Source organism: Paraburkholderia sp. BR13444 (assembly GCF_040948755.1).
Classification (GTDB): Bacteria; Pseudomonadota; Gammaproteobacteria; order Burkholderiales; family Burkholderiaceae; genus Paraburkholderia; species Paraburkholderia youngii.
This window is the reverse complement of sequence record NZ_JBFPKM010000001.1, coordinates 626,977-684,647: the sequence shown is the minus strand read 5'-3', so window position 1 is coordinate 684,647 and position 57,671 is coordinate 626,977. Positions and strand designations below refer to the sequence as shown.

General features: G+C 64.7%; 51 protein-coding genes (2 of these 51 only partly in view). 13 read left to right on the top strand and 38 right to left on the bottom strand.

Annotated elements, in window-relative coordinates:
• A protein-coding gene (locus AB3X95_RS03055; RefSeq protein WP_176108535.1) for a heme-binding protein crosses the window boundary here: on the top strand, window positions 1-279 show its 3' portion. The gene continues 126 nt to the left of window position 1, outside the view; 279 of the gene's 405 nt are visible here — the last part of the coding sequence; its start codon lies off the left edge, out of view; the stop codon is at window positions 277-279.
• Window positions 280-359: 80 nt separating this feature from the next.
• Window positions 360-2,534 carry a malate synthase G gene (locus tag AB3X95_RS03050; protein WP_368620631.1) on the top strand — a complete coding sequence of 725 codons (2,175 nt, stop codon included), beginning with the start codon at window positions 360-362 and terminating at the stop codon, window positions 2,532-2,534.
• Between the two features lie 71 nt (window positions 2,535-2,605).
• Here the strand turns inward: AB3X95_RS03050 and galU are convergent, their stop codons facing one another.
• Both galU and AB3X95_RS03040 read right to left on the bottom strand, forming a co-directional pair.
• Window positions 2,606-3,523: a UTP--glucose-1-phosphate uridylyltransferase GalU gene (gene galU, locus AB3X95_RS03045; RefSeq protein ID WP_176108537.1), complete on the bottom strand. Its 918-nt coding sequence runs from the start codon at window positions 3,521-3,523 to the stop codon at window positions 2,606-2,608.
• Between the two features lie 289 nt (window positions 3,524-3,812).
• Window positions 3,813-3,956 (bottom strand): hypothetical protein, encoded by a 144-nt coding sequence (locus AB3X95_RS03040; RefSeq protein WP_368620630.1) that lies wholly within the window; start codon window positions 3,954-3,956, stop codon window positions 3,813-3,815.
• A gap of 259 nt (window positions 3,957-4,215) precedes the next feature.
• Between AB3X95_RS03040 and AB3X95_RS03035 the strand changes: the two genes are divergently transcribed.
• Window positions 4,216-5,454, top strand: coding sequence for an acyltransferase family protein (locus AB3X95_RS03035; protein ID WP_368620629.1), 1,239 nt, complete (start codon window positions 4,216-4,218; stop codon window positions 5,452-5,454).
• Window positions 5,455-5,723: 269 nt separating this feature from the next.
• Complete coding sequence (locus tag AB3X95_RS03030; RefSeq protein WP_368620628.1) at window positions 5,724-5,975, top strand: contact-dependent growth inhibition system immunity protein; 252 nt, start codon at window positions 5,724-5,726, stop codon at window positions 5,973-5,975.
• Between the two features lie 144 nt (window positions 5,976-6,119).
• Here AB3X95_RS03030 and AB3X95_RS03025 read toward each other — a convergent pair whose 3' ends face one another.
• The 3 genes from AB3X95_RS03025 to AB3X95_RS03015 all read right to left on the bottom strand — a co-directional run bounded on the left by AB3X95_RS03025 (window position 6,120) and on the right by AB3X95_RS03015 (window position 12,300).
• Window positions 6,120-8,573 (bottom strand): glycosyltransferase family 4 protein, encoded by a 2,454-nt coding sequence (locus tag AB3X95_RS03025; RefSeq protein WP_368620627.1) that lies wholly within the window; start codon window positions 8,571-8,573, stop codon window positions 6,120-6,122.
• Window positions 8,570-10,036, bottom strand: a complete 1,467-nt coding sequence (locus AB3X95_RS03020) for a flippase (protein ID WP_368620626.1) — start codon at window positions 10,034-10,036, stop codon at window positions 8,570-8,572. The genes AB3X95_RS03025 and AB3X95_RS03020 overlap by 4 nt, the downstream gene beginning before the upstream one ends.
• A gap of 62 nt (window positions 10,037-10,098) precedes the next feature.
• On the bottom strand, window positions 10,099-12,300 hold the full coding sequence (locus AB3X95_RS03015) for a hypothetical protein (RefSeq protein ID WP_368620625.1): 2,202 nt from the start codon (window positions 12,298-12,300) through the stop codon (window positions 10,099-10,101).
• 561 nt (window positions 12,301-12,861) lie between these two features.
• Here AB3X95_RS03015 and AB3X95_RS03010 point away from each other — a divergent pair.
• From AB3X95_RS03010 to gmd, 3 genes are read left to right on the top strand one after another with little or no spacing between them, the layout of a single operon-like run.
• Window positions 12,862-13,944: an acyltransferase family protein gene (locus AB3X95_RS03010; RefSeq protein ID WP_368620624.1), complete on the top strand. Its 1,083-nt coding sequence runs from the start codon at window positions 12,862-12,864 to the stop codon at window positions 13,942-13,944.
• On the top strand, window positions 13,941-14,690 hold the full coding sequence (locus AB3X95_RS03005) for an SGNH/GDSL hydrolase family protein (RefSeq protein ID WP_368620623.1): 750 nt from the start codon (window positions 13,941-13,943) through the stop codon (window positions 14,688-14,690). Before AB3X95_RS03010 ends, AB3X95_RS03005 begins: the two co-directional genes overlap by 4 nt.
• 56 nt (window positions 14,691-14,746) lie before the next feature.
• Window positions 14,747-15,790, top strand: a complete 1,044-nt coding sequence (gene gmd / locus AB3X95_RS03000) for a GDP-mannose 4,6-dehydratase (RefSeq protein ID WP_013089460.1) — start codon at window positions 14,747-14,749, stop codon at window positions 15,788-15,790.
• A gap of 41 nt (window positions 15,791-15,831) precedes the next feature.
• Here gmd and AB3X95_RS02995 read toward each other — a convergent pair whose 3' ends face one another.
• From AB3X95_RS02995 to AB3X95_RS02920, 16 genes are all read right to left on the bottom strand, one after another.
• Window positions 15,832-16,197, bottom strand: a complete 366-nt coding sequence (locus AB3X95_RS02995; protein ID WP_176108549.1) for a response regulator — start codon at window positions 16,195-16,197, stop codon at window positions 15,832-15,834.
• Window positions 16,198-16,228: 31 nt separating this feature from the next.
• Window positions 16,229-17,209: a chemotaxis protein CheX gene (locus AB3X95_RS02990; protein WP_368620622.1), complete on the bottom strand. Its 981-nt coding sequence runs from the start codon at window positions 17,207-17,209 to the stop codon at window positions 16,229-16,231.
• Between the two features lie 28 nt (window positions 17,210-17,237).
• Window positions 17,238-17,777, bottom strand: coding sequence for a hypothetical protein (locus AB3X95_RS02985; RefSeq protein WP_368620621.1), 540 nt, complete (start codon window positions 17,775-17,777; stop codon window positions 17,238-17,240).
• Window positions 17,774-18,505: a methyl-accepting chemotaxis protein gene (locus AB3X95_RS02980; RefSeq protein WP_368620620.1), complete on the bottom strand. Its 732-nt coding sequence runs from the start codon at window positions 18,503-18,505 to the stop codon at window positions 17,774-17,776. Before AB3X95_RS02980 ends, AB3X95_RS02985 begins: the two co-directional genes overlap by 4 nt.
• A 37-nt stretch (window positions 18,506-18,542) precedes the next feature.
• Window positions 18,543-20,921: an ATP-binding protein gene (locus AB3X95_RS02975; protein ID WP_368620619.1), complete on the bottom strand. Its 2,379-nt coding sequence runs from the start codon at window positions 20,919-20,921 to the stop codon at window positions 18,543-18,545.
• Between the two features lie 222 nt (window positions 20,922-21,143).
• A complete protein-coding gene (locus tag AB3X95_RS02970; RefSeq protein WP_176367292.1) occupies window positions 21,144-22,310 on the bottom strand; it encodes a glycosyltransferase family 4 protein in 1,167 nt (388 codons plus the stop codon).
• 70 nt (window positions 22,311-22,380) lie between these two features.
• A complete protein-coding gene (locus tag AB3X95_RS02965; protein ID WP_368620618.1) occupies window positions 22,381-23,610 on the bottom strand; it encodes a glycosyltransferase family 4 protein in 1,230 nt (409 codons plus the stop codon).
• Entirely contained in the window at window positions 23,607-25,109 is a 1,503-nt protein-coding gene (locus AB3X95_RS02960; RefSeq protein WP_368620617.1) for a glucose-6-phosphate isomerase, read from the bottom strand. The genes AB3X95_RS02965 and AB3X95_RS02960 overlap by 4 nt, the downstream gene beginning before the upstream one ends.
• Before the next feature lie 3 nt (window positions 25,110-25,112).
• A complete protein-coding gene (locus AB3X95_RS02955) occupies window positions 25,113-26,273 on the bottom strand; it encodes a glycosyltransferase family 4 protein (protein ID WP_368620616.1) in 1,161 nt (386 codons plus the stop codon).
• Entirely contained in the window at window positions 26,270-27,211 is a 942-nt protein-coding gene (locus tag AB3X95_RS02950; RefSeq protein WP_176119818.1) for a glycosyltransferase family 2 protein, read from the bottom strand. The genes AB3X95_RS02955 and AB3X95_RS02950 overlap by 4 nt, the downstream gene beginning before the upstream one ends.
• Before the next feature lie 56 nt (window positions 27,212-27,267).
• A complete protein-coding gene (locus AB3X95_RS02945; protein WP_368620772.1) occupies window positions 27,268-29,466 on the bottom strand; it encodes a polysaccharide biosynthesis tyrosine autokinase in 2,199 nt (732 codons plus the stop codon).
• 140 nt (window positions 29,467-29,606) lie between these two features.
• Complete coding sequence (locus AB3X95_RS02940) at window positions 29,607-30,809, bottom strand: polysaccharide biosynthesis/export family protein (protein WP_368620615.1); 1,203 nt, start codon at window positions 30,807-30,809, stop codon at window positions 29,607-29,609.
• On the bottom strand, window positions 30,806-31,258 hold the full coding sequence (locus AB3X95_RS02935) for a low molecular weight phosphotyrosine protein phosphatase (RefSeq protein ID WP_176367297.1): 453 nt from the start codon (window positions 31,256-31,258) through the stop codon (window positions 30,806-30,808). The genes AB3X95_RS02940 and AB3X95_RS02935 overlap by 4 nt, the downstream gene beginning before the upstream one ends.
• Window positions 31,259-31,294: 36 nt before the next feature.
• Window positions 31,295-32,740 carry a UDP-glucose/GDP-mannose dehydrogenase family protein gene (locus AB3X95_RS02930; protein WP_368620614.1) on the bottom strand — a complete coding sequence of 482 codons (1,446 nt, stop codon included), beginning with the start codon at window positions 32,738-32,740 and terminating at the stop codon, window positions 31,295-31,297.
• Window positions 32,741-32,821: 81 nt separating this feature from the next.
• Window positions 32,822-34,219: an undecaprenyl-phosphate glucose phosphotransferase gene (locus AB3X95_RS02925; protein ID WP_368597444.1), complete on the bottom strand. Its 1,398-nt coding sequence runs from the start codon at window positions 34,217-34,219 to the stop codon at window positions 32,822-32,824.
• 230 nt (window positions 34,220-34,449) lie between these two features.
• Window positions 34,450-34,734: a hypothetical protein gene (locus AB3X95_RS02920; protein ID WP_176119823.1), complete on the bottom strand. Its 285-nt coding sequence runs from the start codon at window positions 34,732-34,734 to the stop codon at window positions 34,450-34,452.
• A 92-nt stretch (window positions 34,735-34,826) separates the two neighbouring features.
• Between AB3X95_RS02920 and AB3X95_RS02915 the strand changes: the two genes are divergently transcribed.
• Entirely contained in the window at window positions 34,827-36,398 is a 1,572-nt protein-coding gene (locus AB3X95_RS02915) for a mannose-1-phosphate guanylyltransferase/mannose-6-phosphate isomerase (RefSeq protein ID WP_217710592.1), read from the top strand.
• Between the two features lie 69 nt (window positions 36,399-36,467).
• On the opposite strand, the gene AB3X95_RS02910 is transcribed toward AB3X95_RS02915, so the two are convergent.
• Complete coding sequence (locus AB3X95_RS02910; RefSeq protein WP_368620613.1) at window positions 36,468-37,649, bottom strand: transposase; 1,182 nt, start codon at window positions 37,647-37,649, stop codon at window positions 36,468-36,470.
• 582 nt (window positions 37,650-38,231) lie between these two features.
• Window positions 38,232-38,531, bottom strand: a complete 300-nt coding sequence (locus AB3X95_RS02905) for a YciI-like protein (RefSeq protein WP_176367301.1) — start codon at window positions 38,529-38,531, stop codon at window positions 38,232-38,234.
• Window positions 38,532-38,981: 450 nt separating this feature from the next.
• Between AB3X95_RS02905 and AB3X95_RS02900 the strand changes: the two genes are divergently transcribed.
• The 3 genes from AB3X95_RS02900 (at window position 38,982) to AB3X95_RS02890 (ending at window position 40,936) form a co-directional block, all read left to right on the top strand.
• Window positions 38,982-39,281, top strand: coding sequence for a PsiF family protein (locus AB3X95_RS02900; protein WP_018431983.1), 300 nt, complete (start codon window positions 38,982-38,984; stop codon window positions 39,279-39,281).
• A 231-nt stretch (window positions 39,282-39,512) separates the two neighbouring features.
• Window positions 39,513-39,962: a hypothetical protein gene (locus AB3X95_RS02895; protein WP_176119826.1), complete on the top strand. Its 450-nt coding sequence runs from the start codon at window positions 39,513-39,515 to the stop codon at window positions 39,960-39,962.
• A gap of 386 nt (window positions 39,963-40,348) precedes the next feature.
• On the top strand, window positions 40,349-40,936 hold the full coding sequence (locus tag AB3X95_RS02890) for a YSC84-related protein (protein ID WP_176108568.1): 588 nt from the start codon (window positions 40,349-40,351) through the stop codon (window positions 40,934-40,936).
• Window positions 40,937-41,183: 247 nt separating this feature from the next.
• On the opposite strand, the gene AB3X95_RS02885 is transcribed toward AB3X95_RS02890, so the two are convergent.
• The 10 genes from AB3X95_RS02885 to mltG form a co-directional block, all read right to left on the bottom strand.
• Window positions 41,184-42,251: a glycosyltransferase family 4 protein gene (locus AB3X95_RS02885; RefSeq protein ID WP_176119827.1), complete on the bottom strand. Its 1,068-nt coding sequence runs from the start codon at window positions 42,249-42,251 to the stop codon at window positions 41,184-41,186.
• A 266-nt stretch (window positions 42,252-42,517) separates the two neighbouring features.
• Window positions 42,518-43,930: an alpha,alpha-trehalose-phosphate synthase (UDP-forming) gene (otsA, locus tag AB3X95_RS02880; RefSeq protein WP_176108570.1), complete on the bottom strand. Its 1,413-nt coding sequence runs from the start codon at window positions 43,928-43,930 to the stop codon at window positions 42,518-42,520.
• A gap of 152 nt (window positions 43,931-44,082) precedes the next feature.
• A complete protein-coding gene (locus AB3X95_RS02875; protein ID WP_176367303.1) occupies window positions 44,083-45,306 on the bottom strand; it encodes a mechanosensitive ion channel family protein in 1,224 nt (407 codons plus the stop codon).
• Window positions 45,307-45,462: 156 nt separating this feature from the next.
• Complete coding sequence (locus AB3X95_RS02870; protein WP_176108572.1) at window positions 45,463-45,819, bottom strand: Rap1a/Tai family immunity protein; 357 nt, start codon at window positions 45,817-45,819, stop codon at window positions 45,463-45,465.
• A 191-nt stretch (window positions 45,820-46,010) separates the two neighbouring features.
• Window positions 46,011-46,742 (bottom strand): ankyrin repeat domain-containing protein, encoded by a 732-nt coding sequence (locus AB3X95_RS02865; RefSeq protein ID WP_176119828.1) that lies wholly within the window; start codon window positions 46,740-46,742, stop codon window positions 46,011-46,013.
• Between the two features lie 48 nt (window positions 46,743-46,790).
• Entirely contained in the window at window positions 46,791-47,582 is a 792-nt protein-coding gene (locus AB3X95_RS02860; protein WP_368620612.1) for a TatD family hydrolase, read from the bottom strand.
• Between the two features lie 119 nt (window positions 47,583-47,701).
• Window positions 47,702-48,217, bottom strand: a complete 516-nt coding sequence (locus AB3X95_RS02855) for an N-acetyltransferase family protein (protein ID WP_368586290.1) — start codon at window positions 48,215-48,217, stop codon at window positions 47,702-47,704.
• A 49-nt stretch (window positions 48,218-48,266) separates the two neighbouring features.
• Window positions 48,267-49,310 (bottom strand): DNA polymerase III subunit delta', encoded by a 1,044-nt coding sequence (locus AB3X95_RS02850; protein ID WP_176119831.1) that lies wholly within the window; start codon window positions 49,308-49,310, stop codon window positions 48,267-48,269.
• A gap of 94 nt (window positions 49,311-49,404) precedes the next feature.
• Window positions 49,405-50,025, bottom strand: a complete 621-nt coding sequence (gene tmk / locus AB3X95_RS02845) for a dTMP kinase (RefSeq protein WP_368620771.1) — start codon at window positions 50,023-50,025, stop codon at window positions 49,405-49,407.
• Window positions 50,025-51,035, bottom strand: coding sequence for an endolytic transglycosylase MltG (gene mltG, locus AB3X95_RS02840; protein ID WP_176367306.1), 1,011 nt, complete (start codon window positions 51,033-51,035; stop codon window positions 50,025-50,027). The genes tmk and mltG overlap by 1 nt, the downstream gene beginning before the upstream one ends.
• Window positions 51,036-51,113: 78 nt before the next feature.
• On the opposite strand from mltG, the gene AB3X95_RS02835 reads away from it, so the two are divergent.
• Together AB3X95_RS02835 and AB3X95_RS02830 are read left to right on the top strand one after the other, a co-directional pair.
• A complete protein-coding gene (locus AB3X95_RS02835; RefSeq protein WP_368620611.1) occupies window positions 51,114-52,181 on the top strand; it encodes a folate-binding protein YgfZ in 1,068 nt (355 codons plus the stop codon).
• Window positions 52,182-52,325: 144 nt separating this feature from the next.
• On the top strand, window positions 52,326-53,192 hold the full coding sequence (locus AB3X95_RS02830; RefSeq protein WP_176119835.1) for an NRDE family protein: 867 nt from the start codon (window positions 52,326-52,328) through the stop codon (window positions 53,190-53,192).
• A gap of 65 nt (window positions 53,193-53,257) precedes the next feature.
• Here AB3X95_RS02830 and AB3X95_RS02825 read toward each other — a convergent pair whose 3' ends face one another.
• From AB3X95_RS02825 to AB3X95_RS02805, 5 genes are all read right to left on the bottom strand, one after another.
• Entirely contained in the window at window positions 53,258-54,217 is a 960-nt protein-coding gene (locus tag AB3X95_RS02825; protein ID WP_368620610.1) for an alpha/beta hydrolase, read from the bottom strand.
• 90 nt (window positions 54,218-54,307) lie between these two features.
• Window positions 54,308-55,189 carry an SDR family oxidoreductase gene (locus tag AB3X95_RS02820; protein ID WP_368620609.1) on the bottom strand — a complete coding sequence of 294 codons (882 nt, stop codon included), beginning with the start codon at window positions 55,187-55,189 and terminating at the stop codon, window positions 54,308-54,310.
• Between the two features lie 52 nt (window positions 55,190-55,241).
• A complete protein-coding gene (locus AB3X95_RS02815) occupies window positions 55,242-56,240 on the bottom strand; it encodes an NADP-dependent oxidoreductase (RefSeq protein ID WP_368597430.1) in 999 nt (332 codons plus the stop codon).
• Between the two features lie 76 nt (window positions 56,241-56,316).
• The gene (locus tag AB3X95_RS02810) at window positions 56,317-56,802 is read right to left on the bottom strand and encodes a PaaI family thioesterase (protein ID WP_176119839.1); all 486 of its coding nucleotides are present in this window, start codon (window positions 56,800-56,802) and stop codon (window positions 56,317-56,319) included.
• Window positions 56,803-56,905: 103 nt separating this feature from the next.
• Window positions 56,906-57,671 carry the 3' portion of a PLP-dependent aminotransferase family protein gene (locus AB3X95_RS02805; RefSeq protein WP_368620608.1) on the bottom strand. It continues 746 nt past the right edge of the window, so only the last 766 of its 1,512 coding nucleotides appear in the window; its start codon lies off the right edge, out of view; the stop codon is at window positions 56,906-56,908.

Sequence of the window (57,671 nt, the reverse complement as noted above, 5' to 3'; positions counted from 1 at the left end):
GCGGTGCTGCGTCTGGACGGCGCGGCGCCGGCCACCTCGTATATCGCGACCGAGAAAGCGCGCACCGCGGCGCTCGGCCGGCGCGAAACCAAAGTGTATGAAGACATGATCAACAACGGCCGCACCGCATTCCTCAGCGCACCGTTGCAGGGCACGCTCGAAGGCGGCGTGCCGGTGATCGTCGACGGCCATGTGGTCGGCGCGGTCGGCGTGTCGGGCGTCAAGTCGGAGCAGGATGCGCAGATCGCGAAGGCCGGCATTCAGGCGCTCGGCGTTTAAAGCGCCGCGCGTCACAGCAATCCCGTGGCTCAACGCGGACCGATGCCCCCTCATCGGTCCCATAACAGATGGAGCAGTCGATGACACAGATGAACCCGCGCGGCGGACTGCAGGTCGCCGCCAACCTCGACCAGTTCGTTGAAACCGAAGCCCTGCCCGGCACCGGAATCGACAGCGCCGCCTTCTGGTCGGGTTTCGACGCCCTCGTGCACGAGCTGGCGCCAAAAAATCGGACGTTGCTCGCCGAGCGCGACCGCCTGCAAAGCGAACTCGACAACTGGCATCGGAGCCATCCCGGCCCGGTGCGGGATCTGCGCGCCTATCGTGCGTTTCTCGAAGGCATCGGCTACATGGTGCCCGTGCCCGCCAGCGTAGAGGCCACGACCGACCACGTGGACAGCGAAATCTCGGAGCAGGCCGGCCCGCAGCTCGTCGTGCCGCTGTCGAACCAGCGCTACGCGCTGAACGCCGCGAACGCGCGCTGGGGCAGCCTGTACGACGCGCTGTACGGCACCGACGCGATCCCCGAAACGGATGGCGCGGAAAAGCAGAAGGGTTACAACCCGGTGCGCGGCGCCGCGGTGATCGCGTATGCGCGCAAGTTCCTCGATCAGGCCGCGCCGCTCGCGAACGGCTCGCACGCGGATGCGACGCGCTATAGCGTCGAGAACGGCCAGCTCGTGGTCGCGCTGAAGAACGGCACTACCGCGCTGAAGACACCCGCGCAACTGGTCGGCTATCAGGGCGACGCGAGCGCGCCGTCGGCGGTGCTGCTAAAGCACAACGGCCTGCACGTCGAGATCCAGATCGATGCGAACGATCCGGTCGGCAAGACCGACGCGGCGCATGTGAAGGACGTCGTTGTGGAAGCGGCGGTCACGACGATCATCGATTGCGAGGACTCGGTCGCGGCCGTCGACGCCGACGACAAAGTGCAGCTCTATCGCAACTGGCTCGGCCTGATGAACGGCGACCTGACCGAACAGGTCACGAAGAACGGCAAGACCTTCACGCGCCGGCTCAACGCGGATCGCGAGTACACCGGCGCGGACGGCAAGTCGCAGGTCAAGCTGCATGGCCGCTCGCTGCTGTTCATCCGCAACGTCGGCCACCTGATGACCAACCCGGCCGTATTGACCAAAGACGGCCACGAGATTCCCGAAGGCATTCTCGACGCGGTCATCACGACGCTGTGCGCGCTGCGAGACCGTCAGAACAAGCTGAACTCGCGCACCGGCTCCATCTATATCGTGAAGCCGAAGATGCACGGCCCGGCCGAAGTCGCGTTCGCGAGCGAGCTGTTCGCGCGCGTCGAAGACCTGCTGAAGCTGCCGCGCAACACGCTCAAGATGGGCATCATGGACGAGGAGCGCCGCACCAGCGTCAACCTGCTGGCGTGTATCGCCGAAGCGTCGGCGCGCGTCGCGTTCATCAACACGGGCTTCCTCGATCGCACCGGCGACGAGATGCACTCCGCGATGGAAGCGGGCCCGATGATCCGCAAGGGCGACATGAAGTCGAGCAAGTGGATCACGTCGTACGAGCGCAGCAACGTGCTGGTCGGTTTGAGCGGGGGCCTGCGCGGGCGCTCGCAGATCGGCAAGGGCATGTGGGCGATGCCCGACCTGATGCACGCGATGCTCGAACAGAAGATCGGCCATCCGAAGGCTGGCGCGAATACCGCGTGGGTGCCCTCGCCTACCGCGGCGACGCTGCACGCGCTGCACTATCACCAGGTCGACGTGCAGGCGGTCCAGCAGGAACTCGAACGCACCGACTACGCGAAGGTGTACGACGAACTGCTCGATGGCCTGCTGACGATTCCGGTCGTCGAAAAGGCGCAATGGAGCGACGAAGAAATCCGCGCCGAGGTCGACAACAACACGCAAGGCATTCTCGGCTACGTGGTGCGCTGGATCGATCAGGGCGTCGGCTGCTCGAAGGTGCCGGACATTCACAACGTCGGCCTGATGGAAGACCGCGCGACGCTGCGTATTTCGAGCCAGCACATCGCCAACTGGCTGTATCACGGCGTGATCGAACGCGAGCTCGTGGAGGAGACGTTCAAGCGCATGGCCAAGGTCGTGGACGCGCAGAACGCCGGTGATCCGCTCTACCAGCCGATGGCGCCGGGCTTCGACACGGTTGCGTTCAGGGCCGCGCAAGCGCTCGTATTCGAGGGGCGCCAGCAGCCGAACGGCTATACCGAGCCGTTGCTGCACAAGTTCCGGCTCGAGGTGAAGCAGCAAGATTGAGGCCGTCCTGCTGAACGACAACGGGCGCCGCGCAACGCGGCGCCCATTGTTTATTTCAGGGCCTCGTCAGTTCACGCGGCTTCTGCCGTCAATTGCCCCGCCTCGCCGGCTGGCGCTTCGTTCTGCATATACGCCTGCAGATACGCCTCGAATTCAGCCTTCACCTCCGGATGGCGCAGCGCGAATTCGACGGTCGCCTTCAGATAGCCGAGCTTGCTGCCGCAATCGAAGCGCGTGCCGAAGTAGCGATACGCGAGCACCTGCTCTTCGGTCAGCAGCGACTGCACCGCGTCCGTCAGTTGCAGCTCGCCGCCCGCGCCCGGCTTCAGCGCGCGGATATGCTTGAAGATCGTCGGCATCAGCACGTAGCGCCCCACCACGCCGAGATTCGACGGCGCCTCGTCCGGCGCCGGCTTCTCGACGATGCCCGACAGTTTGATCACGTTGTCTTCCCACTCGCGGCCGTCGACGACGCCGTACGAGCGGCTGTCCTCGCGTGCGATCGTTTCGACGCCGATCACCGAGCTGTGGTAGTGATTGAAGGTATCGACCAACTGGCTCATCACAGGCTTCGAGCTATGCAGCAGGTCGTCGGCGAGTATCACCGCGAACGGGCTGTCGCCCACCAGTTTTTCGGCGCACAGCACCGCATGGCCGAGACCGAGCGCTTCGGCCTGGCGCACGTAAAAGCAGTCGACGTTGGCCGGTTTGATGCTGCGAACCAGATCGAGCAGTTTCTGCTTGTTGCGCGCTTCGAGTTCGGACTCGATCTCATAGGATTTATCGAAGTGATCTTCGATCGCGCGCTTGCTGCGGCCCGTCACGAAGATCATCTCGGTGATGCCGGCGGCAATCGCTTCTTCGACCGCGTACTGGATCAGCGGCTTGTCGACGATCGGCAGCATTTCCTTCGGACTTGCTTTGGTAGCCGGCAGGAATCGTGTCCCGAGGCCCGCTACGGGAAACACGGCTTTGGTGACTTTCAGCATGGTAGGCATTCCCACATCGGTTAGAAGTTGGTGTGTTCGCGGACCTGGCGGCCAATCGATGTCGGCGCAAGACTAGCAGAAAAATCTGCGAGGTTCACGGAAGCGGTCTTTCTCCGATTTAATTCGGATAATTCATGCATCAATCGCAATGCGATATTGCGAAAAATTGAGAGCAAATTGTTAAGCATATATTTGCCAGGCGGCGAATGACAAAATCCGAAAGTCTTACCTTTCGGACAGCTCCTGGCGTGGCCCGTCTGGCGATCTGGTGACCGGCTTCGGCAGCACGTCAGTCCTGTTCGTCAACAGGCGGCAGCTTGCCTGGGTTCATTCGGTGACGACGAATCGGCTCGTTGCGCAAGGCATCGCGGTAGGCGGAGGCGGCCACCAGGATCAGCAGGACGGCGATGCCGGCCAGTAAATGCAGGTTCATGACTTCACCTCGGGTCAGAGAATCCTTGATCTAAATTAGCACGACAAAAGCGATAAATAATTCGACGCTCGATACATCACTGCGTAATTACAATTCGTCACAAAATAGATGCCGATTCAATTCAAAATGCAATTTTTTAATCATTTTGTGGGATTGTGGTGCTCTAGCATGGTGGCGTCGCGGGGTGCGCAAGGATGCCCGCTCGAAGGCCGATTCCGCGTCGATTTTTTCTCTTTTCCGCTTCAGATAAGGACCGCGTATGAGCGACCCAGCACTGGATGCCGCCGGCTCATCCCTGCCCCTCTCCCCGCTGCCGCACCCCGAGAAAAACCCGGCCGCGGTGCACGCTCGCAGCAACGCGCGTACCGATAGCGTCGGCAAGGAGCATGTGATCGACGCGATGCGAGGTTTCGCCGCGCTGCTGGTCGCCTATTTTCATTGCCGCCAGATCGCGTGGGTCGGCATGCAGGCGTTCCATCAGAGCGTCGGACATTCGCTGAGTCCGAGCAGTCTCGCTGCGTATCTGACGTTTCCGATCGCATGGGGCTCGGCCGGCGTGCCGATGTTCTTCGTGATCAGCGGCTACTGCATCCATCGCGGCGGCGCGCTGCGGCTCGCGGGCAATCCCGCTTACCGGCTCCATGCGGGCAACTTCTGGCTGCGGCGCTTCGCGCGCATCTATCCGGTGCTGCTCGCGGCGCTGGTACTGACCTACGCGCTCGATTCGCTGAGCCTGCAATTGCCGCCCGTCAGTCACAAGATTCGCGAGATCGGCTGGCAGCCGTTTCTGGTCAATCTGTTTTCGCTGCAGGGTGTGGCGGGCAAAACGTATGGCTCGAACGGCGCGCTGTGGACGCTGTCGCTCGAAGTGCAGTTCTATGCGATCTATCCGCTGCTGTTCGCACTGCGGCGGCGCATCGGCATGAACGCCGTGCTCGCGCTCGTCGCGGTGATCAACGTTGCGTCCGCGTATGGGCTGGAGCGACATGATCTGCAGTTCTTCACGTCGTACTGGTTTTCGTGGATGCTCGGTGCGTGGATCGCCGATGTCAGGGCGCGCAACGCAGGAGAGGCGCGCGCGCCCGCATTGCTGTACGTTCTCGCGGCGGGATTGATCGCGGCAGGCTGCGTCGCGTTTCATTTCGGTCAGTACGGTGCGTTCCAGATCTGGGCGCTTGGCTTCGCGTGCTATCTGTACAAGGCGCTCGATGTGCCCAATGACCCGCAACACGAAGGGAGTGGCGTGCTCGCGCTGCTTCGCACTGGGTCGCGCGCGGTGTCGCGCTTGCTGTCCCGCGTGGGTGACTTCAGCTTCTCGCTGTATCTGATTCATCTGCCGATCTTCGTGCTGCTCTCGGCGTGGCTGTTTCGTTCGTCGCTGCAGGTGTCGATCTGGCCGTCGTTTGGTTATATGTTGGTCGCGGTGCCGGCTGCCTACGTGTTCTATCGGCTGGTCGAAATGCCCGCGATGAAGTGGTCGGCGAGTCTCAAGGCGTAAGTACACCCTGCGCTGTGTCAGCCCCCCGTAACGGCCACGTGCCGCGACGGGGAACGATTTGACACTATTCGAAGACGTTGGAAGAAACGTTGGAAATGTGGTGAGCAGAAAATCAGGAGAATATAGACCCGCGAGCCGGGTCAAAGTGATCCTCCGCTATCAGACGTAAAATGGCATGCCTTATTATGTCCTGACAGCGATGCTTGTCGCGTAACATTCCACAGCACAGTCATGAACTACGGGACGTACAACATCTCGAACAGTTGATCATGGGACGATTCCATGAGGACTATTCGATCTATGGGAATTCGATACCGGAACTCGTTCTCTCCTATAAAGCGGGGATGAACGAGGACGAAAGAGTCGCGATGCTGGATGAGATCGTCCGATTCCAGAAGCTCAACTCAAACTGTCTGGATATGGCGTTTGATGATCTCTTTGGAAGCCATTGCGATCCGAGTCTTTGGGGGCACACTACGGCCTCGTTCCTTGACGAGTTGATACGTCTTCTGAGCGAGTAATCTACTGGTCGCCGCGCGAGGGTTGTTAGATGCCACGCGCGCGGCGCGCAAAAAAACGGAGCGAAAGCCCTTCGACTTCCGCCCCGTCACGCCAAGCAAGGACTGGCCAAGCCCCTGTCTACCCTCGCGCAAAAAAACCCCGCTCTACCGCCCCGCCACACTCTTCAGAATCCCCGCGACCCCATCCACATAGCTGCGCGTGCCGAAACGCTCCTGCGCGGTCCGATAGCCGTTCTCGACCAGCTTGTCGCGCAAGTCGCCGTTCGAGCGCAATTCGGCGAGCGTATCGGCGAGCGCATGCGCGTCGCCCGGCGTACACAGGACGCCGTTCTCGTAGTCCTCGATGATTTCGAGCACGCCGCCCGCGCGCGACGCCACGACCGGCCGCTGCGCGAGCATCCCCTCGACGATCACGCGGCCGAACGGTTCCGGCGTGATCGACGTATGCACGACCGCATCGACCGCGCACATGCAGGCGGCAATATCGTGCTGGAAGCCGAGAAAGTGCACCCGCTCGCCGAGCCCGTGTGCGGCAACGAAGGCCCGCAGTTCCATTTCGTACTGGTCCTCGCCGAACAGCGCCGCGCCGACCAGCACCGCATGCATCTGCGGATTGAGCACCATCGCTTCGAGCAGCACATGCTGCCCCTTCCAACGCGCAAGGCGGCTGAACGAGCCGACGAGGAACGCGTCGCGCGGCAGATTCAGGCGCTCGCGCAGCACCGCTTGCGGCACCGTGCGCAACGCGTCGAACGGCTCCGCGTCGATCCCATTGAATACGACGTCGATGCGCTTGCCGTCGAACCGCGTGAGCTTCGCGAACGCCTGCGCCGACGCGGCCGAATTGGCGATCACGTGCGTGAGGCCGAGCCGCGCGCACCACTTGATGATCGCGAGCTGCTTGCCGCCGAAATGCTCGGCGCTGACGATGTCGCGCAAATGCCAGACCACCGGTCGTCTCGCGAGCTTGCCGGCCACTGCGCCAATCACCATCGCACGTTGCGTGTTCGCGTAGATCACATCCGCTTTGCGCGCCCGTTTCGCGGTGGCACGCACGAGTGAGATGAGCCCCTTCAATGCCTGGCCTTTCGGCAGCGAACCGCCCTGCTTGCGCACGTTTTTCAGCACTCCGGCATCGAGCACGGAGACCTCGACGCCGGTCTTCGCGAGCGCGGTGTTGAACGGCCCGTCGTCGAACAGCACGACCTCGATGCGCGAGCGCAGCGCCTTGACGATTTCGAGCAGCGACAGCTCGGCGCCACCGAGCACGGCGCTCTGATCGACGGCGAGAATGCGCGGCACGTTCGCGGCGCTCTGCGCGCCCGGCCGATATGGCGTAAAGGGCGGCAGCGTCGCGGCGCGCAGCGCGGGCACCGCCGCGCGCACCTGCGCGAAAAAGCGCTCGCGGAAATGCGCGGCCGAAAACTGCTCGGCGTTGCCGCGGCAATGTTCGGGCTGGAACCGGTGCCCAAGCTCGTCGAAACGATTCACGGCAGCGATGATCGAGTCGGCATCCTGTTCATCGAAGAACATGCCGGTCGGCTTCGGCTCCGACAGATCGCGCACGGTTTCGAGCGCCCCGCCCTTGCCGTAGGCAATCACCGGCGTGCCGCAAGCCTGCGCCTCGACCACGGAAATGCCGAAGTCCTCTTCGGCCGCGAACACGAATGCCTTCGCGCGGCTCATGCGGTCCTTCAGCACCTTGAACGGCTGATAGCCCATGATCTCGACGTTCGGCCCCGCCTTCGCGCGGATCTTCGCCATGTCGGGTCCGTCGCCGATCACGACGAGCTTGCGCTCGGGCATCCGCGCGAACGCCTCGACGATCAGATCGATTTTCTTGTACGGCACCATTCGCGATGCGGTCAGATAGAAGTCTTCCTTCTGCGTGCACAGCGTGAACGCGTCGACATCGACCGGCGGGAAGATCACTTGCGCGTCGCGCTGATACACCTTCTTGATGCGTCGCGCGATGAACGCCGAGTTCGCGATGAAGCCGTCGACCGAGTTCGACGTGCGGATATCCCAGTTGCGTATGTAATGCAGAATCAGCCGGGCGAGCGCCGACTTCGGGCCGTTGGTCAGCTTCGACTGCTGCAGATACTGATGCTGCAAATCCCACGCATAGCGGATCGGCGAATGCACGTAGCTGATATGCACCTGGTCGGGACCGGTGAGAATGCCCTTGGCGACCGCGTGACTGCTCGAAATCACCACGTCGTACGCCGACACGTCGAGCTGTTCGATCGCGAGCGGCATCAGCGGCAGATACGAGCGGTACTTGCTGCGCGCGAGCGGCAGTTTCTGGATGAACGACGTCGTCACCGGCTTGCCGCGCAGGAAGCTGCGATCGTCGAGAAAGTCCACGAGGCTGAACAGGTCCGCATCGGGAAAGCACGCGATGATCTGCTCGAGCACTTTCTCCGCGCCCGCGTAGGTGACGAGCCAATCGTGCACGATCGCAATGCGCACGTTTTTGTTCGCGCGCGGCGCGGTACGGCGCACTGCCGGCTGCATGCCGGACACGCTCGTCAGTTCCTCGAGCGCGCCGCGCGTCGCAGGCCTCAACAGGTTTTTTTCAAGGACGTCGTGATTCATGCGCTTTTCCTCGGATTCAGTCGCAATAGCAGTGAACGCGCAAGATTGCGCAAGGCGGGCGTCATCGTGATCGACCACGCGACGTTCGCGCCGACCATCAGCAAGCCAGCGGCGATCGCGAGCGCGAGGCTCGGCAGGAAGCTCGCGAGCCACAGGCTGGCGAGCAGAAAGGCGAGATGGGCGAGCATGTCGAGCACGATCTGGCGCGCGCGGATCGCCGCGAAATGCAGCAGCACCGCGTAGTCGAACAGTGCGCGCGCGGACACCGCGACCGCCGCGCCCGTCAGCCCGAAATGCGTGATCCCGAGCCACAACGCGCCGGCGAACAGCGGCAACTCGACGAGGCCGATGCGCGCGGCGGTGGCTGGATTGACCTGTGACTGAATCAGGATGCGCGTCACGTTCGCCTGGCCGACGAGCCACACGGCAACGATCATGATGCGGCCGACGGGCGCCGCGACCGTCGCGATCTCGTTGCCGACCCACAGATGCAGGAACGGTTCGAGCACCAGCATCGCAACGAGCGCGACCGGCGTGAACACGCCGTTGAGAAATTCGAGCGACTGCTGCGTGATCGTGTCGGCATCCGCGCGACCGACCGCCGACAGCCGCGGAAACAGCGTGCGTACCAGCGCGGTCGGCACGATGTTCAGACGCGTGACGAGATTCTGCGGCACCGTGTAGTACGTGACGAAACGCGCGCCGAGGCGTGATCCGAGCATCACGCGATCGAGCGAATCGGCGACCATCGTCGTCACGCTCGCGATCAGCATCCAGCCGCCGAAGTTGAACAGCCCTTTCGAGACGCCGAGCCGCGGCGGTTCAATGCTGCGTATCTCGAGCACTTTCAGCGCGTAGCGGCCGAGCAGCAGCGCCGCGAGAATCCGCGCGACCACGGCCGCGGCGAGTACATTCTGCAAGGTCGCGCCGAGCCATAACGCGGCACCGAGCGGCAGAAGCTGGAACAGGAACGTGCCGATGGTCTGATTCGTGTTGTAGACGCCGAAACGTTCCGCGCCATTGATCGCGCCCGCGAACACCCACGACACGTTCGCGATCGGAATCGCGAGCGCGAGCCACGGCAGCGCCATATACACTTCGTGCTGCAGCTCGGGCGACACCTTCGTGAAATACGCGGTGTACAGGAACGCACCGAAGTAGATGATCAAACCGCCGACCACGCCGGTCGTCAGATTGAGCCACGTCGCGCTCCAGAACACGCGCGCGCTTTCCCGCTGATCGCCCGACGCGCGCGCCTTCGAAATATGGTTCTGCGCGGCCATGCTCATGCCGAGATCGAGAATCCCGAAGTAGCCGATCAGCGTCCACACGAGACTGATCACACCGTAGCGCTCGACGCCGAGCAGCCGGATATACGCCGGAACGGTCACGAGCGACACGAACGTCGGCAGCACGAGCCCGAAAAAATTGATCGCTACGTTCCTGAGAATGCCTTTGTCCATCGAATCCCTTGGGTTTTGCGGTTAGATTGCGTGCGGGGCTGCGTCAGCGAGGCCAACGCAGCTCAAGGCTTCCAGCGATACATCAGCACCTTGCCGCGCGCGTCTTCCTCGACGAACACCAGGTACTCGCCATCGGCGCGCTTCGTCGCGCTGATGCCGTTCGGCACGTCGACCCAGCCCGACGCGCGGCCCACTTCGGGGCCCGGCCGGATCACGCCGAGTTCCTTGCCGCTGTCCTTGTCCCACACGTGCACCGCGCCGACCGGCTCGACGCCGAACACGTATTGCCCCTCGACGGTGACGCCGATGATCGTCGCGATCGGCTTGCTCTGCGTCTGCCACGGCAAGTCGATCGCGTAACGCTGCACCGGCTTGCCGCTCGACCACTTGTCGTAGCGCACCAGCACACGCCCCACTTCCTTCCAGAAGCCCTGCGCGGTCGGCATATCGGCCGTATAGCCGCTTACGTACATCGTGTCGGTGTCCGGTTCGTAGATCGCGCGATGCAGTTCGCTGAACGGTGCCGGCACCGGGTACTGCGCCAGGTTCGAGTACGAGTAGACAGGGTTGCCCTTCGCATCGAGTCCGCCGAAACGGAAGCGATAGATGCCCTTCGTATCCCGGGTGCGCCAGATGTCGCCGGCCGTATCGACCCACCACCCCCAGCCGCCCGCGAGCTTCGTGCCGCTCGTGTTCAGCGTGTATTCGTCGCGCTCGAACTGGCCATCGCCATTCGTGTCGCGCCAGATCCAGTCACCGCCCGGCGGCGCATTCGGCACCTTCGTGACCGCGCGCTCGCGGCCTGCGATAAATCCGGACGGAATCGCGCTCTCGCCGTCGTGCTGCGGATCGAAGCGATAGATCTTCAGATGGTCCGCATACATGTCGGTCAGATAGAGGAACGTGCGCCCCTTCAACCGCCGCGCGATCGGCAGGCCCGGATACTGGTCGGTATGGAACACCGGATCGTCCGGGTACTTGAACCGATTCGACAGGAATCCCGCGTATTTCCAGTCCTGCCCCGACGGCTTCGACAGATCGAGCTCGAAGCGCTTGTTGCCGGTATAGACGCTGTCGGGCCGGGCCGGATCGATCCACGCGCCGTCGACGAACAGCAGCCCTTCGAGCTGCCAGTTGCGCTTGCCGTCCGGCGCGTAGCTTTCGAGCGTCGCGCCGAGGCCCGCGCCGATCGGCTCGTAACGCGGACCGATGCCATTGGTCGATACGTACACGTTGCCGCGCGCATCGACACCGACGCCAGTCAAGCCGTTGAATCGCAACGGTCCCGGCTTGCCCGCGACGCCGCTGAAAATGCCGCCGCGCTCGCCGAGCGTGCCCGACGCCGTGTAGCGGCCGTCGCGCTTCGTGAAGAACAGCACCTGCTGGCGCGGACCGTTGTCGGCGATCAGCAGGCGGCCTTGCGCATCGACGGCGAGGTCGACCGCGACCGTGTCGGCCGGCAGCGTGATGGTTTCATCGATGCGCTGACCGGTCGCGGTGTAATGCTCGATGCCCGGCGCGCGATCGCTGCGTGTGCCGCTCAGCACCCAGAGCGTGCCGTCGGGTGCGAGAGCGAGACGTCCAGGCTCGTGCACGCTCCACGTCGCCTTCTGCTGCATCGACTCGGCATCGTAGACTTCGATGCGATTGCGTGCGGTATTGGCCGCGAACAGCGTCGTGTCGTTCGCAGCGAGCCCGTCGATCTCCGCGTTCGTGCCGGTCGGCACTTCGTTCATCATCAGAAAGCCGGCCGCGAGCTGCGCATGCAGGTCCGCGTTTTTGGCGGCGGGCTGAAACGGTGCCACGCGCTTCGGCTCGCCGATCAGGCGCCGCGAAATGCCGAACCATTGTTTGCCCTTGTCCGGCCATACGCCCGGCTCGACCAGGTGCCCCTTCTCATTGCCGACCGCGATCGCGACGAACGCATATTTGCGGTTGACCGCGATCGCATTGCCGCCGGCGTTGCCCCAGCCATGCGTGCCACCCGCGAAGCCGAGCATCTTGCCGTCCTGATAGACGCTCGCTTCGGCGCCGCTTTCATCCCACGGCGCGTTCGTATAGACCTTGCCGTCCGGCGTGACCGCGATCGCGGTGATGTTGATCTGCGTCCATGTGCCATCGCCGAAGCCAAAGCTGTTGCCGATCCATGAGGTCTTCGCGTTCAACGCGGTTTCGGCGCGAGCCGGCAGAACGGCCGTTGCGGCGAGGACGCCGGCGGCGCAGGCTGTCAGGGCGAACCAGCTTTTGAACGTGATGCGGCGCAAGGCGGAACCTCCAGTCGATGTCCGGTCAACGCGATGCACGCGGACCCGTGCCCGCTCGGGGCGAAAATCAGTGATGTGGTAAAGCGAAACGAAGCGCAACCGATTGAAGCGCGGCGCCTGAAGGCAGCCGTCCGCACGACTAAGTTACGCGGAAAAAATGCAATGACGAAAGTCGAAAATAATTCAAAAATATTCGTTCGCTTATATGTCGGAAAAAGAAATGAATTTAAAAATCGATGAAAACGAAAGCCGCGGCGTCGCGCGCGCCTCCGTCGCCGCGATCTTCCGTTCATAGCGATGTGGGATCACGCAATACGCATTTATTGCGGACTGCCCGGCGCCCGCCACATAACCATATAAATCTTTCTGGAATGGCCAAAGAAATACCCTGTTTCAATCTGATTCAATTAACCCATTCCAACAGATTTTTTCTCGATTTTCTTTTCCCTAGAATCGATTGCACTTCAGTTGCGACGCGAAGCGCGCGCCTGTTCGCCGGCTATCCGTTGCGAACGGCGCGGCCCTTCGCCCGGCCCATCCGCTTTACACCATGGACGGTTCATGACAGCCAGCGCATTGCCCCTCGCGCCCTCCCATTCCCGCATCGTGCAACTCGACGGTCTGCGTGCGATCGCCGTGCTCGCGGTGTTCGCGCAGCACGCGCTGAAAGCGCCGCTATGGATGGGCGTCGATCTGTTTTTCGTTTTGAGCGGCTTTCTCATCAGCGGCATCCTGCTCGATCGCAAGTCGCGTCAGCAGTCGTATTTCAGCTATTTCTATGCGCGGCGCGCGCGCCGCATCCTGCCGCCGTACCTGCTGCTGATGGCCGTGTCGTCGGTGCTGTTCGGCCTCGCGTGGGCACAGCACTGGTACTGGTACGCGTTTTTCGCGACCAATATCGGCGATGCGCTCAATCAAAGCGGTCACGAAAGCCTCAACGTGCTGTGGTCGCTCGCGGTCGAAGAGCAGTTCTACATCTTCTGGCCGTTCGTGATCCTGCTCGTACCCGAGCGTCTGCTCGGCGGCGTGGCGGCGGCGCTGATCGTGCTGGTGCCGCTGCTGCGCGCGGTTGCGACGCCGTGGTTCGATTCGTTCTGGCCGATCTATTACCTGACGCCGTTCCGCATGGATCTGCTCGCGGCCGGCGCGCTGCTCGCGGTGGCCGTGCGGCGTGATCGCAACGCGCTCGAACCGTACAAGGGACTCGCGGTGCTCGGCGCGCTCGCCGCCCTCGCGGTGCTGGCATGGCTGCATCTGCACTTCCCGCGTTTTCGCGCGGCGAACACGCCGTTGTCGAATGCGGGGCTCTATAGCGTGTCGCTGGTGCTTTGCACGTCGATCGTGGTGATCGCACTGCAGAGCAAGGGCATCGTCAAGCGCCTGTTGTGCAACCCCGTGCTCGTTTATATAGGCACGATCAGCTACACGATCTATCTGATCCACCTGAGCGTGCTGTACATGGTGTGGCCGCTGCATCTGAATCGCTATCTGAGCGCCGTGATCGCGCTCGCGATCACGCTCGCGTACGCGAGCATCACATGGTTCGCGTTCGAGAAGCGCCTGATTTTCGCCACGCGCGGGTCGAGAGCGACGGCCCACGCCGGCGCCAGCGTTGCGCGGCAAGCACCGCAAAGCCGCGCATGAACAGCCTGGCCGTTGTTGCTGCCCGCGTGCTGGGCGTCGTGTCGGCGCTGACATTGTTCGCGTCGACAACCAGCGCGGCCGCGGACGAGCCGCCAACGTCATCGCCGACGCAACTGCTGATCGACGCGTACGGCGATTCGACCACGCTCGGCGTCACCTGCAGCGATGGCCACTGCGGCCCGCAAGCGCGCAATGCCGTCACGTATCTGCAGCAGGCGTTGCAGGCGCATGACGGCGAGCGCGTGCGCGTCACGAACTACGGCGTCGGCGGCACGATGGCCTGGCAGTTGCGCGACGGCACCGGCAATCGCCGCGCGGGACCGACGGCGGGCTTGCCGTGGCACGAACGTCTCGCCGCCTCGTCCGCGCGAATCGTGCTGATCAACTACGGCATCAACGAAGTGATGCAAAACCAGACGCCCGAGCAGTTCTACGCGGCCGAAACATCGCTTGTGCAAACGGCGCGAGCACTCGGCAAGCAGCCTGTTTTGCAGACCTCGAACCCGATGCCCGATAACCGGCTCAACGCGATGCTGGCGACGATGGTCGCGATGACGCGACGCGTGGCCGCCGAACAGCAGGTGCCGCTCGTCGATCAATACGCGTATGTGAGCGGCCTGCCCGACTGGAAATCGCTGATGTCGGACGGCGCGCATCCGAAACCGGAGTTGTACCGGCTGAAGGCCGAACAGGACTATCGAGTCGTCGAACCGTTGGTGCGGCGACTGCTGGACGAAACACATTGAGCCACGCTTTTACGCGCGTTCCGTTCTTTTTTCATTCACAAACTAGAAGGCAAGCTATGAGCCAACCACGCAAAGCGATCATCACCGGCGTATCCGGACAGGACGGCGCCTATCTGACCAAGCTGCTGCTCGACAAGGGCTATCACGTGACCGGCACCTACCGGCGCACGAGTTCGGTCAACTTCTGGCGCATGCGTGAGCTTGGCGTGCTCGATCATCCGAATCTGCGTCTGGTCGAACACGACCTCACCGACCTCGGCTCGACGCTGCGTCTGCTCGACGGCACCCAGGCCGACGAACTGTACAACCTCGCCGCGCAGAGCTTCGTCGGCGTGTCGTTCGACCAGCCGGTGACCACCGCCGAAGTGACCGGTGTCGGCGCGCTGAATCTGCTCGAAGGCCTGCGTATCCTGAGCCCGAAGACGCGCTTCTACCAGGCGTCGACCTCCGAGATGTTCGGTCTCGTGCAGGCGGTGCCGCAACGCGAAAGCACGCCGTTCTACCCGCGCAGCCCGTATGGCGTCGCCAAGCTGTTCGCGCACTGGTCGACGATCAACTATCGCGAGTCGTACAACCTGTTCGCGAGCAGCGGCATTCTGTTCAATCACGAATCGCCGTTACGCGGTCGCGAATTCGTCACGCGCAAGATCACCGACACGGTCGCGAAGATCAAGCTCGGCAAGCAGGACGTGCTCGAACTCGGCAACCTGAGCGCGCAGCGCGACTGGGGCTTCGCGCTCGAATATGTCGAGGGCATGTGGCGCATGTTGCAGGCCGACGCTCCGGACACCTTCGTGCTCGCGACCGGTCGCACCGAAACGGTTCGCGATTTCGTGCGCATGGCGTTCACCGCGGCCGGCTTCCAGTTGGAATGGTCGGGCAAGGACGAGCGCGAGACCGGCATCGATGTCGCAACCGGCAAGACGCTCGTGCGCGTGAACCCGAAGTTCTATCGGCCGGCCGAAGTGGACCTGCTGATCGGCTGCGCGGACAAGGCGCGCGACACGCTCGGCTGGCAACCGCAAACCTCCCTCGAACAGCTGTGCCAGATGATGGTGCAGGCGGACATCGCACGCAACGAGCACCACGAGACGTTCTAACACGGCATCCGTGTGCGGCGGGTTCGCCGCACACTATTGCGTCAACCCGCCAGTTTGCGGAACGTCTCCAGCACCGCTTCGCCCTTGAACGGCTTGACGATCCAGCCCTTCACGCCGGCGGCCTTGCCGCGCTCCTTCATTGCTGGGCTGCTTTCGGTCGTCAGCATGATCACGTTGACGGTCTTGTTCGCGAGTTCGCCGCGGATTTTTTCGACCATCGTCAGGCCGTCCATGTTCGGCATGTTCACGTCGCTGACGATCAGGCGGATATTCGAATCCGTCTTCAGCTTCGTAAGACCATCCTTGCCGTCGATAGCGGTCGCGACGTCCAGACCGTTTTTCGCCAGAAAGCCCGCCACTTCTTCGCGTACCGTGCTCGAATCGTCCACCACCAGAATCTTTGCCATAGCCATTCCCTTGCGTCATCGACGCGTAGTATCAAAACAGATCCAGCTCGCCGGACTCGACGAGATCGTCGACATCCACCGTGTTTTCAGAAAAATCTTCGGGTGACCAGCTCAGGTTGAAAACGAAGCGCTGGTCGATCGACACCGACTGTCCGCTCGCCGCGTGGCTCAATCGGTATTGAAACCGCAACTGCGGATTGTCGGAGCCGAACGAGATATAGCGGTGCTTGTGATTGACGAGCAGAGGCACCTGCACCTGGCTCGCTTCGCGAGCGTTCCGCGCAGCGAGGAACCGGTCCTTGAACGCGCCCCAGATCAGATTCGTCAATTCGCCTAGCACGTTGTTCAGATCGCGAAAGCCCGCTTGCGCCGCGCCCATGCCGGGACCGCGTGCGGCGCGATCGCGCTCGATCATGCCGAGCAGCGGTTCCTCTTCGGCCTGCATCAACATATAGCCGCGACACCAGGTGCCTTCGAGCGGAATCAGGCTGAACACCTCGCCGAAGATGATGCGATCGCGTACGACGCTCGGCGTATCGCGTTGCACGGTGACGCCGTCGAATAACGTGGCGAGCCGCGCTTCCGTGATCTCGGCGATGCCGCGCACGAGCGCATTCGGGAAGTCGAGGCTGAAGATGTATTGATCGACGGCTTCACGCAGCGCCGTCAGATCGGCGCCATAGAAATGCGCGCACGCCGCGTTCTTCAACGGCTTCGGAAGCTGTTCGAGGGGCAAGTTGCCGCTCGAACGCAGGATCACCGGCAGTTCGGGCCGCAAGATATTGATCCGCGCCGCGGTCGTCGCCGCCTGTTCGACCGATCCACCGTAGTTGTCCGCCAGCAGAACGCCGCCGAGATCGATATTGGTGGCGAGAACCGAGCCGAGGCGGCTGCTGTCGCGCACCTTCAGTGCAATCAGGTTGTGCTCGTCGAAAAAGAGCTTCAGCGCTTGCGCGTGTGCCGGACAGTCGTCGAGCACGAGCACCTTGCTGACGGGCTTGCTGGTATTCATCGTGTTTCAGTCTGCGAATGCAGTGTTGCTAGAAAAGTTCGAGTTCGCCTTCGGCCTCGTCGGCCGTCGCGAGTTCAGCCTTGAAATCGAGTGGCGCCTGCGCGCATACGCATAACGTGACGCCCAGCCGGGCGGCAGCGCCGATCGTCAGCTCGTATGCCCACACGTGATCGGGCCTCAACTCGTCCAGATACTCGATACAGCGGCTGTTCAATTCATACGGAGTCGACATGCCGAGATCGGGGAAATGCTCGACCAGTTGCTGGTTCATGTAGCCGCAGCACAGGTTGCCGAGTTCCATCAGCGTTTCGGACAGCGAACGCGTCGTGTCGCCGCTCGCGTAGTACGCGCGCGTTGCTTCGTCCTTGCTGAAATGCAGCACGAACAGCAGACGAAAACCGATCGACGAGATCGTCAGCGCCATCGCGTAAGGTCCGGGCGGATGATCGCGATCCCACCTCGGCACCGCGCTGATCTCGCACGCATCACCCGGCGTCGCGGGCAATCTCGCGCGAGCCGCGTGACAGAAGATGTCCGCGATGCTTTGCAACGCCTGATCTGTAATCACGCTGCGGCCTGCTCGAGCCTGGATTGAAACTGGGTCGCCAGCGCTTCGACGCCGCCGAGCGACGCCGTGATCATCTTGCCGCCGGCCTGGATGTCCTGGAACGTCGCCGCGGTCGTCAGATCGTTGCGATGCAGACTCTCCTGATAGCTCTTCGACAGTTCCTGCGAGCGCGACGCGAGCGAGCGCACTTCGCCCGCGACGATCGAAAAGCCGCGACCCGCGGTGCCGGCGCGCGCCGCTTCGATCGACGCATTCAGGGAAACGATCAGCACGTGCTGCACGATCGACGACAGCTCCTGGTTCTTTTTGTGCATGTCGCGGTTCTGCGACATCAGCGAAATCATCTGCTCGTGCCAGCGCTCGAACGTGATCGTCAGCGTCTTCAGTCGGGCGGCCTCGTGCGCGATCCGCGTCGCATGCTGCAGCCATTCGTCGCTTCGCGTGCTCGCGGCGTCGAGGCTCGCCTGCAATGATTCGCGATTCCGCTCGCCCTGCTCGGCCTGCGCGTGCAGATCGGCGAGCATCGCCTCCAGGGCGGCGCGCTCGCCGTTGGCCCGCTCACCGGCCTGGAGCGCTGCGTCGAGTTGCTGTTCGAGGGCTTGCCGCGCGAGCGTGTCGACACGCTGCGTTTCCGCACTGGCGCGAAGCCCCCGACGATAATAAATTCCCGTCGCGAGCGCGCAGACGATACCGCCAACGCCTGCGGCCACAAGATAACTTTCAAACACAACCTGCTCCCATCGCTTCGTTCAATCGATCAGGCCGTTAGCCCGCCACCGCATCCGCGTCACGCTCGCGCGCTGCATCGACGGACGCATCGAGACTGTCGACCGCCCAGTCCTCGGGGAACGACACGACGGTCTGAAAGCGGCGATAGTCGGCGCCGCGACGATCGTCGGTGAAACGCAATTCGATGCGGCCATGCTCGCGCCGCACGAAATCGCGCACCGCATCCATCCCGACGCCGCGGCCCGAAATCTCGCTGACGCTCTGCGCGGTCGAAAAGCCGGAACGGAAGATCAGCTCGGCAATCGCTTCGTCGCTGAGCGCGGCATCGGCGTCGATCCAGCCGCGTTCGATCGCCGCGGCACGGATCTTTGCGAGCGCGAGACCCCGGCCGTCGTCGCTGATGGTGATCTGCAGCGCGTGATGGTCGACGCCCACTTCCAACTCGATGACGCCGGCCGCGTCCTTGCCGTTCGCGATACGCTCGGCGGCGGGCTCGATGCCGTGATCGACCGAATTGCGCAGCAGGTGGGTGAACACATTACGCAGCGTATTGCTGACCTCGCCGCGCACGCGATAACCGTTGTTGTCGATGCTGACGATCGGCGCTTCCTTGCCGAGTTCGGCCGCCAGAGACGGCAGCGATTCGAGCACGCCCGCGAGCGCTTCGTAGATCGATTCGGTGCCCAACAGGCGCAGCTCACGCTGCAACGATTCGCGCATCGACACGAGTGCGTCCCGGTCGGCCGGATCGGCGCTTTCGAGCAAGTCCAACTGCTTCTGGATCAACTCGCGATCGACCATCAGGTAGCGATCCACCGCGCCGTTCTGGCCCGGCCCCTTGCGGCCGAGGCTCACTTCGTTGATCGTCGCGTAGGTTTCGAGCGCGGCCTTCACGCGCTGCAGATCGTCGATCAGAAGCTGCTGGTCCCACGCTTCACCGCCGTCCGCGCGGCGCAATGCGTCGTACCGCTGTTCGGTTTCGTGGACGACGCCGGTCAGATGCTGAAGGCTGTAGGTGCGCGCATTGCCCTTGACGGTGTGCATGTTGCGGAACAGCTCGGCGACCGCTTCGTGACTCGGCTCGTGATGCTGACGGATGATTCGCTCGTTCTCGCTGATGAAGCCCGTCGCACTTTCGACGAAGTGATGGAACTTCTCCTGGCTCACCGCGAGAATCTCGCCGATCATTTCCAGCCGGCGCTTCTGTTCGCCGGCCTCGGCGGCGAGCGCGCGCAGTTCGGTCACGTCGCGCACGCACAGCATCAAACGCTGCACGACGTCGTGTTCGTCGGTGATCGCCGACCAGCTCAGGTCGAGCGTCTTCACGCGGCCATCGGCCATCGGCTTGGCGATCTCGTTGACGAGCAGGTGCTGATTGAACTCGAAGTTCATGCTGTCTTCACCGATACATGCGTGCAGCGCCGCTTCGATCTGCGCGAGCTCATCGCTGTTGATACCGGTGCCGCCGAACACGAGGTCGAGCAGCGGACGGCCCGCAATCTCGCGAGTCTCGAAGATCGCCTCCAGATACGCGGAGTATTCCGGATGCACGACCACGCCTTCGACCACAGTCAGAATCCCCTGCTGCATGTTTTGCAGCATCGCCTGGATATCGGCGGTCTTCTGCTTCAACTGCAGCGAGCTCTGCTGAATCTTCTCGATCATGCCGTTGAACGCGACGATCGAATGACCGATCTCGTCCATCCGGCCGACCGGCACGCGGCGCGTGAAGTCCTGGCTTGCCGCGATCTCGCTCATCTCCACCTGCATGCGGCTCAGCGGCCGGGTGATCTGCCGATACAGCAGCGCGCTGATCAGCAGCAGCACGACGATGGCCGCGCCGGTCGCGGCGCCGATCGCCGTCGTCGTGGTGGCGAGCGCGCTGTTCAGGTCGTCGATCGCGGCGTCTTTCTGGCGGTTCTTCTCGATTCGCAGCGTCTCGACGATGCCTTCGAGTTCATCGCGGTATTGCGCGACGTTCGCGAACAGATACGCCTGCGCCAGTTCGTTCTTGCCGTCGGCCTTCATCTTCGCGGTGTCGTTGACCGCGTTGAAATAGTTCGCGAGGCTGTCGCGCGCCTGGCTCACGAGCCCGGTTTGGGCCTGACCTTGCGCGGCCTTCGCCTGCACGTCGAGCGCCGCGAGCAGCGACGCTTCCTTGCTCTTCAGCAGGTCTCGCGCCTGCGAGACCATGTTCTCGTCAGGCGCATAGACGAGCGTCATCATCGCGAGCTGCACGTCCTTGAGCTGCGACACGAGGTCGGCCGACGCGAGCGCGCTCGGCACGACACCCTGGGTAACCTGTCTGACGTTGGCGGCGCTGTTGCGAGTCTGAAGCACAGCGTATCCACCAATGGCGGATAACGCGACGAGCATCAGAATGACGAGTAGCGTGATGCGGTGACGGATGGTCATCTGAGAATCCCCGAGGTCTGAAAATACAAGGTCCACGCATTGAGCGGGACGCCCGTGTGTTTTTGTACTTTCGGGCGCGGGGATTATCGTCGCGGATGTGTGACGTCAACGTGACGAAGTCGACGCCGTCGAAAAATTCGTGAATCAGGGCTGATCCGGGCTCAAGTTCGACAGAAAAATGCCGTTATTTTTAGCCTGTTTTTTTCGATAGCCCACAGCGCTTCAATGCAGTGCGTCCGCCGCGATCGCTTCGGCATACACCGCCGCGACCCGCTTCGCGATTACCGCGTTATCGAAGCGCTCGCGCGCATAGCGGCGGCATGCATCTTCATCGGGCAGCTTTAGCGTGCCGTTGAACGCGCCGGCGAGACCCGCGGCGATCGCCGCTGCACCGGTCTCCGGCAACACCAGATCCGGCGACAAGCCCGCCACCGCCTCCGGCAATCCGCCGACCGGCGTCACCAGCACCGGCGTGCCCGACGCAAGCGATTCGACCGTGATGAGCCCGAAGCCTTCCAGCGCGACCGTCGGTACGACGCTGAGATTGGCCGCGCGATATAGCGCCGCGAGATGCTGATCGGGCACGAAGCCGAGCAGCTTCACGTTGTGTTCGAGCCCTGCGTCGTCGATGCGCGCCTGAAGCTCGCTTTCGAGCCGCCCCTTGCCGGCGATCAGCAGCAGCACGTCGGGCGCGCTGCGTTTCACCAGCTTCACCGCATCGATCAGATCTTCGAGACCCATGCGCCGCACCAGCCGTCGCACCGCCAGCACGATCGGCCGATCCTGCGGCAATTGCAGACGCAGACGCGCTTCGGCCTGCGTGATCGGCAGATTGAACTGCTCGACGTCGACGCAGCCCGGCACCACGCGCACGCGCTCCGGTGAGATGCCGTAGCGCGTCGTCAGGATCTTGCCGAACGCGTCCGACAGTACGATCAGCCGCGACGAACGCGCGTATACCGACTGCTCCAGATAACGCTTCGCGCGCTGGCCGAGCGAATCGGCGCCTTCGACGTGGCTCTCGTCGGCCCACGGCCCCTGGAAATGCGACACCTGCGGAATGCCGCGCGTCACGTCGAGGCCCGGAAACGTATAGAGCGCGAAGTGCGATGAAATCACGTCGGGCCGCGACCTGCGGATCTCCTGGCGCAGCGCGCGGCGTGCCGCCATCAACCGCAACGGCAGCGATTGCGCGGCGGAGCCGAACCCGTTGATCGCGCCACCGGTATCGGCCGCGACTTTCGGCGAGCCGGCGACGACTCCGCGCACCGCGACGCCCGCGCCCGGCAGCGCGCCGACCAGCGAGTAGTACATGCGGTCGAGGCCGCCCGCGCGTTCGGGAAACCAGTGCATCCCGATCTGCAGTGATTTGATTGAGCCAGTCGTCATGATGGTGTGCCCCTGTGTGTTGCTTGCGGTGAGTTGCTATGTCGTTGCGTGGATGGCGCGGCTCGCGCGTTCATTCCACGCTCTTCTGTCCGGCGAGTTGATTCAGCGTCAGCGCATCGTTTTGCGCGACGACCGTCGCCTCCGTCTGGATGCGCCGGCGGTTTTCCTGTTGCCCGGCCAGTTGCCGGTACAGCGCGATGTATTGCGCGGCCATGCGCGCCCAGCCGAAGCCGGTTGCGAGCTCGCTCGCGGCCTGACCCATCGCGCGGCGCGCGGTGTCGTCGCCGGCGAGTTGCGCGACCGCGCGAGCGAGCGCCTGCGGGTCGTCCGGATCGTCGAGCACGATGCCGCATTCCGGCGTGATGATCTCGGCGCCGCCCGCGGTGCGCGCGGTCACGACGGGCAGGCCCGCCGCCATCGCTTCGAGCAGCGACAGACTCATCGCTTCGTAGCGCGACGGAAACACGAACGCGTCGACCGAATGCATCAGCACTGGCATCTCCTTCACCAGCCCGAGAAAATGCACCCGATGCGCGATGCCGAGCGCCTTCGCCTGTTCCGGATACGGGCTGCCCGGCAGAAAGCCGGCCACCGCGATCTGCACGTGCTCGGGCAGATGCTTCAACGCGGCGAGCACGGTGCCGAGATTCTTGCGCGGGGTGCGCAGATCGCCGACGAACAGCAGCAGGAACGCATCGTCCGGCAACCGAAACTTCGCGCGATCGCCGCTCGCCGCCGCGAAGCCTTGCGTGTCGACGCCGTTGTAGATCACGTCCACGCGGTTGCGCGGCGTGAGGCCGATCGCGCGGATTTCGTCGGCGACCTTCTGCGACACCGCGGTGATCACCTTCGAGCGCCGGTACGCCCAGCGTTCGAGCAGCGCATTGCAGCGCGTATAGACCGACTGGTACGCGGACCACACGCCCTTCGTCAAACCGAACGGGTAGTACTTGCTCGCGAACCAGCCGCTATGCACGAAATGCGAGGTATTGACGTCGGCGCGCATCCACGTGATGAAGCCGTTCACGTGCAGCACGTCGTAGTCGCGCCGATGCGCGCGCAGCCATAGCGCGCTCTTGAGAGCGAACACCTGCTGGCGCAGCAGATTGGTCGGCCACCAGCGGCCGATCTTCACCGGCGCCCAGCGCACGTTCGGATGCGCGAGCAGTTCGGGCGCCACGTGCGACGCGACCAGCGTCACGCGGATGTTCTCGTCGAGCGCCGCGCGCGCGATCTCGTGATTGACGCGCCCCTGGCCGTCGTTATGACGCACTACGTGCGTGACTATGGCGACTCTCAATCCGTGCCTCCGTGGAGAAATAGCGTGCGTGCGCGGTTCATTTTTTCGTAGTGAACCGCGGAAAGAATCGAAAAAGCGCCCATGAAAAGCAGCAGGCCGCCGGTGCCGACCAGCGAGTTCGTGAACACGAGCATCGCGAAGGTCGCCAGACACAGGCTCAGGCACGCGGAGACGAACTTGTCGTCGCGCAGCCTGAACGACGCGAGCACCGCGCGGGTCAGCAGCCACACGATGCCGGACATGTACAGCAAGGTGCCGGGCCAGCCGAGCACGAACGGAATGTTCATCACGCCGCTGTCGAAGTTGCCGTACTGGCCGAGCTGGCCACCGTCGTTGGAGAGCTTCGTGGAGGTGCCGGTCGCGCCCATGCCCTCGCCCGACACGTCGGTAAACGCGGTCTTCGCGAAGGTCGCGTAGAACTCGTTACGCGCCGCGTAGCTCTGGTCGTCGTGCAGGTTGACGATCGTGTTCAGGCGCGCCTGCATCCGTTCGGCCACCGGACCGACCGCTAGCAATGGGACGCAGAAGCCGGCGAGCAGCACCGCGCTCGCGACGATGCGCACGCGCACCTTGTTGTTCGACTTCACCAGCTGGATGAAGAGCGCGATGACCCAGCCGCCCCACGTCGAGCGCACGAGGCTCAACGCGAACGAGAAGAAGCCGAGCCCGGCGGCGATCCAGCGCAGGCGGTGCTGCGCGGCCATCACGAAGACCATCGCGCCCATCATCGCGAACGCGAACGGGCCCGACGAGTTCATCGTGCTGAACACGCGCACGCCCATCGGCACCGGGTCGCCCTGCGAGTTCATCTGCGAGCCGAGCATCCACAGCACGTCCCACGGCGGCATGATGAAGAACTGGATCAGGCCGTAGCCGCCCATCACCAGCATGCCCCAGATGAACGTGCCCACGATCGTGTCGCGGTACTGCGGATACTGGCGCGTGTGCGCCATGATGTGAAAGCCGATCAGGATCGGATAGAGCCAGTTCGCGAGGTCGTAGGTGGCCGCAAGCGGCCCGCTCGACATCACGCCGATCAGGAACGCGTAAACGAGGCCGAGCAGGATCAGCAGCACCGGCAAACCACGGCGCTGCGCGAGCAGCCGGTAGTAGCGCAGCAGCGACAGGCCGCTGATCATCGTCACGGCGAGCGGCGCGACCTGGATCAGGCTGGTCGGCGTGAACGCGCCTTTCGACCAGTCCGCGAGACGCCGCACTTCGGGGCTCAGGAACCACAGCCACCACATGAAGCCGATATAGCGCGCCGGGCTCTTGAAGTAGAGCCACAGGCCCGTGAGGATCGCGAGCACCGGAAACGCGAGCGTCAGCACCGTGCCCTGATGCGCGACGATCAGCACCGCAGTGATCAGCCACAGCAACAGCGGCGGCAGCCATTCTCGCGTTGCGCCGGACAGCAGCCCGCTCGCATTGGTTTGCGCGGCGCCGGCGTTGCCCGCGCCGGCCGGCGGCAATGGGTTCGCGCGCGGAATCGTCGACATCGCCTAGAGGCCTCCGCGCGATTCGCGCGCAGGTGCGGCGCGTTGCTCGTGCCTGGCCGCGGCCGCGTTCGCGCTCGCCTGCCCGCGCGCGCTCAGCATCTCGCGCGTGATCCGCACGTACTGCATCGCGTAGTGCTCGGTGGTCAGATCGCGCGCGAGCAGACCGGCCGCGGCTGCCTGCGCCTGGCGCAGCGCTTCGGCGGGGTCGGCGGCGAGCCGGTCGACCGCGGCGCGCAGCGCCTCTGGAATGAATGGCGGCACGTAGGCGGCTTCGTCGGCGGGAAAATAGTCGCGCAGCGCGCCGACGTCGGTCGCGACCATCGGCTTGCCGACCGCCGCCGCTTCGAGCATCACGGTGATGCCCGATGCGTGCGAGTTCGGCCGCAACGGCACGACGATCACGTCGGCCCAGTCGTACAGCTCGTGTTGCTTCTTGATGCCGGAGAACAGCGCGATCTCGACATTCGACGCGCGCAGCGACGCGGGAATCCGCCGCCGCGTCGCGAGCTTCACCGAATAGCGCGAATCGTTGCCGAACGCCTTGATCAGCGTCTCCCAGTCACGGTCGCGGTCGTTGCCGATCGCCGCGATGCGCAGCGGCGTGCGCGGCGTCCACTGCGTCGGCGCATTGACCGGGAAGTCGCGCGTGTTCAGGCCGTACAGCAGCGGCGTCGCATCGCGGCGGAAGTAGTCCTGGCATAGCTCGGCGTTTTCGCTCGCGAGCGTGGTCAGCCGATCGGCGCGCGTCATCAGCTTGCGATACAGCCAGCTGCGCACGATGCCGTACGACGGCCACTTGTCGAGCAGCCACACGCTTTGCGCGAGCAGCAGCGGCGACGCGCCGGGCCCCGCCTTGCGGCCGCACAGCAGCAGCATCAGCGCGGCGGACAGCCATTCCTGCTCGGTATGCGTCCAGATCACGTCCGAGCGCAGCATCTCGGCGCGATTACGCCACGTATGGATGAAATCGAAGCCGAGCGCGGCCTTCAGCGCGCGCCGCACGAGCCGTACGGGCCGACTTTCGCGCGCGTCTTGCGAATAGGTCAGCGCGAATGCTTCGGACTCCGCGTGGTGATAACCATACAGACAGCCGATATCGTCGCCCTTGCGATAAAAGCGCGGATCGGCGCCGTAGAACAGATGAACATGAACCTTGGTACTCATGCGGACACTCCGCTCTTCGACAGCGCGCGCCGCGCCTCGTGGGCGCCCGCGCGCACCTCGCGCCAGCGCGACAGCTGCAACTGCGCCTGCTTCGACAGCAGCGCGAGCGCCGCATGCGTGAGGCCCGGATAAAGCCGTGTGCCGACCAGCGTCCACCACCACCACGCGGCTTCGCGGCGCAGCGGCGGCAACTGGTCGCGCAGGATCAGATGGAAGTTGAACGCGGCGTTGCGCAGCGCGGCCATCGTCTGCGCGTCGCGTTTGTCGTCGTCGAACCGTTCGGCGGGGAAATGATCGACGGCGACCTGCGGGTCGTAGACGAGCTTCCAGCCCGCGTTCTTTACCGCGAGGCTGAATGCCATGTCGTTGTGCACCTGCGCGCCCGCGCCGCGCAAACGCGCGTCGAAGCGGATCGTGCGCACCGCGTCGCGCCGGTAGCTCATGTTGGCGCCCTTCAGGATGTCGACTTCGCGCGCGGCACCGACCCCCAGGTGATGATTGCCGATGATCTTGCCGTGCGCGGTCACCTTGCCGACCAGCGGCCGCTCGCCGTCGAGCACGCGGCCCTTTTCGTGCACCCAGTCGCGCCCGCCCAAGGCGCCCAGGCGCGCATCGGCTTCGAACGCGGCGGCGATGCGCTCGACCCAGTCGCGGCGCGGCGCGGCGTCGTCGTCGGTGATCGCGATCACGTCGCCGCTGGCGGCATCGAGCCCGCGATTGAGCGCCGCGACCTGGCCGGGTATGTCCACCGGCGCGATCACCAGCGGCAGGCGGCCGCGCGTGGACGGATCGCGCAGGCATGCATGGGTCGCGTCGTCGTCGACGCGTGCGACCACGATCACTTCGTCGGGCGCGCGCGATTGCCGCTCGAGCGCCGCGAGGCAGCGCGCGAGATCGGGCGGGCGGCGATAAGTCGGTACCAGTACCGTTACTTTCATCGTGATGTCCTCTGTTCCTGTCGTGCAGAAGTCGGTGCCGGGGTGCGGTGCGCGCGTCACGTGCTCAGGTATTCCTGGGTCGCCGCGTAGCCGCGGTCGTAGCCGACCCGCGAGCGCGCCGGCATGCCGTTGAAGATGCCGCCCTGCACGTGCACACCGGCCGCGCGCAGGCGCTTCAGCGCGTCGGCTAGCTCGATCTCGCTGTGCATGCCCGAGCGCATCACGAAGAACGTCGAGCCCGCATACGCGCCGATGATCGATGCATCGGTCACCGCGAGCACCGGCGGCGTGTCGATCAGGATCACGTCGTAGCGCTTCGCGAGGCCGTCGAGGTACTGCGGCAGACGCGGCGACATCAGCAGCTCGGACGGATTCGGCGGACGGCGGCCGCACGAAATGAAGCTCAGGCCCTCGACGTTCGACGGGCGGATCGCCTCTTCCAGCGAGATCTGCCCGCTCAGCAACTCCGACATGCCGTTCTCCTGCTCGCCGCCGATCTGACGTTCGAGCGCGCCGCGCCGCATGTCGCCGTCGATCAGCAGCACGCGCTTGCCCGAATGCGCGAGCAGCATCGCGAGGTTCACGCTGAGGAAGCTCTTGCCGACGCCGGCCATCGGACCCGTCAGCATCACGATGCGATTGCGCGCGTCCATCAGCGTGAACTGCATCGCGGTGCGCAGGCTGCGCAGACTTTCGATCGTCAGGTCCTTCGGCCGCGCATTCGCGAGCACCGGACGCAGCCGTTCGCCGCCGCGCGCATAGCTGTTTTCGAGCTGCACCTGCTCGGCGCTTTGCGGCACGAGGCCGAACACCGGCAGATGGAACGCGCGCTCGACGTGATCGGGGTCGTCGATGCCCTTGAACAGATTGCGGCGCAGGAACACGAAGCCGGTGCCCGCGATCAGCCCGAGAATCACCGCCGCCGACATGATCAGCATCTTCTTCGGCTTGACCGGCGCACCGGGGCGCAGCGCCGCGTCGACGATATGCACGTTGCCGCCCGTGCCCGCCTTTTGCACCGACAGTTCCTGCACGCGATTGAGCAGCAGCACGTAGATGTCTTCGGCGACTTTGGCGTCGCGCTGCAACTGCACGGCCTTCACTTCGGTGGCAGGCAGATCGCGGAAACGGTCCGCGTATTTGGTGCGCTGCGCCTGCAGCTCGGCCATCTGCTGACGTGCGGCGACGAGCGTCGGATGGTCGTCGCCGTAGCGCTCGGCGAGCTGCGTCATCTGCAGCCGCAATGCGGCGATCTGCTGCTCGTACTGCACGCTGCCTTCGAGGTAGACCTTCGCCTCGTCGCTCGCGTTGATCGAGCCGGACTGACGCTGGTAGGCGGTCAGCGCGGCTTCCGCGCGTTCGAGGTCGGCCTTCAGGCGCGGCTCCTCGCTCTTCAGGAAGTCGAGCATCTTGCTCGCATCGGCCTGCTTGTTCGACACGTGCTGCCGCAGATACGACTGCGCGAGCGCATTGGCGACGAGCGCCGCATGCTGCGGACTCTTGTCCTCCAGCGAGATCTGGATCACGCCGGTCTGCTTGCCCTGCTCCTGCACCGTGATCGCCGACTGGAACGCGGTGATCGCGTCGAGATCGTTCGAGCGCACGATCGTGAACTCCTGCCCGGGGCGCGCGACCAGCTGGTTGACGACTATCGTCACGCCGCCGCCCTGCGCCTGCTGGCCGACCTCGCCGCGCAGCAGCAGCGAGCCGTTCGCCGCGAACAGCTCATAGTGCTGCGCGTCGATCACGCGCAGCAGCAGTTTCTCGCCTTCGAGCGACGGCGTCACGTCGATCGAATCGACCTCGACGTCTTCACCGCCCCAGGCGTATGACGTGAGCCCCAGCCACGCGCGTGCGGGCTGGCCCGGCGTGGCGAGGCGCGCGGCGATGTTGCCGAGCAGCGGGATCGTCTTCGGCGTCACGCTGAAGTTCAGCTTCAGCTGCTGCACGACCGGGGCGACCACGCCACGGCTCTTGATGATTTCGATCTCGGCGTCGGTCGGCAGCGACGTCGAGCCGCTGGTGATCGCGGCACCGGTTTGCGTTTGCGTGAGCGCCTGCGACATGCTGTCGGACGGCTCGACGCGCACGTGCGCATCGGCCGAATAAGTCGGCTTGGCGAGGTAGCAGTACGCGACCGCCATCGTGACGATGACCGCGGTGATCGCGAGCAGCCACCAGATGTCGTCGAGGATCACCTGCACCAGTTGTCCGAGGACGACGTCTTCTTCTTCGGTCTTGATCGGACCAGCCATGTGTGGAGAGAGTTGATTGCTCACTGTTCCATCCCGTGTCGTTGGCTTCGGCTTTCGCGTCAGCGGTACTTCTGCTTTCGTTGCGCGTCCCGCGCCGCCCGGACAACAACGGCGCGCGCGGGACGTTACAGCCCAAACGTTCAGCGCGTCAGCTGCTTCAGATAGAACAGCGTCTGCACGCTCGGCAGCACCTGCTGCAACACGCGGTTGAACGTCGTCGACGCGGCGGTGCCCACGTACACGACGTCGAGCGGCTGCAACTGGAACTGCGAAGACAACATGATCGAGTCCGGCTGCGTCATGTCGAGGCGGAACACCTCGGGCGTGGTCGGATGCTCGCGCATGCCGCGCATCACGAAGATCTGGCGCGGATTGGCGTCGGTATTGAGGATGCCGCCGCCCTGCGTGAGCGCATCGGCGATCGTCATGCGGCCGCGGATGATCGGCACCTGGGTCGGCGTCTTCACTTCGCCCATCACGAAGATGCGGCTGTCGGTGCGGTCCGGCACGTTGACCACGTCGCCGTTTTGCAGCATCACGTCCTGCGTGGTGTCGCCCTGATCGAGCATGCGATCGGCGTTGAGCACGTAGAGCTTGTGATTGCGCGTGAGGCGCACGCGCTGGATGTCGGCGTCCGGGTTGGTGCCGCCCGAGCGCGTGATCGCGTCGACCAGCGTCAGCGGCACGTCGCTGAGCGCGAGCGGTCCCGGCTGCTTCACTTCGCCGGTGACCTGCACCTTCTGGCTGCGATACGACAGCACGCGCACGTCGACCTGCGGGTTGCGGATATATGGCACGAGGCGCGCGGCGAGCTGATCGCGCAGCTGGGTGGTGGTCTTCCCCGCGGCCTGGATGCGGCCGACGAACGGGAAAAAGATCGTGCCGTCGGCGGCGATGGTCTGGCCGTACGGATCGGCCTGGCCCGGCAGCGCGGCCGTATACGGCTGCTGCAACGCGCCGGCGATCGTCTGCGTGGTGTTGCCGCCCGAGGACAAGGTGCTGCCCTGCGGCGTGGTCAGTTCGGGGTGATCCCACACGGTGATGCCGAGAATGTCCTGCGGCGCGAGGTGGTACACGTACAGCGACGGATCGGACAGCGCCGACGGCGGCAACGGCTCGGTTTTTGCGGCGGCGGCTTGCGCCTGCGCCATGATCAGGTTCGCGTCGATCAGATGGACCGGATAGGTTTCGCTCGGCGCCTGATCGTTGTCCTTGAGCCGCGACGTGTCGAGATAATTGCCCGGTGCGGTCGCGCAGGCCGACAGAAAAGACGTCAGCAGAAGTGAGGCGGCGAGCTTCGTGCGCAAGCTCGCGAATGAGTTTTCGATGCGGGGTTGCTTCATATTTTTTTCAGCCATCCCATGACCAGATGTTCGATGAGCACGAGACTCTCCCTGTATTCGTCTTCCGCGCCGCCGTGCGGATCGGCGACGTCCGAATCGGCTTCCCACTTGCCGAGCGGATAGACCTTGCCGCGCGCGGACGGATCGAGCGCTTCGACCTTGCTCACCTGCGCGCGCTCGCTCACCAGCACGAGATCGGCCGCGCGCACGAGCGAGCGGTCGAGACGCCGCGCGTGATGGAGGCCGGCCGCGACGCCGCGCTCTTCGAGCAGGCGCCGCATCACCGGGTCCATGCCGTGGCCATTGACCGCGCGAATGCCCGCCGAATGAAACGCGATCGGCGCGGCGCCCGGGCGCGGCGCGCGCGCCTGACGCGCCTTGAACAGCATCTCGGCGGCAGGCGAGCGGCACACGTTGGCGTGACACACGATCAGAACGTTGGCGAACATGGCGGATTTCCTCGCGCGGCGGCGGTCGCAATGGCCTCAGCGGCCAGAGATTTCCGCGGCGGCGAGGTCCACCGCATGCAGCGCGCCGTTCGCGCCGACCCGTGCCGGCGCATTGCGCAATGCGTGCCGCCGGCCGATCGCGTGATACTCGATGCCGAGTTCGAGCAGCACATCCGGCTCGTACAGATTGCGGCCATCGAAAATCAGCGGCGTCTTCAGCATGCGCTTCAGCGCGTCGAAGTCAGGGCTCTTGAAGACTTTCCATTCGGTCAGGATCACGAGTGCATCGACGCCGCTCGCCGCTTCCATCTCCTCGTTCACGAACGACAGGCGCGCATGCTGCTGCGGCACGTCCTTCAGGTCGAGCGCGAACACGCGCTTCGCTTCGTCGATCGAGACCGGGTCGTAGGCCTTCACGCGCGCGCCGCGGCGCAGCAGTTCGGCGATCAGCTCGCGGCTCGGCGCCGCGCGCATGTCGTCGGTGTTCGGCTTGAACGCGAGACCCCACACGCCGAACGTGCGGTCCGACAGATCCTCGCCGAGACGCGCGACGATCTTCTGCGCGAGGATCTGCTTCTGCGCGTCGTTGACCGCTTCCACCGCTTCGAGAATGCGCAGGTTTGCGCTGTGATCGGCGGCGGTGCGAATCAGCGCCTGCACGTCCTTCGGAAAGCACGAGCCGCCATAGCCGCAGCCCGCGTACAGGAAGTCGTAGCCGATGCGTGGATCGGAACCGATGCCGCGGCGCACCGCCTCGATATCCGCGCCGACGCGATCGGCCAGATTCGCGAGCTCGTTCATGTACGAGATGCGCGTCGCGAGCATCGCGTTGGCCGCGTACTTGGTGAACTCGGCGGAACGCACGTCCATATACAGCGTGCGTTCGCGATTGCGATTGAACGGCGCATACAGGCGCTTCATCAGCTCGCGTGCCTTTTCGCCGGGCACGTCGTCGTCGCAGCCGAGCACGATGCGATCGGGCCGCGTGAAGTCTTCGACCGCCGCGCCCTCCTTCAGGAACTCCGGATTCGACACCACCGAGAACATCTGCTCGACGCCGCGCGCGGTTAGCTCGGCGGCGACCACTTCGCGTACGCGCGACGCGGTGCCGACCGGCACCGTCGATTTGTCGACGATCACCTTGAAGCCGTTCATATGGCGGCCGATGTTGCGCGCAGCGGCGAGCACGTACTGCAGGTCGGCGGAACCGTCTTCGTCGGCCGGCGTGCCGACCGCGATGAACTGGATGTCGCCGTGCGCGACCGCGGCCTCGACGTCGGTGGAAAACGTCAGGCGCTTCGCGCGGCGATTGCGCGCGATGATCTCCTGCAGACCCGGTTCGTGGATCGGCACGCCGCCGTTGTTGAGCACGTCGATCTTGCGTTGATCGACGTCGAGACAGAACACGTCGTGGCCGATGTCGGCCAGACATGCGCCGGTCACGAGGCCGACATAGCCGCTACCGATGATCGTCAGGTTCATGGATTGCACCTCGATAAATAAAGTTGATTCAGGAATGCGCTCGCGCGATGCGCGGCATCGGCGCGGCCCGGCGCTCCACGTTCAATAGGCGTTGCTGCCCGCGAAGCCTTTCCACAGCGTCAGCACGACGATCTTGATGTCGAGCCAGAAGGTCCAGTGCTGCATGTAGTACAGATCGAGCTTCACGCGGCCCATCATCTTTTCGATGCGGTCGGTTTCGCCGCGATAACCGTTGATCTGCGCCCAGCCGGTGATGCCGGGCTTGATCCGGTAGCGGTGCATATAGCCCTTCACCAGATCCTTGTAGATGTCGTCGTGCTCGAGCGCGTGCGGACGGGGACCTACCACCGACATCTCGCCGCGCAGCACGTTGATGAACTGCGGCAGCTCGTCGAGGCTGGTGCGGCGCAGGAACGCGCCGACCGCGGTGATGCGCGGATCGCGCCGCGTCGCCTGGGTGATCTGGCCGGCCGCTTCCTTGTGGACCTTCATCGAGCGGAACTTGAAGATCTCGAACTCGCGGCCGTCGATGCCCTTGCGGCGCTGGCGGAAAAACACCGGTCCCGGCGAGCTGAGCTTCACCATCAGCGCGATCACGAGCATCAGCGGCGACAGCGCGAGCAACGCGCCGAGCGCGAACAGGCTGTCGAACACGCGCTTGGGCAGCACGCGCAGATCGGTGATCGGCGAGGCGGCGAGGTTGATCGCGGGCACGCCGAGCAGCTCGACCATCGGCTGATTGAACAGCGTCAGGCTGCCGACATCGGGGATGAAGCGGATGTTCACGAAGTCGTTGCGCAGATCCCTCACGAAGCGATGGATCGCCTTCTCCTTCGAGATCGGCAGCGCGAGCCACAGCTCGCGGATCGAGCGCTGTCGCACCAGCTCGATCATGCGCTGATAGTCGCGCTCGACCGGCACGCCCGCGACCGCGTGCGCCGCGTCCGGGTCTTCATATGGATTGATCGTGCCGTCCTCGTCGAACACGACCACGGGCGTGAAGCCGGCTTCCGGCCGGCCCTGCATCTGTTCGATGAGGAAGCGCCCGTAAGGCGCGCCGCCGACGATCGCGACCGCACGCTGATTGAAGCCCTCGCGTCGCAGTCCGCGCAGGATCGAATAGACGATCAGCTTCGTGACGACCAGCAGCACGATGGACGCGAGCGCCCAGTACACGAGCCACAGCCGCGACAGGCTGTCGGCGCGGTGCACGCTGAAGCTGATCAGCACGCCGGTCACTTCGACCATCAGCCAGCCGCCCGTGACGCGCGACAGCAGATCGTAGAGCGGCTTGCCGCGCCACGACTGATAGATGCCGAGCGCCGGGAAGAACACCACCACCAGCAGGCAGCCGAACGCGAGCGACACGCTTTGCATATCGTCGAGCCATACCGCTCCGCCGCTGTGCACGGCCGCCGCCACCATCGCGGCGAGCGCGACCATGGCTATGTCGATGATTCTCGCTAGAACGCTCAGCATGCGCCGCCCCTCTGTTCGTCAGTCAAAGTGCGATCCGTCGGTTGGTTGAAATGGGTGTTGCATGCGGGTTTCACCATTGCGTTTTTATTTCCCATTTGCCTCGCGGCCGAATTGGACTGAATGCGCATGAATAGACCACCGCGGAAAAACTGCGGCCGAATGAGTGAATACCCTTGTACATGCCTCAATAAAGCGGTATTAAAATTCGCACGGCAAGGCCGTAAAAAATCTCAAATTGTATCGGTCAAAATTTCGGCATTTTTTTGTGCATTTTGAGAGGTAATTTTTGCCGCAATCAGGCTCGACAGCGGTTTCCCACCCGCCCATCCGAGGCCTTGCCCACCGAAACTTGCGCTTTTCCAACAGTTCTGCCGGGGACGCCCGGCTCCATGAGTGTCATCATTCTTGCGCATCATTAAGCGAAAAAAATGCTTGTCGATTTTTTTCCGGTAATTTTTATTTTTGAATCCATCGGTGGCACATTTTTTCCGGCATTTCGAATAGATTCGAGGCACGCTTTATCCGATTTGTATTTAACGCGCTTTTATTGATTCTCGACTTCGTGATAAAACTCGACGCATTCATCCAGCCTCGAGGAGAGTTCACCATGACAGCTCCGGCCCCTGTCACGCCCGCCGGCACCCGGCCCACCGCCGCCCCTTCGTCCACCTCCCCATCCGGAACCAGCGTCAAGCTCAAGGTTCATCCCGTGATTCTCGCGGGCGGCTCGGGCACCCGGCTGTGGCCGATGTCGCGCGAGCAGCATCCGAAGCAGCTGATCGGCCTGCTCGGCGACGAGTCGCTGCTGCAATCGACGACCCGCCGTCTCGATGGGCTCGAAGCCGGCTATCCGCTCGCCGGCCAGCTCGTGGTCGTCGCCAACGAAGAGCAGCGCTTCACGACGGCCGAACAGTTGCGCACGAGCGGCAAGCCGAGCCGGCTGATACTCGAACCGGTAGGCCGTGACACCGCGCCCGCGTTGACGGTGGCCGCGTTGTCCGTCGCAGCGCAGGACGAAGACGGCATCATGGTCGTGATGCCCGCCGATCACGCGGTCACCGACAGCGCAGGCTTTCACGCGGCGGTCGCCGCCGGCGTCCAGCATGCGGCCGCCGGCCGGATCGTGACGATGGGCATCGTGCCGACGCGCGCGGAAACCGGCTACGGCTATATCCGCATCGGCGCGCCGCTCGGTTCTGACGATGCGCAGGATGTTGGACAGACCGATGCATCGGCGCGCCTCGTCGCGCACCGCCTCGACAGCTTCGTCGAAAAGCCGCATCTGGAACTCGCGCGGCACTACGTCGAATCAGGCGAATACTGGTGGAACAGCGGTATTTTCATCGTGCGCGCATCGACGTGGCTCAAAGCAATTCGCCATTTTCAACCGGCCATTTACGAAGCATGCGAAGCGGCCTTCGCGGGCAGCACGGCGGACGGCGACTTCTTCCGGCTGCAACGCGATGCGTTCGGCGCGTCGCCGTCGAATTCGATCGACTACGCGGTGATGGAAAAGCTCGGCGCCGATCAGAGCATCGCGTCGGGCGTGGTCGTGCCGCTGATGGCCGGCTGGTCCGACGTCGGTTCGTGGGACGCGATCTGGGACATCTCCGAGAAGGACGCCGATCGCAATGTGAGCCGCGGCCGCGTGATGTTCGAAGGTGCGAACTCGACCTTCGCGCATTCCGAAGGACGACTGATTGCCTGCGTCGGCACGCAGGATCTCGTCGTCGTCGAGACCGCCGATGCGATTCTCGTTGCCGATAAATCACGCGTGCAGGAGGTCAAGAAGATCGTCAACCGGATTCGCGAGGATGGCGGGCTCGAAGCGGCCAATCATCGCAAGGTGCATCGCCCGTGGGGCAACTACGATTCCGTCGACACCGGCGAACGCTTCCAGGTCAAGCGGATCGTCGTGAAGCCGGGTGCGCGGCTGTCGTTGCAGATGCATCATCATCGCGCGGAGCACTGGATCGTCGTGCGCGGCACCGCGCTCGTCACGCGCGGCGACGAGCGCTTTATCGTGTCTGAAAACGAGTCGGCTTATATTCCGCTCGGCACCACCCATCGCCTCGAAAACCCGGGCAAGATGCCGCTCGAAATGATCGAGGTGCAGTCCGGTTCGTACCTCGGTGAAGACGATATCGTGCGCTTCGACGATACCTACGGACGGCAATGACGCGCGACCGGCCGCGATAACGATGCGGGACCCTGCGGCGGCGCCAGGCGGCCGCGGGGTCCGCCGGGTTCATCCCACGTACGAGATGAGTTCTTTGTAGGTCGCCGAAAAGTGCTCCACGGTGCCGCTGTCGGTCGTCACCGCGGGCGTGCTCGTCACGCTCGCGCTCGCGGTGTCCGACGGATAGCGGCGCAGCGGCACGCGCAATGCATTCGGTGATGGCTTCAACTGCCCGTGCAAAGGCGCGCCGTGATTCGCGCTGCCATCGATCGACGCCGGTTCCGGCACATGACGCAGGGCCGCCAACGAACGGCTCGCCGAGCGCTGCACAGGGTTGCTCGATGCGGGTGCCGACGCAGGTTCAGCGGCGCTTACCTCGGTCATCGCGGCGGCCGCCGCGTCGGTTGCGCATTCGCGATCGATCCACTGACGTGCCCAGTCGAGCGCGAATTGCTGCGCGTGCTGCGCATCCTCGAAGCGCGGGCCGACGAGGCCGGAGCGCTCGACACGCTTGCCGTTCCTGATGATCTCCGCCCACCCGCGATACATCGCATTCGGCACTTCCTCGACCACCACGTAGATCAGATAACCGCGCGAGTCGGCGACCTGCATGCCGCTCGGCGCGAGGGCCATCGTCAGCGACGGGCGCGGCTCGTCGGGCGGGAAGGTCCGGGCCGTGCCGAATGCGGCGGGTTCGACATGCGCTACTGGCGCTGCGGCCGACGCGAATGTCGCCACGGGCGTCGCCGGCACTGCCGCGGGCCCGAGCCCCGACAATTGCCGCGTGATGTCACCGATCGGATCGGCCGTGCGCCATTGGCTCAACGCACTCGCGACGCCGGGCGCCTGCCACGACTCGGGACTCTTCCACGACACGCCGCGCAGACTATTGTCTTCGCGCGGGCTCGGGGTTTGCGCAACCGGCGCCACGGGTCTGGCCGTAACGGGCGGCGCCGGTTGGGGAATGTACGCGAAGGTGCGGCCGCTCCGCGACAGCAGGCGGACCATCTCCAGCAGAGTGCCGTTCAGTTGCCACTCTTCGAAGCGGCGACGGCACGTGGGACCGGACGGATAGCGGCCCGGCAGCTTCGACCACGGCTCACCCGTGGTCATGATCCACAGCACCGCATTCGTCACGATGCGCGGTTCGGCGCGCGGCCGGCCGCGCCGGTTCAGACGGACGGCCGGCTCGTCAGAGACGAGCGGCGCGAGCAGCGCCCATTCGTCGTTGTTCAGCTCATCGAAAAACATTGGATTTTCTCCACGCGGCCTGGCCTGGCCGCGGCGTTGGGCCTGCCACGGATTCTTAGCGTTCACGACCCGTGTGCGGCCCTCGGTTGCACAAATTTGTTTTATCCGTTCGGCTCGCCGGAGCAGTCCGCCCACGTGTGGTGCGGCTCTTCCCTATTGCGAAGCACAAAACGCGGTCTCACTCGTGCACGGGAAAATTTCTGCACGAAGCATACCATCCCGTTGTTTGCATGAATACAGGTGAGACAAGTGTTACGGATAGAAACAATCTTGTCCGTTTCGCTGCGTCGATTCTCGTATTGCCGTAACAAAAGCCGCTGCTTATCTTGCATCGAATCTGGCCTGTTGCAAAGCACAATACAGCATTGCCGAACAGAATGTGCTTTAAAAATGCAATTGCCAATCCAGCACGCATTTCTATGCCATTTGATGTTTGATTTGATCGGCTGTGTCGAGCGTCGGCGAAAGAAAGGCGGCGCGCACCCGCGGTGACACCGAGGCAATCGGAGGCGCGCATGCGGCCGCTGCGCATGCGCGGAGTTCGAGGCGGGAGCAAAGACGTTGAAGTCGCTTCGGGCGAAACTACGGGCGCACTGGTTTCGATGCGTGCTCGCCGACGACGGTGGTCCATTCGCGCACACGCCAGCGCGTGACGAGTCCGGATAGCACGTACGGATCGGCCTTGGCAAAGGCTTGCGCGACTGCCGGCGAGGTGCCGGTGAAGAGCAGCACCGCCTCGTCCGTCGGCTCGGTGAGCGCGCCGGCCAGCAGCAGTTCGCCCCGTTCGGCGGCGGCCCAAGCGAGTTTCAGATGCGCGTCGCGGTACTCGCCGCGTCGCTCCAGATAGTCGGGTACCAACTCGTACATCAACAGGTAATGCATGGTAAGTCTCCTCGCAACGATGAAGGTTGACACCGGTACCGGCATCCATCGGAGCGCGATTCTGCACAACGGAGGCTGCCGAATTTCATGCCACTTTTCTATTCAGTTGCATTCGCAGCAATGCGGAAATTCTTATTGCCTGCTGACAATAGATCCAAATACCTCGAACCGTAATTTCTATTCAATTAGCAAGGAATAATCGGCGCAACCAATCTGCATTGCATAACAAAATTCGCGCACTCGTTGATTTCGATCGTTTCAAACGGCGCATCACCGGTTGCTCCCCGCTACTCAGGGAAAACGAGCGCGCACCGCTGTCAACCGGAACGCATTTCGAGCCGTTCTGCAGACGGCATTTGCCATAATGGATGCGCCGATGGGCCCATGGATGCCGTCGTCGCCCGCGCGCATAAACGACCAGAAACGTTTTCACCACCGATGGAGTGTCCCATGAAAATCCAATCCGCTATCGCTACGCTGGTGTTGGGCGCGGTACTCGTATCGCCGGCGTTCGCGGCGAACAGCCAACAGACCAAGATGGCCGACTGCAACAAGCAGGCCGGCGACAAGAAGGGCGACGAGCGCAAGGCGTTCATGCAAACCTGTCTTTCCGCGAAGCCGGCAGCCGCCGCGCCGATGAGCCAGCAGGACAAGATGAAGGCCTGCAACAAGCAGGCGGGCGACAAGAAAGGCGACGACCGCAAGGCGTTCATGAAGACCTGCCTGTCCTCGTCGGCGCCCGCCAACTGAGCGAGACGCGTAGCCGTTCCTCCAGCCGGCGCCCTGCCTGTCGACGCGGCGCCGGCGCATCGTTCCACCCACGCGGCGCTCCGCTCGCCCCCGGCTTCGTAGTCCACCCGCCGCAACGCGCCGTTTTCTTCTATGATGGCTGCGGAGACGGCCCTCCCTCACACATAGAACCAATCAAAACGGGGCCGCCATCTTGTCGTTGGTGCTACTGAGCATCGATCGGAGGCAAGGATGGTATCGAAGCACAAAAACCGCTGGTTAAGGCGGTGGTTGCTGGTCATCATATTCTGGGCCGTGCCCGTGGCGATCGTCGCGGTCAACGAGATCCGCGAGGAAATGTCGTACAACGCGGTCGATCTCGAGCGCGCGCTGACCACCTGGAATTTCACTCAGGCGCAGCGCGCCGCCGGCGCGCCCGCGCATTGCCATGGCAAGCCCGACGACGCAAAAGCCGCCGGCTGCCCGGCCGACGTACTGGCCGCCAACGCGCCGCGTCAGCAGGAGGCGATCAACGAATACAACGTGCGCCGCTCGACGCTGTTCGCGTATCTGTGGCACGCGTTCGTCGGCTATTGGATCGTGCCGGCTGCGATCCTGTTCGCGATCGGCGCGATCATCGGCATGGTGCGCCGCGCGCTGCGGCGCCCGCCCGCGGTCAAGAGCCCGGTGAATCACGGGTGAGCGGCGGCCGCGCCGCGGGTACTCCGCTGCCATTTGCTGTGTCGAAACAACACTTTCATTTCCATGTCGATGGGCCGCCGCGCCACGCGAAAATCGGTAAAAACAGGCACATCGCGGGGCTGCGGCGAAGCGTCACCAAAATCGCCGCGCCTCGGGCGCTCGTCTGCTTCGCCTCCTCCGAGCTTCGCTCGACGCGTACTTCGACGCCACCCGGCGGGCCGGTCAAAGTTACTGAAAAGCACCTTGCGATTAGCCTCAAACCCTTGTCCCATAAGGCTTTTCGCGTTGCCACGCAACGCGCCTTTTAGACCGGGCTGTGTTATAACTCAGAGGCAACCAGGCGACATCAACACGGTTGCGCCCCGGATCCACCACGGAGAAAAACGATGCAAAGACGACACTTCATGTTGAAGACGACCGCTGCGCTAGCTTTCGGAGGCCTTGCACTCGCCGGGTGCACGACGACGGGCAACACTCCGGACAATGCTCATGTCAACGCCTCGAAACGGCAGTCGATCGACGCCAGCGTCGACGGCACGCTGTCCAGGCTGTTCACGACCGTGCCGGGCTCGCGTGAGCTGGTGTCGAAGGCGCGCGGCGTGCTGGTGTTCCCGTCGGTGATACAGGCGGGCTTCATCGTCGGCGGTCAGTATGGCGAAGGCGCATTGCGAGTGGGCGGCGCGACGGTCGGCTACTACAGCACCGTGTCGGGCTCGTTGGGCCTGACGGCGGGCGCGCAGTCGAAGGCACTGATCTTCCTGTTCATGACGCAGGATTCGCTCGACAAATTCCGCAACGCGGACGGCTGGTCGGCCGGCGTCGATGCATCGGTCGCGCTCGTGAAGATCGGTGCGAACGGCGCCGTCGACACGACCACGGCCACCGCGCCGGTGCAGGTTTTCGTGTTGACCAACGCGGGCCTGATGGGCGACGTTTCGCTGCAAGGCACGAAGGTCACGCGGCTGAAGATCTGAGCGCGTTTCCCGGTACGCTTCGCTGAACACCTGCGCGCGCGCATCCCGACACGCGCGCAGGCTTTGCATCCGGATCGCATCGCGACGAAGGCCGCGCGAGGGACCCTGTTTGGGCCATCGCGCGGCGTTTTTTGTTGTGCGGTGTCGACGCCGGCGCTCATACGCCAGAAAACTCAGGCGCGAAAAAAACGGCGCCGCGCCTCGTGCACCGCCGTTCTTCGCTTCGACAGTTGCGAACGATCCCACGTCAAGCGCCCGACGAATCGATCACCTTGAACCGCGAGCGCTTCTGCGCGCGAATCACCGACTGATACGCCTCCACATACTGACGCGCCATCCGGTGCGACGTGAAGCGCTCCTCGAAGCGGCGCCGCACGCCCGCGCGCGGCACCTTGTGCAGCCGGTTGACGGCCGCCACCGCGCCGATCTCGTCCTCGACGATGAACCCGGTCACGCCCTCTTCGAGCACTTCCGGCACCGAGCCGCGATTGAACGCGATCACCGGCGTGCCGCACGCCATCGCCTCGATCATCACGAGGCCGAACGGCTCCGGCCAGTCGATCGGAAACAGCAGCGCATGCGCGCCCGACAGAAACTCGGCCTTCTGATGATCGGCGATCTCGCCGATGTACTCGACGTACGGCAGGTCGAGCAACGGCCGGATATCGCGCTCGAAGTATTCGCGGTCGGCCGCATCGACCTTGGCGGCGATGCGGATCGGCATGCCGCAGCGGCCCGCGATGCGGATCGCCGTATCGACGCGTTTTTCCGGCGAAATCCGGCCGAGAAACGCGAGGTACTTCTGCTCGACCGGTTGCGGCGTATAGAGCTGCTCCGGCAGGCCGTGATAGACCGTGGTGAGCCAACGCGCCTGCGGCAGCGGATGACGCTGCGCATTCGAGATCGAGATCACCGGCACCGAGTTGAAGGTGTCGAACACCGGCTGCTGCTCGGGCAGATCGAGCCGCCCGTGCATCGTCGTAACGAACGGCGTTTCCTGCCGCTTGAATACCGAGAACGAGTAATAGTCGAGATGGAAATGCAGCACGTCGAAGTCTTCGGCCTGGCGGCGCACCAGTTCCATCAGCAGCATGTGCGGCGCGACGCGGTCGCGAATGCCCGGATCGAGCCGCAGCGCGCGCGGCCACACCGGTTCGAGCTTCGCGCTCGTGACGGAGTCGCCACTCGCGAACAGCGTCACGTCGTGGCCCTGCTCGACCAGCGCCTCGGTGATGTACGACACGACCCGCTCCGTGCCGCCGTAAAGCTTCGGCGGCACCGATTCGGTCAGCGGGGCGATCTGCGCAATCTTCATATTGTGTCTCCGTGAGCCGGCGGCTGGCGCGCAATCGCGATGCCGTCGGCGACGCCGAGTATGACAGCGCCATGACGTCGGATCAATTCACGCGGTCCCTAAGCGCCGCATGCATCGTCGCTACGGAGGATTATTCCCTGGCGTCGGTGGAAAAGCCGCAGGTCTTGCAATTGCTCGGTGCTGTTACATGCGGCTTACATCCGGTGACAAGGGGTCGCGCGCCGGCTTTGGCCGAACTTTGCCTTTGCCGCGCCATCACCGCGTCGTCATTGGTGGCCCCCACCCTCGCCCGATCGGCGCACGGGCACGCTGCGCAAATCTCTGAGAAAGCTGTCGCGCCATACACCGAGATCGTTCTCGCGCAGAGCGGCCATGTTGATCTCGTGACGCCGCTGGCGCGCGTCGAGCGGCATCTGCAGTGCGCGCTGCAAGGCTTCGCACATGCCGATCGCATCGTGCGGATTGACCAGCACCGCGCCGGAAAGCTCGGCCGCGGCGCCCGCGAAAATCGACAGCACGAGTACGCCGGGATCGTCGGGATTCTGCGCGGCCACGTACTCCTTCGCGACGAGGTTCATGCCGTCGTGCAGCGGCGTGACGAAGCCGATCTGCGACTCGCGAAACAGCGACATCAGCTTCCAGCGGTCGTACTGCTGGTTCAGATAGCGGATCGGCGTGTAATCGAGCCCCGAGTAGCGGCCGTTGATGCGCCCCGCCTCGTATTCGAGATCCTGGCGGATCTTCTGATAGGTCGCGACGTCCGAGCGGGTCGGCGGTGCGATCTGCACGAGCGTGACGTTGCCGCGCCATTCGGGCGAGCGTTCGAGCAGCAGTTCGAACGCGCGAAACCGCTCGACCAGCCCCTTCGAATAATCGAGCCGGTCGACGCTCATGATCAGCTTGCGCCCTTCGAGGCTTTGCTTCAGTTCGAGCACATGCTGGCGGCTTTCGTAGCGCTTGGCCTGCTCGGCGATTTCGTCGGGGAACACGCCGATCCGATACACGCCGGTGCGCAGCTTGCGCCCGAACGCCTCGACGATGCCGTCGGCGCTGACCGTGCCGCGCGCGTGACGGGTCACGTAGTCGTGGAACGCCTGCTGGTCGGTGGCAGTCTGGAAGCCGAGCAGGTCGTAGCACGACAGCGACTTGACGAGCTCCTCGTGCGGCGGAATGTTGAGCAGGATCTGCGGCGCGGGAAACGGGATGTGCAGGAAGAAGCCGATGCGGTTCGTCACTCCCTCGCTGCGCAGCGCCTCGGCGAACGGGATCAGATGGTAGTCGTGAATCCAGATGATGTCGTCCGGTTCGAGTAGCTTGACCAGTTTGTGCGCAAGCCACGCGTTCACGCGCCGATATCCCGCGTACTCGTCGCGCTCGTAGCGCGCGAGGTCGTTGCGGTAGTGGAATACCGGCCACAGCGTCGCGTTCGAGAAGCCGCGGTAGTACTGGTCGTAGTCCTTGCGTGTGAGGCCGACGGTCGCGAAGGTCACCGCGCCGTCCTGCTCGAGCATCGGCCCCGCGTTGGCGACCGTCTCGCTGACCACGTCGCCGCTCCAGCCGAACCAGACGCCGCCAGCATCCTTGAGCGCGCCGAATACGCCGACGGCCAGTCCGCCCGCCGATCCCTTGGTCTCCGTCGGCGTCGCGACGCGATTCGACACGACGATCAATCGGCCCATAGTGCATCTCCTCCATTTCTTGCGCTGCGCCGCGCCGACTGCGCGGGCGTGGTGCGCCCATAAACAGCAATTGGTGTGCCCGGGCATCGTTGGGCGTGAGCGCGCTCGACGTTCGCGGCGCGCGATTCGTGATTGGCGCTCGGCAACGCCTGCTAAGCCTGCTCCTTCGCCTTTTGCGGGATCTCGCCGGTGCCAGTGCGGCCGAGGCGGCTCGCCACCGGATCGGCTTCGGTATGCGCGGCGGTGCTGCCGGCGGGCGCCTGGCGGCTGCGCGGCAGCCAGTCGATCGGGCCAGCGCCGCTCGTCTCCAGCTCCGCCGACACCTCCGCACGTGCCCGCGGCAGGTATTCCGGGTAGTGCCGGTGCACGAAATCGAGCAGCCCTTCGCGCACGCGGCAACGCAAATCCCACGCGAGACCGGAATCGGGCGCGCTGACGAGCGCGCGCAACTGCATCGCGCGCTCGGTGCAGTCGGTCACCTGCAGCACCTGCACGCGGCGGTCCCACTCGGGCGCATTCTCGACGATGCGCGCGAGTTCCTCGCGCAGCGGCGCGAGCGGCATCCGGTAATCGACGAACAGGAACACGGTGCCGATGATCTGTGAGCTGTTGCGCGTCCAGTTCGTGAACGGGTTTTCGATAAACCATTGCAGCGGCACGATCAGGCGGCGCTGGTCCCACAGCCGCACCGACACGTAGGTGCCGGTGATTTCCTCGATGCGCCCCCACTCGTTCTGGATCACGACGACGTCATCGAGGCGGATCGGCTGCGACAGCGCGATCTGCAAACCGGCGATCAGGTTGCCGAGCACCGGCCGCGCCGCGATACCGGCGACCAGACCGGCGACACCGGCCGAAGCCAGCAGGCTCGCGCCGATTTGCCGCACATTGGGCAAGGTCATCAGCGCACCGCCGACACCGATGATCACAATGACGATCATCACCGAGCGCGCGAGCACACGCGCCTGCGTATGGATGCGGCGCGCCTGCAGGTTATCGGCGCTATCGAGCGGATGAGCGCGGATGATCGCTTCGCCGATCGCCGCGGCCGAGCGCACCGACAGCCACGTCAGCGCGGCGATCAGCGCGATGCCGGTGATGTCGCGCACCGGTTCGATGAAGTTGAGGGTATCGGGCGCCTCGGACCAGACCCACGCGAACACGAGGATCACGAGGACGAACAGCGACGGCTTGTCGATATAGCGCAGCACGACGCTCGTCAGCGCATGCGGTCGCGCTAGACGCATCACGACGCGCGCGCCAAGGCGGTGAACGCCGATCGCCACGATCGTCACGAATGCCGTCACGATCAACGCGCCGAGCCACGTATGCAGCGGCGCGGCGGCCACGCGGTAGAAGTCGTCGATAGTAGGCATAACGGGCATCTTCCTCCGGGCTCGATGAGCGGCGGCGCGCCTGCGGGACTACTGACATCCGGGGGCGCCCCAGCGGGAGCGACGACCCCGACACCCAGGGCGCTCGACGGCGCCTTGGGCGTTACAACGGGTTCTTCGATGCGCGGCGGCTATCGATCAGCCGCCGCTCTTGCAGGGAAACGCCTTGCCGAGACCCAGCGAAATCGCCGTGCTGGCGTTGTAGCCCGCGGCGTTCGGATTCTCGGCGATGTACTTGCGCACGGCGTCGGTCAACTGCGCCGAGCGCGCATCCGGCGGCAGGCAGAAGTACTGGCCGACGCGCGGACCGGTGGTGCCGCCGATCGCGTCGATCGTGTTGAAGATGCCGTCGGCCGCGCCTTCTATGTAGGCGGCGCAGGCGCTACGCGAAGCGATGTCCGTCTTGGTGCACAGCTTGTTGAGGTCGCCTCCCGTAAACGCGGCCGCCGAAAGCGGCAAGGCAAGCGCGCCGGCGAAAATCAATGCCCGCAGCATGGTGTTCCTTTCCAGGGTTGTTTATCACGCGGTCTTTCTGCCGCGTCCGGACGGCGCGCTACGCGGCGCGCCGAAGTCGTCATTCTGCACTGTTTTACACGGCGGCAGCAGGCCCGCTGCCACGCGGCTCGGACAAAACCGCAGCAAAACGGCACGGCCTCGCGGGCCCGCCGCGCCGCCTGCCTACAGCGTCATTGTTTCTGCTGCTGGGTCTGCTGCATGCGGGCCGTGAGTCCTTCAACGACGTCCGGCTCCTTGTAGGTCTTGGCGAAATCGAGCGCGGTCATGCCGATCTGGTTTTTCACCGACAGGTCCGCGCCATTGTCGAGCAGCAGCTTGACCGTCGACACATGGCCGCCGCGCGCGGCCATCATCAGCGGCGTGGTGCCGTTCGGCGAGCCCGTGTCGACGTAGGCCGAGTGGTCGAGCAGCACCTTGACGATGTCGTCGTGGCCGTTGGCGGCCGCGTAGTGCAGCGGCGCCCAGCCCTTCTTGTTGACCTCGGCGTCCTTCGCGATCAGCAGATTCACGAGGTTCAGGTCGCCGACCAGCGACGCCATCATCAGCGCGTTCTCACCGGCCTTGTCCTGAATCTCGATGTCGGTCTTCGGATTCGCGAGCAGCGCGGCCGCGACCTTGTCGGATTTCTCGCGCGCGGCGATCACGAGCAGCGGCATGCCCTGATTGTCGACGCTGTTCGGGTCCATGCCCTTCGCGAGCAGCTTGTTGACGCCGCTGACGTCGTCGAACTTGACCGCCTTGATGAGCGTGTCGATCGGCGCTGCATGCGCGGGCACCGCGACCAGCGCCGCGCAGGCGAGCGCGGCGGCGCACGCAAGACGGCGTGCCGGCGCGAGAGCCCGGGCGCCCGGCCCGGCGGACAGCGGTTGGAAAGCAGCGGACGACGTCGAAATATTTTTCATATGATGCTTTAGGAAAGCTTCCTATCTCCTTGATGTTACTCCGCTTTTTCAGGCACCGGCCGGCGCGGCGATTCCGAACAGCCTGAAAAAGTTTTGCGTGGTTGCGGCGGCCAGCGCCTCGTCCGGCATCTCGCGTTGCTGCGCGATGAAGCGTCCGACATAACTGACGTACGCAGGTTCATTCGGCTTGCCGCGATACGGCACCGGCGCCAGATACGGCGAATCGGTTTCGATCAGCAGACGCTCGAGCGGCACGCGGCGCGCGACCTCCTGCACATCGGTAGCGTTCTTGAACGTGACGATGCCCGACAGCGAAATGTAAAAATTCTGCGCCAGCGCCTGCTCGGCGATGGCCCACGGTTCGGTGAAGCAATGCATCACGCCGCCCGGCACGCCCGCGCGCTCCTCGGCCATGATGCGCAACGTATCTTCCGACGACGAACGGGTGTGGATGATGAGCGGCTTGCCGCTCGCGTGCGCGGCGCGGATGTGCGTGCGAAAGCGCTCGCGCTGCCACTCCATGTCGGCGATCGAGCGGCCTTCGAGGCGGTAGTAGTCGAGCCCGGTTTCGCCGATCGCGACGACCTTCGGGTGCTCGGCCAGTTCGACCAGTTCGGCCACGCTCGGCTCGCGCATGTGCTCGTGATCGGGATGCACGCCGACCGACGCGTACACGTTGTCATGGCGGCTGGCGATATCCAGCACCGACGGCAGCGTTTCGAGGTCCACCGACACGCACAGCGCGTGCGACACCGAATGGCTGCGCATGTTGTCGAGCACTTGCGGCAGACGGTCCGCGAGTCCTTCGAAGTTGATATGGCAGTGTGAATCGACAAACATGGTCAGGTCCTGCGAAAAAAGGGCTTTGCGGCCGGGCGACGGCATGGCCGGGAACGCTTGGGACGGCTCAGGTAGCTTGCTCAGGTAGCTTGCTCAGGTAGCTTGCTTAGGTAGCGTGCTCAACTCGCGTGCGCAAGGCGCTTGCCAAGAATCACCAGATCGCGCTCGACGCCGTCCAGCACCGCGACGCGCGGCAGCGTGCCCCATGCGTCGAAGCCGAAGCCGCGGAACAGCCGCACGCTCGCTTCATTGTGACCGAACACGAAGCCGAGCACCGTGTCGATGCCAAGACCGGGTGCCGCGTCGAGCGACGCCGCCAGCAACTGCTTGCCGAGACCCTGGCCGCGCGCGCTTTCGTCGAGATAGATGCTGACTTCGGCGGTGCGCTGGTAGGCCGGACGCCCATAAAAATCGGAAAAGCTCAGCCACGCGATCACGCGGCCCGCCTGCTGCGGATCTTCGACCACCCACAGCGGCCGCTTCTGCGGGCCGTGCGCATGAAACCATGCATGCCGGCTCTCGATGCTGACGGGTTCGAGGTCCGCAGTGACCTGACGCGACGGAATCGTCGAATTGTAGATGGCGACGATCGCGGGCAGATCGTCGAGCGTGGCGTCGCGGTAGGAAAGGCTCATGGTGGCTGGGCTTGAATGAAATAAGACGGAAGGCTGTCTGGCTGTGGGCTCACGCAAACAGCGCGCGATAGCCGATGAACAGTTCCTCGAACACGAGCCGCGGGTTGAGCGGATGGTTTTCGACCGCGCGCTGGCGCGTGACGGTGCGCAGAAAGCGTGCGAATGCATTGGCGTCGGCCTGCGCGGCGCAGCGCGCGAGCGCGGCCGACGCCTGCGGGAAATAGCGCGGCGCGTCAGCGGTGCGCTGCGCGAGCAGATCGTACATCCAGCGCTGCAGCCAGCCGAGCACGAGCGGCACCGGCAGCTTCTGCAGCGCCTCGCCACAGGCGAATGCGTCGCAGCCGGCGCCGGCCGCGAGCTGCTTGAGCGTCCAGTCGCGCAGCGGACGGTTCTCGTCGCTGGCGAGCGCGAGCGCGGCGAGCGGCGCACCGCCCGCTTCGGCGAGCAGCGCGGCGGCGTCTTCGACGCCTTGCGCGGCGAGCCACGGCGCCGCGGTGTCCGGCGCGGGCACGCTCATCGGCCACTGACGGCAGCGGCTGATGATGGTCGGCAGCAAACGGTCGATGCGCGCCGACACCATCAGGAACACGACGCCCGCGGGCGGCTCTTCGAGCGTCTTCAGCAACGCGTTGGCGGCCGCGACGTTGAGCGCCTCGGCCGGATACAGCACGACCACGCGCGCGCCGCCGCGGTGCGAACCGACGCCGACGAAGTCGAGCAGACCGCGGATCTGTTCGATCTTGATTTCCTTGCTCGGCGTGCGGGTCTTCTTGCCTTCGTCGCCATCGGCTTTTTCGGCCTTGTCGTCGGCGCCGTTCGCGGCGTTCGCGAGACCGGCTTCGGCGGCGAGCGCCTCCGGCACGACGATGCGGTAGTCCGGATGATTGCCCTGCACGAACCAGTTGCAGGCCGCGCACGCGCCGCACGGCTCGCCGTTCGGCAGCGGCGCCTCGCACAGCAGGCCCTGCGCGAGGTGCTGCGCGAAGCGCAGCTTGCCGATCCCCGCCTGGCCGTGCAGCAACAACGCGTGCGGCCAGTGGCCGCGCAGCTGCTGCAGGCGGTTCCAGTCATCGGCTTGCCACGGATAGATCATCTTTGTATTTTTGAATCAATTGGTTGCACGCGTTACTTCAGGTGGCGAATCAACTTGACACGTGGTTATAAGAATCGATTATATCGGCTTGAAATCAAAGAGTTGCGATCAACTCTTCAAGCTGCTTCTGAATTCGCACGATGCTCTGCGAAGAGTCGATGATAGCGAATCGATGCGGCGCTTCTTCGGCGCGGCGGATGTATTCGGCGCGCGTGCGCTCGAAAAACGCCGCCGACTCGCTCTCGAAACGATCCGGGTTGCGCGCCGCGCTGCGCCGCTCGTTGGCGACGGCGGGCGGCAGGTCGAACAGCACGGTCAAATCCGGCTGGAACCCCCCCTGCACCCAGCGCTCGAGCGTCTCCAGCTTGTCGCGCGGCAGGCCGCGGCCGCCGCCCTGGTACGCGAAGGTGGCGTCGGTGAAACGGTCGGACAGCACCCAGTCGCCGCGCGTGAGCGCCGGCTCGATCACTTCGGCCAGATGCTGGCGGCGCAGCGCGAACATCAACAACGCCTCGGTTTCGAGGTCCATCTTCTGATGCAGCACGATCTCGCGGATTTGCTCGCCGAGCGGCGTGCCGCCGGGCTCGCGCGTCATCACCACCGAGCGGCCGCTCGGCGCGAGCTTCGCCTCGAGGCGTTCGCGGAACCAGCCCAGATGGGTGGTCTTGCCCGCGCCGTCGATGCCTTCAAACGTTATGAATTTGCCGCGCGCCATCATTGCCCTCGAATGTATTTGTCCACGGCTTTGTTGTGTTCGCCGAGGGTGTCAGAAAAGATGCTGCTGCCGTCGCCGCGCGACACGAAGTACAGCGCGCTGCTCGGCGCCGGGTTCATCGCCGCCTGCAGCGACGCGACGCTCGGCAGCGAGATCGGCGTCGGCGGTAGGCCCATCCGGGTGTAGGTATTGTAGGGAGTGTCGGTCTGCAGGTCTTTCTTCCTGATGCGGCCGGCGTAGCTTTCGCCCATCCCGTAGATCACCGTGGGGTCGGTCTGCAGCGGCATGCCCGCGCGCAGACGGTTGGCGAACACGGCGGCGACGAGCGCCCGGTCGGACGCCTTGCCGGTTTCCTTTTCGATGATCGACGCCATCGTCAGAGCGTCGTACGGCGTCTTGTACGGCAGGTTCGGCGCGCGCGCGAGCCACGCTTCGTCGAGCCGCACGCGCATCAGCCGGTACGCGCGGCGGTAGATGTCGAGGTCGCTCGTGTCCTTGTCGAACAGGTAGGTGTCCGGGAAAAACAGCCCTTCGCCGTTGCCGATCGACGCCTCGGGCGCGCCGATTGCGCTCATCAGATCGGCGTCGCTCATGCCGAGCGTGTCGTGCTTCAGCGCGGGATTCGCGTCGAGCTCGGCGCGCATGCGCTTGAAGGTCCAGCCTTCGATGATCGTCGCCACGTATTCGTTGACGTCGCCGCGGGCGATTTTCTGCAGCACTTCGTAGGGGGTGATGCCGCTCTTGAACTCGTAGTTGCCGGACTTCAGGTCGCTTTGCAGGCCGAGCAGCCGCGTCATCGCGATGAACAGCTCGGGTTCGACCGGCACGCCGCCGCGATTGAGCTGCAGCGCGACGCTGCGCAGGCTGCTGTGCGGTTTGACGGTGACGTCGAGTTGCGCCGGGGTCAATTCGAGCGGGCGGGTGGCCCAGAAGTATCCAGCGGCGATGGCCGCCGCGGCCAGCACAACGACGAGCGCGCCGGCTGCGAAACATTTCTTGAAAAGGGTCATGCGAAACGTGACTGGGTTGGACTGAATATAATAACTGTTTGCCTTAGCCAAAGTCAGAATTGACTGTTCCCGGAATCCATGAACACACCGCTCGTGAACGCCCCTGGTAACGCTTCCGGTCTCGCTCCCACCGCGGCGGCACCCGCCGCCTTGCCCATCCTGCCGCGCCCGTCGGCCGAAGAATTCGCTGCCGTGCTGGAGCACGGCGCGTACATGCCGCTGTCGCAGTTCGGCGTGATCGACACGACCGGCGACGACGCGGCCAGCTTCCTGCACGCCCAGCTGACCAACGACGTCCAGCATCTCGATGCCGCGAACGCGCGCCTCGCCGGCTACTGCTCGGCCAAGGGCCGGCTGCTCGCGTCGTTCCTAAGCTGGCGCAGCGGCGACACGATCCGCCTGCTGGTATCGAAAGACGTGCAGGCCGCCGTGCAAAAGCGCCTGTCGATGTTCGTGCTGCGCGCCAAAGCCAGGCTCGTGGACGCGAGCGGTGAACTCGCGGTGGTCGGCCTCGCGGGCGACGTGCGCGGCGCGCTGTCCGGCGTGTTCGACGCGCTGCCCGACGGCGTGCACGTGCAGGTCGACGGCACCGCGGGCACGCTGATCCGCGTGCCGGACGCGTTGGAGCGGCTGCGCTATCTGTGGATCGGACCGAAGGCGCAGGTCGAAGCGCTGCTGCCGTCGCTGGACGGCAAGTTGAAGCGCGTATCGCCGGCCGTTTGGGACTGGCTCGACATCCGCGCGGGCGAGCCGCGCATCACGCAGCCGGTCGTCGAGCAGTTCGTGCCGCAAATGGTCAACTTCGACGTGCTCGGCGCAGTCAATTTCCGCAAAGGCTGCTATCCGGGTCAGGAAGTGGTCGCGCGCAGCCAGTATCGCGGCACGATCAAGCGGCGCACGTCGCTCGCCAACGTCGCCGGCGAGCTTGATACGGTGCGCCCCGGCGCCGAACTGTTCCACTCGGACGATCCTGGCCAGCCGTGCGGGATGATCGTCAACGCGGCATCGGCACAAGGCGGCGGCGTCGATCTGCTGGTCGAGATCAAGCTCGCGGCGCTCGACAGCGGCAGCGTGCATGTCAGCGCGGCCGACGGCCCCGCGCTGCGCTTCCTGACGCTGCCCTACGGGCTGCCGGCCGAGGTCTGATCGTTGGGCAGGTAAGAAGCGGCGCAATCGGGCGCCGTTTTTTATTGGCTGCTTTATTCTCGTCTGATTTTTGTCGCTTTTTTTGCCGTCTGCCTTTGCGGCATCAGGCGGCCGCCCCATGCTCTGAACGGGAGATGCTCCCCGATGTGCCTGATCGTTTTCGACTGGCGACCCGATGCGGTCGATGGTCCGCTGTTCACGCTCGCCGCGAATCGCGATGAGTTCTTCCGCCGCACGGCCGAGCCGATCGGCTGGTGGCGCGACGCGCCGGGCGTGCTGGCGGGCCGCGATCTGGTGGGCGGCGGCACGTGGCTCGGGCTGTCGCGCGACGGCCGCTTCGCCGCGCTGACCAATTACCGCGCGCCGGGCGAAATGCGCGCCGATGCGCCGACCCGCGGCACGCTCGTCAGCAACTGGCTCACGAGCGCCGCGCGCGACGCCGACGGCCATCCGCACGAAACGCCGCTCGCCTATCTGGAGCACGTCGCGCAAAGCGGCGACATCTACAACGGCTTCAACCTGCTGGTCGGCGACTGGACGCGCCGTGAGCTCGCGTGGTACTGCAATCGCGGCGCCGTCGACGCAAACAGTGGCCCCGCGCTGCTCGCGCCCGGCACGCACGGCATCTCGAACGCGGTGCTCGACACCGCGTGGCCGAAGCTGGTCAGAAAGCGCGGCGAGCTCGGCACGCTACTCGCGCGCAATGCAATGCCGCCGCTCGAACGCCTGATCGATCTGATGCGCGATCCGCGGCTCGCGCGCGACGACGAATTGCCGTCGACCGGTATTCCGCTCGAACGCGAGCGCGTGTTGTCGGCGGCATTCATCGAATCGCCGGAATACGGCACGCGCAGCACCACCGCGCTGCGCGTCGCCGCCTATGGCGACGTGATCGGCGTCGCGGTCGCCGAGCGCAGCGACGATAACGGCTCGCACCGCATCGTGCGGCCCGGCGATTTCGAGCGCAGCTTCGCGTTCAACGTCGAGCGCGACCGGATGAGCGTGGCGTGATCGTTCGATCGGCGCCGCGCCGGCGCATTCGCCGCCGGCCGCTCACCGCTTCGCGACGACTACCCTCACCCGATGCCGAATGCCCTGCGCAACGCCGCCGCGGCATCCGCATGCGCCTGTCCGACTTCGGGCACGAAGCCGCCCATCTTGAAGAACTCGTGGATCATGCCGGCGTAGCGCTTGAGCGTCACCGGATTGCCGAGCGCGCGTAGTTTTTCCGCATACGCATCGCCCTCGTCGCTGAGCGGATCGTATTCGGCGGTCGCGATCCACGCGGGCGCGACGCCGCGAAAATCCGGCGCGCCGCGCTCGCCGTCGAGCGGCGCGAAACGCCAGTCGTCGCGATCACCGCTATCGCGCAGGTAGTGCTCGAAGAACCATTGGATCGTGTCGCCTGACAGCAGGAAGCCGTCGGCGAGGCGCGAGTGCGAGTCGGTCTGCTGATGGCCGGTGGTGCCCGGGTAGATCAGCAATTGCAGCGCGAGCGCGATCCCGGCATCGCGCCCGAGCACCGCGCAGACCGTCGCGAGCGTGCCGCCCGCGCTATCGCCGCCGAGCGCGAGCCGGGTGTCGTCGATGCCGAACTCGGCCGCGTGCGCGTGCAGCCAGCTAAGGGCATCGAAGGCATCGTCGACCGCGGTCGGAAACTTGTGCTCGGGCGCGAGCCGGTAATCGACCGACAGCACCGCGCACTGGCCGTCTCGCGCGAACATCCGGCACAGCGCATCGTGCGTGTCGACGCTGCCGACCGTGAAGCCGCCGCCGTGGTAGTACACGAACGCCGGCAGCGGCTCGGCCCAGTTCGGCTCGACCGGGAAATAAAGGCGCGCGCGGATCGTCGCGCCGTCGCGCGTCGGCACCAGCAGGTCTTCGACGGAGAACATCGGCGCGCTCGGGATCTCGAGGATCGGCGCGCTTTTCTCGTACGACGCGCGCGCCGCTTGCGCGCTCATCTGGTGATACTGCGGGCGTTTGGCCCGCGCGATCATGTCGAGCACCTGCTCGATCGTTGGATTCAGCGGCATGGTTTCAGCAACGTGATGCGCACAGCGCAGCGCGGCGCGCGGTGCGCCGATTGTTGTCAGGACCCGGCGCGGCGGCCACGCAGCCGGCCGCTACTCCGCGTTATTCACCTCGGGTTTCAGCGACATCGGATCGGACGGCTCGCGCAACTGCTCGATGTCCTCGTGACGCAGCTTGACCGTCGCCATGATGCCCGGGTGCGTGATGATATAGAAACGGCGCGCGGCGATTGCCTCGAACGCAATGTCGGCGACATCGTCGGCGCTGAGCTTGCCCGACTGCACCGCACGCTGCAACTGCTTGGCCGCAGCGATCTGCGAGCGCGTCGGCCGGCTCGCGTTGCGCAACTCGTCCGGACGCGCGCGCTCGGCTTGGGCGATGCCGGTCGGCACGAAGGCGGGACACAGCAGCGAACAGCCGACCTCGCCGCCCGTGCCGGCCTGCGCGAGCTTCAGGTCGTGGTACAGCGTCTCGGTCAGCGCCACCACCGCATGCTTGGACGCGTTGTAGATGCCCATCGCCGGCGGCGCGAGCAGCCCCGCGACCGACGCCGTGTTGACGATATGCGCGGGCTCGTTCTGCGCCAGCATGAGCGGCGCGAACACGCGCACGCCGTGCGCGACGCCCATCACGTTGACGCCGAACACCCACGACCAGTCGTTGGCCGAGCTTTCCCACAGGAAGCCGCCGGTGCCGACTCCCGCGTTGTTGAACAGCAGGTGGACCTTGCCGAACGCGGCGAGCGCGGCTCGCGCGAGCGCCTCGACCTGCGCGGCGCTCGATACGTCGGTCGGCACGGCGATCGCTTCGGCGCCGCCTTCGCGCAATGCGTCGACGGTCTGCGCGAGCTGCTCGGCGTTGACGTCGGCGAGCACGAGCTTCATGCCGAGCGCCGCGCCCTTGTGCGCGAACGCGCGGCCGAAGCCGCTGCCCGCGCCGGTGATCACCGCCACCTTGCCTGCGAATTCGAACATCTAGTGACTCCCTGTTTGAGTGGCGGCTGGCCGATGCATGACGACGTCGTGCTCAGATCAGCTTGACCAGTTGCTTGCCGAAGTTGCGGCCCTTCAGCAAGCCGATGAATGCCTCGGGCGCGGCTTCGAGCCCTTGCGCGATCGTCTCGCGATAGTGCAGCTTCTTCTGCGCGACGAGCGTGCCGAGCTGCTTGAGTGCCTCGGGCCACACGTCCATATGTTCGCTGACGATAAAGCCCTGCACGAGCAGCCGCTGCGTCAGCATCAGCGACGGCTGCTTGAGCGGCAGCGGCTGGCCGTCATAGCCCGCGATGAAGCCGCACAGCGCGATGCGCCCGAACGCGTTCATGCGCGCGAGCGTCGCGTCGAGCCCCTCGCCGCCGACGTTCTCGAAGCAGCCGTCCACACCATCGGGCGTCGCGGCCTTAAGGTCCTGGTACAGGTTGCCGGCCTTGTAGTCGACGCAGGCGTCGAAGCCGAGCGTGTCGACCACATAGCGGCACTTGTCCGCGCCGCCCGCGATGCCGACCGCGCGCGCGCCGGCCACCTTCGCGAGCTGGCCGACCACGCTGCCCACCGCGCCGCTCGCCGCACTGACGACCACCGTCTCGCCCGCCTTCGGCGCGATGATGCGGTTCAGCCCGTACCACGCGGTGACGCCCGGCATGCCGACCGGGCCGAGATACGCGGACAGCGGCACGTGCGTGTCGTCGACCTTCTGCATGCCCGCGCCGTTCGAGGTGCCGTACTCCTGCCAGCCGAACATCGCGACGACCTTGTCGCCGACCGCGAACTTCGGATTCCTCGTCTCGACGACCTCGCCGACCGTGCCGCCGATCATCACCTCGTTCAGCGGCTGCGGCGGCGCGTACGACTTGCTGTCGTTCATGCGTCCGCGCATATACGGATCGAGCGACAGATAGTGGTTGCGCACTCGTACTTCACCGTCGGCGAGCGGCGCCAGCGGCGTTTCGACGAGCTTGAAGTTATCGGGCGTGGCTTCGCCGTGCGGGCGCGAAACCAGCAGCACCTGGCGATTGATCTGGGCCATGAAGTCGTCTCCTTGGATTGTCGGGGATTGACCTGCATTCGTCGAATCCAGGTCGGAAGCTGACTGCGATGAGGGCTCAGTCGCTCGGACCGGGCTTGGCCGCCGGGTCGCTGCGCAGACGCTGACGCCTGACGTCGCGGCCCACCGCGAGGCGGCGCATGTACTTGAAGGTGCCGAGCGCCTTGGCGACGAAGTGACCTTCGCTGTCGCGGATCTCGCCTTCGCAATAGGCCATCGTGGTCGAGCGATGCAGCACGCGGCCGGTCGCGCGCAACTCGCCGCGCCCCGGCTGCATGAAGTTGACCTTCATCTCGACGGTGACGACGCCGACGCCGTCGCCCGCGAGACTGCGCGCGGCCATCGCGAGCGCGGCGTCGGCGAGCGTCATCGTGACGCCGCCGTGCGCGACGTCCCATGTGTTCATATGATCGGGTTGCAACGGCAGCACGACTTCGCTGACGCCATCGGCGGCGCGCAGCAACTGCGCGCCGAGACGGTCGATGAAGGGGCTTTCCGGCAACGATGGGTTGCCCGTTGGGGCGGAAGTGGTTGGGTCGGTCATGGCGGTGTCTGGAGTTCGTGGCCGGCAACCTCTGAAATCGATTCGCCGCGTCCCGGTACTCCGCGAGGTGTACGCATTGGCGCTAAATGGGAAATTCTACCGGCTATCGCGTGGCTCCATCCGCCTCATTGCGCTCCATCATGCGCGTCGCCAATCGCCCCAATCGGCGCACCGCTTCATCGATCAGATCGAGCTCCGCGTTCGGGCAACTGAGGCGGATGAAACGATCGAAGCGCCCGGTGTTCGAAAACACGGTCCCAGGCATCACGCGGATGCCATCGTCCAACGCCGCCTCGAAAAATGCGGCCGACGACAACCCGTGCGGCAACTCGACCCAAAAGAACATGCCGCCGCGCGGCGAGGTGAAGCGCGTGCCATCGGGAAACGCCGCGGCGATCCCAGCCGCCATGCGCTCGCGCTGAAGCCGCAGGCTCTCGCGTAAGCGCCGCAAATGCCGGGCGTAGGCGCCCGTCCCCAGAAACCCGGCGAGCACGACCTGCGCAAGCTGATCGTTGTGTCGCGACTGCGCGAACTTCAGCATGCCCACGCGTGGATGCCAGCGCCCGCCATTGATCCAGCCCACCCGCATGCCCGGCGCGAGTGTCTTGTTGAACGACGTGCAATGGATCACGGTGCCGTCGGTGTCCCAGGCCTTCAGTGAGCGGGGAGACGGTTCTCCATCGACGAGATCGCGATACGGGTCGTCTTCGATCAGCGCGACGCCGGCACGCGCGCACAGCTCAACGACACTTGCCTTGTTGGAGTCGGGCATCACGATGCCGAGCGGATTCTGCAGGTTCGGCACCACGACCACGGCCTTGATGTCGCGATGATTTTGCAAAGCGAAGTTCAGCGCTTCGACGGAAAGG

Bases quoted from the DNA above. Each gene is read 5' to 3' on its own strand.
- AB3X95_RS03050 (WP_368620631.1), top strand. From the start codon at position 360: ATGACACAGATGAACCCGCGCGGCGGACTGCAGGTCGCCGCCAACCTC.
- galU (WP_176108537.1), bottom strand. From the start codon at position 3,523: ATGCTGAAAGTCACCAAAGCCGTGTTTCCCGTAGCGGGCCTCGGGACA.
- AB3X95_RS03040 (WP_368620630.1), bottom strand. From the start codon at position 3,956: ATGAACCTGCATTTACTGGCCGGCATCGCCGTCCTGCTGATCCTGGTG.
- AB3X95_RS03035 (WP_368620629.1), top strand. From the start codon at position 4,216: ATGAGCGACCCAGCACTGGATGCCGCCGGCTCATCCCTGCCCCTCTCC.
- AB3X95_RS03030 (WP_368620628.1), top strand. From the start codon at position 5,724: ATGGGACGATTCCATGAGGACTATTCGATCTATGGGAATTCGATACCG.
- AB3X95_RS03025 (WP_368620627.1), bottom strand. From the start codon at position 8,573: ATGAATCACGACGTCCTTGAAAAAAACCTGTTGAGGCCTGCGACGCGC.
- AB3X95_RS03020 (WP_368620626.1), bottom strand. From the start codon at position 10,036: ATGGACAAAGGCATTCTCAGGAACGTAGCGATCAATTTTTTCGGGCTC.
- AB3X95_RS03010 (WP_368620624.1), top strand. From the start codon at position 12,862: ATGACAGCCAGCGCATTGCCCCTCGCGCCCTCCCATTCCCGCATCGTG.
- AB3X95_RS03005 (WP_368620623.1), top strand. From the start codon at position 13,941: ATGAACAGCCTGGCCGTTGTTGCTGCCCGCGTGCTGGGCGTCGTGTCG.
- gmd (WP_013089460.1), top strand. From the start codon at position 14,747: ATGAGCCAACCACGCAAAGCGATCATCACCGGCGTATCCGGACAGGAC.
- AB3X95_RS02995 (WP_176108549.1), bottom strand. From the start codon at position 16,197: ATGGCAAAGATTCTGGTGGTGGACGATTCGAGCACGGTACGCGAAGAA.
- AB3X95_RS02990 (WP_368620622.1), bottom strand. From the start codon at position 17,209: ATGAATACCAGCAAGCCCGTCAGCAAGGTGCTCGTGCTCGACGACTGT.
- AB3X95_RS02975 (WP_368620619.1), bottom strand. From the start codon at position 20,921: ATGACCATCCGTCACCGCATCACGCTACTCGTCATTCTGATGCTCGTC.
- AB3X95_RS02970 (WP_176367292.1), bottom strand. From the start codon at position 22,310: ATGACGACTGGCTCAATCAAATCACTGCAGATCGGGATGCACTGGTTT.
- AB3X95_RS02960 (WP_368620617.1), bottom strand. From the start codon at position 25,109: ATGTCGACGATTCCGCGCGCGAACCCATTGCCGCCGGCCGGCGCGGGC.
- AB3X95_RS02955 (WP_368620616.1), bottom strand. From the start codon at position 26,273: ATGAGTACCAAGGTTCATGTTCATCTGTTCTACGGCGCCGATCCGCGC.
- AB3X95_RS02950 (WP_176119818.1), bottom strand. From the start codon at position 27,211: ATGAAAGTAACGGTACTGGTACCGACTTATCGCCGCCCGCCCGATCTC.
- AB3X95_RS02945 (WP_368620772.1), bottom strand. From the start codon at position 29,466: ATGGCTGGTCCGATCAAGACCGAAGAAGAAGACGTCGTCCTCGGACAA.
- AB3X95_RS02940 (WP_368620615.1), bottom strand. From the start codon at position 30,809: ATGAAGCAACCCCGCATCGAAAACTCATTCGCGAGCTTGCGCACGAAG.
- AB3X95_RS02935 (WP_176367297.1), bottom strand. From the start codon at position 31,258: ATGTTCGCCAACGTTCTGATCGTGTGTCACGCCAACGTGTGCCGCTCG.
- AB3X95_RS02930 (WP_368620614.1), bottom strand. From the start codon at position 32,740: ATGAACCTGACGATCATCGGTAGCGGCTATGTCGGCCTCGTGACCGGC.
- AB3X95_RS02925 (WP_368597444.1), bottom strand. From the start codon at position 34,219: ATGCTGAGCGTTCTAGCGAGAATCATCGACATAGCCATGGTCGCGCTC.
- AB3X95_RS02915 (WP_217710592.1), top strand. From the start codon at position 34,827: ATGACAGCTCCGGCCCCTGTCACGCCCGCCGGCACCCGGCCCACCGCC.
- AB3X95_RS02910 (WP_368620613.1), bottom strand. From the start codon at position 37,649: ATGTTTTTCGATGAGCTGAACAACGACGAATGGGCGCTGCTCGCGCCG.
- AB3X95_RS02905 (WP_176367301.1), bottom strand. From the start codon at position 38,531: ATGCATTACCTGTTGATGTACGAGTTGGTACCCGACTATCTGGAGCGA.
- AB3X95_RS02900 (WP_018431983.1), top strand. From the start codon at position 38,982: ATGAAAATCCAATCCGCTATCGCTACGCTGGTGTTGGGCGCGGTACTC.
- AB3X95_RS02895 (WP_176119826.1), top strand. From the start codon at position 39,513: ATGGTATCGAAGCACAAAAACCGCTGGTTAAGGCGGTGGTTGCTGGTC.
- AB3X95_RS02890 (WP_176108568.1), top strand. From the start codon at position 40,349: ATGCAAAGACGACACTTCATGTTGAAGACGACCGCTGCGCTAGCTTTC.
- AB3X95_RS02885 (WP_176119827.1), bottom strand. From the start codon at position 42,251: ATGAAGATTGCGCAGATCGCCCCGCTGACCGAATCGGTGCCGCCGAAG.
- otsA (WP_176108570.1), bottom strand. From the start codon at position 43,930: ATGGGCCGATTGATCGTCGTGTCGAATCGCGTCGCGACGCCGACGGAG.
- AB3X95_RS02875 (WP_176367303.1), bottom strand. From the start codon at position 45,306: ATGCCTACTATCGACGACTTCTACCGCGTGGCCGCCGCGCCGCTGCAT.
- AB3X95_RS02870 (WP_176108572.1), bottom strand. From the start codon at position 45,819: ATGCTGCGGGCATTGATTTTCGCCGGCGCGCTTGCCTTGCCGCTTTCG.
- AB3X95_RS02865 (WP_176119828.1), bottom strand. From the start codon at position 46,742: ATGAAAAATATTTCGACGTCGTCCGCTGCTTTCCAACCGCTGTCCGCC.
- AB3X95_RS02860 (WP_368620612.1), bottom strand. From the start codon at position 47,582: ATGTTTGTCGATTCACACTGCCATATCAACTTCGAAGGACTCGCGGAC.
- AB3X95_RS02855 (WP_368586290.1), bottom strand. From the start codon at position 48,217: ATGAGCCTTTCCTACCGCGACGCCACGCTCGACGATCTGCCCGCGATC.
- AB3X95_RS02850 (WP_176119831.1), bottom strand. From the start codon at position 49,310: ATGATCTATCCGTGGCAAGCCGATGACTGGAACCGCCTGCAGCAGCTG.
- tmk (WP_368620771.1), bottom strand. From the start codon at position 50,025: ATGGCGCGCGGCAAATTCATAACGTTTGAAGGCATCGACGGCGCGGGC.
- mltG (WP_176367306.1), bottom strand. From the start codon at position 51,035: ATGACCCTTTTCAAGAAATGTTTCGCAGCCGGCGCGCTCGTCGTTGTG.
- AB3X95_RS02835 (WP_368620611.1), top strand. From the start codon at position 51,114: ATGAACACACCGCTCGTGAACGCCCCTGGTAACGCTTCCGGTCTCGCT.
- AB3X95_RS02830 (WP_176119835.1), top strand. From the start codon at position 52,326: ATGTGCCTGATCGTTTTCGACTGGCGACCCGATGCGGTCGATGGTCCG.
- AB3X95_RS02825 (WP_368620610.1), bottom strand. From the start codon at position 54,217: ATGCCGCTGAATCCAACGATCGAGCAGGTGCTCGACATGATCGCGCGG.
- AB3X95_RS02820 (WP_368620609.1), bottom strand. From the start codon at position 55,189: ATGTTCGAATTCGCAGGCAAGGTGGCGGTGATCACCGGCGCGGGCAGC.
- AB3X95_RS02815 (WP_368597430.1), bottom strand. From the start codon at position 56,240: ATGGCCCAGATCAATCGCCAGGTGCTGCTGGTTTCGCGCCCGCACGGC.
- AB3X95_RS02810 (WP_176119839.1), bottom strand. From the start codon at position 56,802: ATGACCGACCCAACCACTTCCGCCCCAACGGGCAACCCATCGTTGCCG.